Annotated in this window: 52 protein-coding genes (2 of these 52 only partly in view); 25 read left to right on the top strand and 27 right to left on the bottom strand. The window is 67.9% G+C overall.

Annotated elements, in window-relative coordinates:
• The 5 genes in view from F4Y45_12105 to pcnB are tightly spaced (at most 59 nt apart) and all read left to right on the top strand, a layout consistent with a single transcriptional unit that may run on beyond the window.
• Window positions 1-281: the end of an energy transducer TonB gene (locus F4Y45_12105; protein ID MXY25251.1), read on the top strand. It extends 805 nt beyond the left edge of the window; only the last 281 of its 1,086 coding nucleotides appear in the window; its start codon lies beyond the left edge, outside the window; it ends in the stop codon at window positions 279-281.
• A gap of 15 nt (window positions 282-296) precedes the next feature.
• The gene (locus tag F4Y45_12100; GenBank protein ID MXY25250.1) at window positions 297-992 is read left to right on the top strand and encodes a hypothetical protein; all 696 of its coding nucleotides are present in this window, start codon (window positions 297-299) and stop codon (window positions 990-992) included.
• Window positions 993-1,051: 59 nt separating this feature from the next.
• Window positions 1,052-2,113: a VWA domain-containing protein gene (locus F4Y45_12095; protein ID MXY25249.1), complete on the top strand. Its 1,062-nt coding sequence runs from the start codon at window positions 1,052-1,054 to the stop codon at window positions 2,111-2,113.
• Window positions 2,114-2,142: 29 nt separating this feature from the next.
• A complete protein-coding gene (gene polA / locus F4Y45_12090; GenBank protein MXY25248.1) occupies window positions 2,143-4,812 on the top strand; it encodes a DNA polymerase I in 2,670 nt (889 codons plus the stop codon).
• A gap of 58 nt (window positions 4,813-4,870) precedes the next feature.
• Window positions 4,871-6,115 carry a polynucleotide adenylyltransferase PcnB gene (pcnB, locus tag F4Y45_12085; GenBank protein ID MXY25247.1) on the top strand — a complete coding sequence of 415 codons (1,245 nt, stop codon included), beginning with the start codon at window positions 4,871-4,873 and terminating at the stop codon, window positions 6,113-6,115.
• Window positions 6,116-6,183: 68 nt separating this feature from the next.
• Here pcnB and F4Y45_12080 read toward each other — a convergent pair whose 3' ends face one another.
• The 7 genes from F4Y45_12080 to F4Y45_12050 form a co-directional block, all read right to left on the bottom strand.
• Complete coding sequence (locus F4Y45_12080) at window positions 6,184-7,014, bottom strand: rhomboid family intramembrane serine protease (GenBank protein MXY25246.1); 831 nt, start codon at window positions 7,012-7,014, stop codon at window positions 6,184-6,186.
• Window positions 7,015-7,041: 27 nt separating this feature from the next.
• Window positions 7,042-7,824: a hypothetical protein gene (locus F4Y45_12075; protein MXY25245.1), complete on the bottom strand. Its 783-nt coding sequence runs from the start codon at window positions 7,822-7,824 to the stop codon at window positions 7,042-7,044.
• 170 nt (window positions 7,825-7,994) lie between these two features.
• Window positions 7,995-9,086 (bottom strand): 3-phosphoserine/phosphohydroxythreonine transaminase, encoded by a 1,092-nt coding sequence (serC, locus tag F4Y45_12070; protein MXY25244.1) that lies wholly within the window; start codon window positions 9,084-9,086, stop codon window positions 7,995-7,997.
• Between the two features lie 23 nt (window positions 9,087-9,109).
• The gene (locus tag F4Y45_12065) at window positions 9,110-10,339 is read right to left on the bottom strand and encodes a DUF1015 domain-containing protein (GenBank protein MXY25243.1); all 1,230 of its coding nucleotides are present in this window, start codon (window positions 10,337-10,339) and stop codon (window positions 9,110-9,112) included.
• Between the two features lie 8 nt (window positions 10,340-10,347).
• Window positions 10,348-11,754 (bottom strand): peptidoglycan DD-metalloendopeptidase family protein, encoded by a 1,407-nt coding sequence (locus F4Y45_12060; protein MXY25242.1) that lies wholly within the window; start codon window positions 11,752-11,754, stop codon window positions 10,348-10,350.
• 343 nt (window positions 11,755-12,097) lie between these two features.
• The gene (locus tag F4Y45_12055) at window positions 12,098-13,252 is read right to left on the bottom strand and encodes a site-specific DNA-methyltransferase (GenBank protein ID MXY25241.1); all 1,155 of its coding nucleotides are present in this window, start codon (window positions 13,250-13,252) and stop codon (window positions 12,098-12,100) included.
• A gap of 93 nt (window positions 13,253-13,345) precedes the next feature.
• Window positions 13,346-15,862, bottom strand: coding sequence for a S9 family peptidase (locus tag F4Y45_12050; protein ID MXY25240.1), 2,517 nt, complete (start codon window positions 15,860-15,862; stop codon window positions 13,346-13,348).
• 75 nt (window positions 15,863-15,937) lie between these two features.
• On the opposite strand from F4Y45_12050, the gene F4Y45_12045 reads away from it, so the two are divergent.
• The 3 genes from F4Y45_12045 to F4Y45_12035 all read left to right on the top strand — a co-directional run bounded on the left by F4Y45_12045 (window position 15,938) and on the right by F4Y45_12035 (window position 20,124).
• On the top strand, window positions 15,938-17,179 hold the full coding sequence (locus tag F4Y45_12045; protein ID MXY25239.1) for a pyridoxal phosphate-dependent aminotransferase: 1,242 nt from the start codon (window positions 15,938-15,940) through the stop codon (window positions 17,177-17,179).
• A 56-nt stretch (window positions 17,180-17,235) separates the two neighbouring features.
• On the top strand, window positions 17,236-19,563 hold the full coding sequence (gene selD, locus F4Y45_12040; GenBank protein ID MXY25238.1) for a selenide, water dikinase SelD: 2,328 nt from the start codon (window positions 17,236-17,238) through the stop codon (window positions 19,561-19,563).
• Window positions 19,564-19,650: 87 nt separating this feature from the next.
• Window positions 19,651-20,124: a peroxiredoxin gene (locus tag F4Y45_12035; protein MXY25237.1), complete on the top strand. Its 474-nt coding sequence runs from the start codon at window positions 19,651-19,653 to the stop codon at window positions 20,122-20,124.
• A 38-nt stretch (window positions 20,125-20,162) separates the two neighbouring features.
• Here F4Y45_12035 and pyk read toward each other — a convergent pair whose 3' ends face one another.
• Window positions 20,163-21,593 (bottom strand): pyruvate kinase, encoded by a 1,431-nt coding sequence (gene pyk, locus F4Y45_12030; GenBank protein MXY25236.1) that lies wholly within the window; start codon window positions 21,591-21,593, stop codon window positions 20,163-20,165.
• A gap of 167 nt (window positions 21,594-21,760) precedes the next feature.
• Here pyk and trxA point away from each other — a divergent pair, with 167 nt between their 5' ends.
• On the top strand, window positions 21,761-22,093 hold the full coding sequence (gene trxA, locus F4Y45_12025; GenBank protein ID MXY25235.1) for a thioredoxin: 333 nt from the start codon (window positions 21,761-21,763) through the stop codon (window positions 22,091-22,093).
• 59 nt (window positions 22,094-22,152) lie between these two features.
• Here the strand turns inward: trxA and F4Y45_12020 are convergent, their stop codons facing one another.
• The 4 genes from F4Y45_12020 to F4Y45_12005 form a co-directional block, all read right to left on the bottom strand.
• Window positions 22,153-22,683, bottom strand: coding sequence for a hypothetical protein (locus F4Y45_12020; protein ID MXY25234.1), 531 nt, complete (start codon window positions 22,681-22,683; stop codon window positions 22,153-22,155).
• Window positions 22,684-22,721: 38 nt separating this feature from the next.
• On the bottom strand, window positions 22,722-24,350 hold the full coding sequence (locus F4Y45_12015) for an amidase (GenBank protein ID MXY25233.1): 1,629 nt from the start codon (window positions 24,348-24,350) through the stop codon (window positions 22,722-22,724).
• A gap of 72 nt (window positions 24,351-24,422) precedes the next feature.
• Window positions 24,423-25,013 (bottom strand): DUF2911 domain-containing protein, encoded by a 591-nt coding sequence (locus F4Y45_12010; protein ID MXY25232.1) that lies wholly within the window; start codon window positions 25,011-25,013, stop codon window positions 24,423-24,425.
• Window positions 25,014-25,097: 84 nt separating this feature from the next.
• Entirely contained in the window at window positions 25,098-27,161 is a 2,064-nt protein-coding gene (locus F4Y45_12005; GenBank protein ID MXY25231.1) for a M20/M25/M40 family metallo-hydrolase, read from the bottom strand.
• A 137-nt stretch (window positions 27,162-27,298) separates the two neighbouring features.
• Here F4Y45_12005 and F4Y45_12000 point away from each other — a divergent pair, with 137 nt between their 5' ends.
• The gene (locus F4Y45_12000) at window positions 27,299-27,508 is read left to right on the top strand and encodes a hypothetical protein (GenBank protein MXY25230.1); all 210 of its coding nucleotides are present in this window, start codon (window positions 27,299-27,301) and stop codon (window positions 27,506-27,508) included.
• A gap of 216 nt (window positions 27,509-27,724) precedes the next feature.
• Window positions 27,725-28,372 (top strand): hypothetical protein, encoded by a 648-nt coding sequence (locus F4Y45_11995; GenBank protein ID MXY25229.1) that lies wholly within the window; start codon window positions 27,725-27,727, stop codon window positions 28,370-28,372.
• 49 nt (window positions 28,373-28,421) lie between these two features.
• Here the strand turns inward: F4Y45_11995 and F4Y45_11990 are convergent, their stop codons facing one another.
• Genes F4Y45_11990 through F4Y45_11980 form a run of 3 tightly spaced genes read right to left on the bottom strand, consistent with a single transcriptional unit; the run spans window position 28,422 to window position 33,417 of the window.
• A complete protein-coding gene (locus F4Y45_11990) occupies window positions 28,422-29,687 on the bottom strand; it encodes an aminotransferase class I/II-fold pyridoxal phosphate-dependent enzyme (GenBank protein ID MXY25228.1) in 1,266 nt (421 codons plus the stop codon).
• Between the two features lie 18 nt (window positions 29,688-29,705).
• Complete coding sequence (locus tag F4Y45_11985) at window positions 29,706-31,010, bottom strand: 2-oxo acid dehydrogenase subunit E2 (GenBank protein ID MXY25227.1); 1,305 nt, start codon at window positions 31,008-31,010, stop codon at window positions 29,706-29,708.
• 7 nt (window positions 31,011-31,017) lie between these two features.
• Complete coding sequence (locus tag F4Y45_11980; protein ID MXY25226.1) at window positions 31,018-33,417, bottom strand: transketolase; 2,400 nt, start codon at window positions 33,415-33,417, stop codon at window positions 31,018-31,020.
• Between F4Y45_11980 and F4Y45_11975 the strand changes: the two genes are divergently transcribed.
• Together F4Y45_11975 and F4Y45_11970 are read left to right on the top strand one after the other, a co-directional pair.
• Window positions 33,347-34,537 (top strand): hypothetical protein, encoded by a 1,191-nt coding sequence (locus F4Y45_11975; protein MXY25225.1) that lies wholly within the window; start codon window positions 33,347-33,349, stop codon window positions 34,535-34,537. The genes F4Y45_11980 and F4Y45_11975 overlap by 71 nt on opposite strands.
• Window positions 34,538-34,540: 3 nt before the next feature.
• A complete protein-coding gene (locus tag F4Y45_11970) occupies window positions 34,541-37,111 on the top strand; it encodes a DUF3604 domain-containing protein (GenBank protein ID MXY25224.1) in 2,571 nt (856 codons plus the stop codon).
• Between the two features lie 121 nt (window positions 37,112-37,232).
• Here the strand turns inward: F4Y45_11970 and F4Y45_11965 are convergent, their stop codons facing one another.
• The 6 genes from F4Y45_11965 to modA form a co-directional block, all read right to left on the bottom strand.
• Complete coding sequence (locus F4Y45_11965) at window positions 37,233-37,733, bottom strand: hemerythrin domain-containing protein (GenBank protein MXY25223.1); 501 nt, start codon at window positions 37,731-37,733, stop codon at window positions 37,233-37,235.
• Window positions 37,734-37,793: 60 nt separating this feature from the next.
• On the bottom strand, window positions 37,794-38,099 hold the full coding sequence (locus tag F4Y45_11960) for a MoaD/ThiS family protein (GenBank protein ID MXY25222.1): 306 nt from the start codon (window positions 38,097-38,099) through the stop codon (window positions 37,794-37,796).
• 62 nt (window positions 38,100-38,161) lie between these two features.
• Window positions 38,162-39,283 (bottom strand): exo-alpha-sialidase, encoded by a 1,122-nt coding sequence (locus F4Y45_11955; GenBank protein ID MXY25221.1) that lies wholly within the window; start codon window positions 39,281-39,283, stop codon window positions 38,162-38,164.
• 70 nt (window positions 39,284-39,353) lie between these two features.
• Window positions 39,354-40,523 (bottom strand): ATP-binding cassette domain-containing protein, encoded by a 1,170-nt coding sequence (locus F4Y45_11950; GenBank protein ID MXY25220.1) that lies wholly within the window; start codon window positions 40,521-40,523, stop codon window positions 39,354-39,356.
• On the bottom strand, window positions 40,130-40,783 hold the full coding sequence (gene modB / locus F4Y45_11945; GenBank protein MXY25219.1) for a molybdate ABC transporter permease subunit: 654 nt from the start codon (window positions 40,781-40,783) through the stop codon (window positions 40,130-40,132). Before modB ends, F4Y45_11950 begins: the two co-directional genes overlap by 394 nt.
• Complete coding sequence (gene modA / locus F4Y45_11940; GenBank protein ID MXY25218.1) at window positions 40,783-41,574, bottom strand: molybdate ABC transporter substrate-binding protein; 792 nt, start codon at window positions 41,572-41,574, stop codon at window positions 40,783-40,785. Before modA ends, modB begins: the two co-directional genes overlap by 1 nt.
• A 74-nt stretch (window positions 41,575-41,648) precedes the next feature.
• Between modA and F4Y45_11935 the strand changes: the two genes are divergently transcribed.
• On the top strand, window positions 41,649-42,083 hold the full coding sequence (locus tag F4Y45_11935; GenBank protein ID MXY25217.1) for a helix-turn-helix domain-containing protein: 435 nt from the start codon (window positions 41,649-41,651) through the stop codon (window positions 42,081-42,083).
• Between the two features lie 34 nt (window positions 42,084-42,117).
• On the opposite strand, the gene F4Y45_11930 is transcribed toward F4Y45_11935, so the two are convergent.
• From F4Y45_11930 to F4Y45_11920, 3 genes are all read right to left on the bottom strand, one after another.
• Window positions 42,118-42,510, bottom strand: coding sequence for a PIN domain nuclease (locus F4Y45_11930; protein ID MXY25216.1), 393 nt, complete (start codon window positions 42,508-42,510; stop codon window positions 42,118-42,120).
• On the bottom strand, window positions 42,507-42,710 hold the full coding sequence (locus tag F4Y45_11925) for a type II toxin-antitoxin system VapB family antitoxin (protein MXY25215.1): 204 nt from the start codon (window positions 42,708-42,710) through the stop codon (window positions 42,507-42,509). Before F4Y45_11925 ends, F4Y45_11930 begins: the two co-directional genes overlap by 4 nt.
• Before the next feature lie 127 nt (window positions 42,711-42,837).
• Window positions 42,838-43,341, bottom strand: a complete 504-nt coding sequence (locus F4Y45_11920) for a hypothetical protein (protein MXY25214.1) — start codon at window positions 43,339-43,341, stop codon at window positions 42,838-42,840.
• Window positions 43,342-43,605: 264 nt separating this feature from the next.
• Between F4Y45_11920 and hisI the strand changes: the two genes are divergently transcribed.
• Genes hisI through F4Y45_11880 form a run of 8 tightly spaced genes read left to right on the top strand, consistent with a single transcriptional unit; the run spans window position 43,606 to window position 50,354 of the window.
• Window positions 43,606-43,968, top strand: coding sequence for a phosphoribosyl-AMP cyclohydrolase (gene hisI, locus F4Y45_11915; protein ID MXY25213.1), 363 nt, complete (start codon window positions 43,606-43,608; stop codon window positions 43,966-43,968).
• Complete coding sequence (locus tag F4Y45_11910) at window positions 43,965-44,852, top strand: ATP phosphoribosyltransferase (protein MXY25212.1); 888 nt, start codon at window positions 43,965-43,967, stop codon at window positions 44,850-44,852. The genes hisI and F4Y45_11910 overlap by 4 nt, the downstream gene beginning before the upstream one ends.
• On the top strand, window positions 44,797-46,182 hold the full coding sequence (gene hisD, locus F4Y45_11905; protein ID MXY25211.1) for a histidinol dehydrogenase: 1,386 nt from the start codon (window positions 44,797-44,799) through the stop codon (window positions 46,180-46,182). Before F4Y45_11910 ends, hisD begins: the two co-directional genes overlap by 56 nt.
• Window positions 46,179-46,847: an imidazoleglycerol-phosphate dehydratase HisB gene (gene hisB / locus F4Y45_11900; protein MXY25210.1), complete on the top strand. Its 669-nt coding sequence runs from the start codon at window positions 46,179-46,181 to the stop codon at window positions 46,845-46,847. The genes hisD and hisB overlap by 4 nt, the downstream gene beginning before the upstream one ends.
• A 5-nt stretch (window positions 46,848-46,852) precedes the next feature.
• A complete protein-coding gene (gene hisH, locus F4Y45_11895; GenBank protein ID MXY25209.1) occupies window positions 46,853-47,518 on the top strand; it encodes an imidazole glycerol phosphate synthase subunit HisH in 666 nt (221 codons plus the stop codon).
• Between the two features lie 7 nt (window positions 47,519-47,525).
• Window positions 47,526-48,281, top strand: coding sequence for an imidazole glycerol phosphate synthase subunit HisF (gene hisF / locus F4Y45_11890; GenBank protein MXY25208.1), 756 nt, complete (start codon window positions 47,526-47,528; stop codon window positions 48,279-48,281).
• Between the two features lie 4 nt (window positions 48,282-48,285).
• Entirely contained in the window at window positions 48,286-48,993 is a 708-nt protein-coding gene (locus tag F4Y45_11885) for a 1-(5-phosphoribosyl)-5-[(5-phosphoribosylamino)methylideneamino] imidazole-4-carboxamide isomerase (GenBank protein MXY25207.1), read from the top strand.
• Window positions 48,990-50,354 (top strand): hypothetical protein, encoded by a 1,365-nt coding sequence (locus tag F4Y45_11880; GenBank protein MXY25206.1) that lies wholly within the window; start codon window positions 48,990-48,992, stop codon window positions 50,352-50,354. Before F4Y45_11885 ends, F4Y45_11880 begins: the two co-directional genes overlap by 4 nt.
• A 56-nt stretch (window positions 50,355-50,410) precedes the next feature.
• Here F4Y45_11880 and F4Y45_11875 read toward each other — a convergent pair whose 3' ends face one another.
• Window positions 50,411-51,130 carry a haloacid dehalogenase type II gene (locus F4Y45_11875; GenBank protein MXY25205.1) on the bottom strand — a complete coding sequence of 240 codons (720 nt, stop codon included), beginning with the start codon at window positions 51,128-51,130 and terminating at the stop codon, window positions 50,411-50,413.
• Here F4Y45_11875 and F4Y45_11870 point away from each other — a divergent pair.
• On the top strand, window positions 51,054-52,025 hold the full coding sequence (locus F4Y45_11870; GenBank protein ID MXY25204.1) for a sigma-70 family RNA polymerase sigma factor: 972 nt from the start codon (window positions 51,054-51,056) through the stop codon (window positions 52,023-52,025). The two genes, F4Y45_11875 and F4Y45_11870, sit on opposite strands and share 77 nt — an antisense overlap.
• Entirely contained in the window at window positions 52,022-52,963 is a 942-nt protein-coding gene (locus F4Y45_11865) for a hypothetical protein (GenBank protein ID MXY25203.1), read from the top strand. The genes F4Y45_11870 and F4Y45_11865 overlap by 4 nt, the downstream gene beginning before the upstream one ends.
• Before the next feature lie 37 nt (window positions 52,964-53,000).
• Here the strand turns inward: F4Y45_11865 and F4Y45_11860 are convergent, their stop codons facing one another.
• Both F4Y45_11860 and bshA read right to left on the bottom strand, forming a co-directional pair.
• Complete coding sequence (locus F4Y45_11860; GenBank protein ID MXY25202.1) at window positions 53,001-55,709, bottom strand: PIG-L family deacetylase; 2,709 nt, start codon at window positions 55,707-55,709, stop codon at window positions 53,001-53,003.
• Window positions 55,710-55,730: 21 nt separating this feature from the next.
• A complete protein-coding gene (gene bshA, locus F4Y45_11855; GenBank protein MXY25201.1) occupies window positions 55,731-56,909 on the bottom strand; it encodes an N-acetyl-alpha-D-glucosaminyl L-malate synthase BshA in 1,179 nt (392 codons plus the stop codon).
• Between the two features lie 73 nt (window positions 56,910-56,982).
• Here bshA and F4Y45_11850 point away from each other — a divergent pair, with 73 nt between their 5' ends.
• On the top strand, window positions 56,983-57,671 hold the 5' portion of the coding sequence (locus tag F4Y45_11850; protein ID MXY25200.1) for a hypothetical protein. Its footprint extends 130 nt past the window's final position; only the first 689 of its 819 coding nucleotides appear in the window; the start codon lies at window positions 56,983-56,985; its stop codon lies off the right edge, out of view.

Raw genomic sequence — 57,671 nt, 5'->3', positions numbered from 1 at the left:
GGCCCGGGGCCGGGATTACCCCACCCGCAATTCGTCACGAAGTGCAGCCCGGCTACACCGAGGAGGCGCGGCGGCGCCGAATCGAAGGTGAAGTGGTGCTCGAGGTGATCGTGCTCGCCGACGGATCGGTGGGCGACATCCGGATCCTCCGGAGCCTCGGCTACGGACTGGACGAGGCCGCGGTAGGTGCCATGCGCGACTGGCGATTCGTCCCGGCCCGCCGGCAGGATGTTCCCGTCGCGGTATTCGTCGAGGTTGCCATGGAGTTCCGGCTGAGGTAGGCAGCCGAGGTAGACGTGGCCCTGACATTGAGCGCCGTCACGATCCTGTCGCTGCTGATTGCCGTGGCGATGGGCGCCGTGACGTACCGCCTCGTCCGCGAAGAGCGCCGCCGCTCCGACGCCCGCGTTGCGGCGCTGGCCGAAGAACTTCGCGGTCGGTCCCGGGCTGGCCGACCAGCTGCGGAGCTGGAGGCGCCGGCCGAGCCCGGGGGACCGACGGACCCGCCGCTCTTCGATCCGCCTCCCGAGTCCCCGTCAACGCTGGGCAACCGCCTGACCGCCCTCGGCGCGGCCGCCGTTGCCGTCGCGGCAGTCCTTGCGGTCGGCTTCCTCGGCCTTTCGCGCGACGGCGCCGAACGCGCACCGGGCGATCCACACGCGCCCGTCGAGCTGCTTGCCCTCGAGCACGACACCGTCGGCCCGCTTCTGGCGATCAGCGGCTCCGTCCGCAACCCGTCCGACGCCCCTACGTTGGCGGAGCTGTTTGTCGTCGCAATGGCCTTCGACGAAGCCGGAGCGATGATCGCGAGCCGCCGGACGGCGATCGCGGCGCCGGCCCTCATGCCGGGCGCCGCGTCTCCCTTCGTGGTCGAGATTCCCGCCGAGGACGTCAGCCGCTACCGAATCAGCTTCCTGATCGATGACGCGACGGTACCGCACGTCGATCTCCGCCCGCCAGCGCCCGCCGAACTGGAAGGAACCGACTCTTGAAGGAAACCGTGGTGCGCCGGAATGCCCCCGGACCCCGGGCTGCGACGCGGCGGTCACCCATGATGGGGGTCACACTCCTCGTCCTCTTCCACTTTCCGCTCGCCTCACACGCCGCGGCGCAAGCCGCCACGCAGGACGACGATGCGCCGGCCGCGTTCCGCTTCCGTTCCGGCATCGAGCTGATCAACGTCTCGGTCACCGTGACCGATTATCGCGGCCGCTTCGTCACGACTCTCGATCAGGACGACTTCCTCGTGTACGACGACGGCGAGCCGCAGAGGATCACACATTTCAGCCGGGAGCGGGTACCGGTCAGCCTCGGCATCGTGCTCGACACCTCCGGTAGCATGGAAGGCGAACGGATAGCCGCGGCGCGAGCCGCGCTCGATCGTTTTCTCTTCGACCTGCTCGGTCCGGACGACGAGATCTTCCTTTATCGCTTCAGCTATCAGCCCCGGCTGGTGCACGACTGGACTACCGATCCGGCACGGGTCAGCCGCGCCCTCGGCGGGATTCGCCCGACCGGCGGCACCGCCCTCTACGACGCGGTCGCCGAAGCAGTGCGGCTGGCGGATACGGGTCGGCACCGCAAGAAGGCGGTGGTCGTCATCTCGGACGGAAACGACACCAACAGCGAGACCGACGACCGGGCGCTGCAGCGGCTGATCCGCCAGACCGAGGTGCTGGTGTACGCTATCGGCATCGATGGCCCCGTCTCCGTCTTCGGCGGGCGACCGGTTCCGCGCCGGCCGATCCCGCGGACGCGTCCGCCGCGGATCCCGTTCCCGATCCCGGGAGGCAACCGCGCGCCGTCTCCCCCGATCCCGGGCCAGGGCCGGTTTCCGGGAGGGGCCTTCGGCCGCGGCGAACGGGTGAACGCCGGCGCGCTGCGCGACATAACCGACGACAGCGGAGGCCGGACGGAGATCATCAATGCACCGGGCGACCTCGATCCCGCCACGGCCGGCATCGCCGACGAGCTGAGTCGTCAGTACTACCTCGGCTACCCCGCTCCGGGGCACGCGGACGGCGCCTGGCACGACATCGAAGTCCACGTACGCAACGAACGCTCCGAGGCCTACAACGTCCGCGCCCGGCGAGGCTATATCGCGATCCCCTGACCGCCGTACCGAATACTCCCGCTACCTCCGTGGCCGACAAGCTCTTTCTCATAGACGGCAGCTCGCAGATGTACCGCGCCTACCACGGCGTGCGGGGCCTCACGGCTCCCGACGGCCGCCCGACGAACGCCGTGTACGGCTTCGTCACGATGCTCCGCAAGCTCATCGCGGACCACCAGCCGACACTGATCGCCGCCGCGTTCGATCTCCGTGGCCCCACGTTCCGAACCGAAATGGATGCCGACTACAAGGCGAACCGCAGCCCCATGCCGGACGACCTCCGCGCCCAGGCGCCCATGGTCCACGAGGCGTGCGAGGCGCTCGGGGTCCCGATCCTGACCCATCAGGGGGTCGAAGCCGACGACGTGATCGGCACGGTGGCCGCACGCGCCGTGGCGGCCGGCTACAACGTAGGAATCGTGACCGGCGACAAGGATTTCTATCAACTCGTGCGCGACGGCATCCGCGTTTTCAATCCCCGCGACCCCGGCACGTGGTACGACGCAGCAGGCGTGAAGGCCAAGTTCGGGGTGATGCCGGGGCAGGTAATCGACGTTCTCTCGCTCATGGGGGATGCCGTCGACAACGTCAAGGGCGTGCCCGGAATCGGGGAAAAGGGCGCACGAGAGCTGATCGACCAATTCGGATCTCTCGACGCGCTGCTCGACCGTACCGAAGAAGTGCAATCGAAGCGCTACCGCAACGCGCTCGAGCAACATGCCGGCGACGCCCGCCACAGCCGGGAGCTGGTCACCATCCGAACCGACGTCCCGGTTGCCGTCGACACCGATGCGCTCCGCTACCAGGGACCGTCGAATGAGCGTTGCTACGCGCTCTTCTCGGACCTTGGCTTCAGGACGCTGATCGCCGACTACGCCCCGCCCCCCGCGACCATCGCGACGGACTACGGCATTGTGCGCACCAACGCCGAACTGGACGGGTTGATCGACGCCATAGCCGGGGCCGGGCGCCTGGGGCTGGCGGTAGTGACGGACGGGTCGAACCCGATGGAAGGGGACCTGGTTGGCCTCTCGCTTTCCGCCGGCGCGGGTCATGCGCGTTACGTCCCGCTCGGACATCGGACGCTGGAGGACGGCGCCGCGATCGATCGCGTCCCCGCGCTCGCCGCTCTCGGGAAGCTGCTGGCGGACCCGAACCTGCCCGTCACCGGCCATGACCTGAAGCGGGCTCTGGTCGTTCTGGTCCGTCAGGAAGTCCCGCTCGACGGCCTCGACCTCGACACGATGATCGCGAGCTATCTGCTCGAGGCGAATCGCCCCAATCACGAACTGGACCAGATCGCGCTCGAACTGCTGGGCCGGAAGCCGGTGCCAGCCACGGACATCGTCGGCAAAGGGGCCAAGGCCGTGAGCTTTGCCGACGTACCGGCGGACGCCGCCGCGCCGTGGGCGAACGAGCGGTGCGATCTTGCCCAGCAGGTTGCCGGACAACTCGCGGTTCAACTGCGGGCGGACGGGCTGGAATCGCTCTACCGGGAGATGGAACTGCCGCTCGTACCCGTGCTCGCGGATATCGAGCGCGCTGGCGTTCTCGTCGACACGCGGGCACTGGCAAGGCAGTCCGCCGCGATGGAAAGCCAACTGGCCGACTACGAGCGTGAGATCCACGCGCTCGCGGGAGAGAGGTTCAACATCGCCTCGCCCAAGCAGCTCTCAACAATCCTGTTCGACAAGCTGCAGTTGCCGTTACTGAAGCGGACCGGCAAGACCCGAGCGGCGTCCACCTCGGTGGCGGTACTGGAGGAACTGGCAAACGTACACGACCTGCCGCGCCTGGTGCTGGAGTGGCGCAGCCTCGCCAAGCTCAAGGGAACCTACATCGACGCGTTGCCTCAACTCGTCAATCCCGAAACCGGTCGCGTCCACACCAGTTTCAATCAAGCGGTCGCCGCCACCGGCCGACTCAGCAGCAGCGATCCGAATCTGCAGAACATCCCGATTCGAACCGCGGTCGGCCGTGAGATCCGCTCGGCGTTCACCGCGCCGGATGGCTTCGTGCTGATCTCCGCGGACTACTCCCAGATCGAGCTGCGCGTCCTGGCCCACCTCTCGGCCGACCCGAACCTGATCGGCGCGTTCCAGCGTGGCGAGGACATCCACGACCGGACCGCGCACCAGGTCTTCGGCGACGACAGCGGCCTCGATCCCCACGAGATCCGGCGTCGCGCGAAGATCATCAACTATGCCCTGCTCTACGGAAAGACCGCGTTCACGCTGTCCAAGGACATCGGCGTTCCCCCGAAGGCGGCACAGCGTTTCGTCGATGCCTACTTCGACGGCTTCCCCAGGGTGCGCGACTTCATCGACCGCACTCTGGATCAGGCGCGGGCTACCGGCGAAGTGACCACGCTCTTCGCCCGGCGCCGCCGCGTCCCGGACATCACGAGCCGGAACGCGATGGCGCGGCATGCCTCCGAACGCATCGCCGTCAACATGCCGATCCAGGGAACCGCAGCGGACATCCTGAAACGCGCCATGCTTGATGTCCACCGCGTTCTTCCGGGCGATACCAGGATGATCCTGACGGTCCACGACGAACTCCTCTTCGAATGCCCTGAAGGATCAGCGAAGCAGGTCGCCGCCCTGGTCCGGGAGAAGATGGAATCGGCCGCAACGCTCGACGTGCCATTGACGGTAGACCTCGGCATCGGCGGCGACTGGAAGCAAGCCAAAGGCTAACGCGCCCGCCCTCGAATGTAGCGGGGTTTCACCACGGGCTGCTAGAGTAGCGTCGGCTGTGACAGCGCCCACCATCATTTCCCGGGCGGACCACCCGATTTCGCGCGCGAACATCGATCCCGACGCCCTCTCCGTCCTGCGACAACTCCGGAAGCGAAACCACACCGCTTACCTCGTCGGGGGCGGCGTACGCGACCTGCTGCTGGGGCGAACCCCGAAGGACTTCGACATCGGAACGTCAGCGCATCCGAACGAAGTAAAGCGGATCTTCCGGCGCTGCTGGATCGTCGGACGGCGGTTCCGGCTGGCCCACGTCAGGTTCGGGAACAAGACGATCGAGGTTGCAACGTTCCGGCGGCAGGTTCCCGATCACGGAGCCGCGACCGACGGCGATGCACCGGACGAGAGCGCCGCGCCGGACCGGCGTCCCATCCGGCGTGACAACACCTTCGGAACACCGGAGGAGGACGCGTTCCGTCGCGACTTCACCATCAACGCGCTTTTCTACGACATCTCCACGTTTGCCGTGATCGACTACGTCGGCGGGATGAGGGATCTGCGCCGCAGGCTGATCCGGTGCATTGGCGATCCGAACGAGCGGTTCATCGAGGACCCGGTCAGGATGATCCGCGCGGTCGCGTTCGCGGCGCGCCTCGGCTTTCGCCTGGATCCGCCGGTGCGGGAAGCCATCCGGGAACACGCCGGCGAGATCGCCCACGCCGCACCGGCACGCCTGATGGAAGAGATGTACAAACTGCTCAGGAGCGGCGCCGCGACGAGGACGTTCCGGCTGCTGTCGCGCACCGGCCTGCTCCGGCAGCTCGCCCCCGAAGTGGATCGCCTGCGCCCAAAGGCGCCGCTCTGGCAATCACTCGACCGGCTCGACGCCTATCGCAACCGTCACGGCTCGGCTCCCGAGACGCTCACGAACGCGGTGCTGCTCGGCAGCCTGGCGACACCGGTGATTCGGATCGACCTGACGCCCCCGGCCCGCGACGACCGAACGGTGCGCGTCGCGCTGGGCGATCTGAGTGTGCCCCGGCGCGATGCGGAATACCTGCGCCGACTGCTGGTAATGCTGCCGCGGCTGACCCAGCCCGACCCGCCGCCCGGCGCGGTCCGAAGCATCCTCGCCAATCCCAGCTTTCCCGAGGCGCTTACCTGGCTGGAGATTCACGGCCAGACGCCGAACGCCCTGGAGCGGTGGCGGGATCAACTGGAGCAGGGCCCGCCGCCGCGTGCGCACCGGCGGCGTCGAAGGCCGAGACGGCGGCGCCGGCCGGCCACGACGACGGATTCGTAGGGCGCGCTAGCGCGCCGTGCCCGGCGCGTTGGAGTTCCGCTGGCGCGAAGCCTCTACGGCGCAAGCGCCTAACCCGTCAGCAACAGATTGTGAACGTTGTAGAACGACAGGGCGATGCCGACGACGGTGAGGAGAATCAGGCCGAGTGCGGTCAGCATGACCGCGGCGCTCTCGCGCTGTTCGTCGCTGAAACCCATCATGTTGGCCGCAATCCAGCCGCCCGCGAAGCCTCCGCCGTGCGCCCAGTTGTTCACTCCAGGAAGAATGAAGCCGAATATGCCCAGGATGATCGCCCACTGCCAGAGTTGCTGCGTCAGAACCGAGCTGCCCCGCTTCCGGCCATAGACGATCAGGGCGGCAAGCAGGCCGAAGATGGCGCCCGACGCACCGATCGTGGTTGCTCCGGACATCACGTTCGAGAGCAGAAAGCCGGCCGCACCCGAGAAGTTGAACAGGACGAACGTCCGGGCGGGCCCGAACGCCTCGGTAGCCGCGGGACCGAGGTTACGAATCCACATGACGTTGAAGAAGATGTGCAGCAGACCGCCATGCAGGTAGATGGCGGTGAGCAACGTCCACCACCACCCGAGCTGCCAGGCGACGCCGCCGGTCATGCCGAGCTGATACAGGGCGCGCCGGCCGGGCGAGAGCAGCGACAGGAAGCCGGCCCCGGAGAAGATCGCGTCGGGCTGCAGCAGCAGCGCTACCGCGTACAGGGTCACGCACGTGCCGACTATGAGGACGATCAGGTCGACGCGTGCGCCGACGATCATCCGGAGCGCCGGAGCCCAGCCGAAGAGGCCGGGACGCCATGCCCCACAGTAGGGACAGTGCTCCTCATTGATGCCAACCAGGCGGTTGCAGTTGGCGCAGACGACCGACCCGTCGACTTGCCGCACGTCAGCGTATTACGAGCGGCGCGCGTCCTATGTTTCCTGCGGGCGCGCGTCCGGGTGAGCCTGATGCTCTTCGATGGTGCGGTAGGGGGTAGCCAGACCGAGTTTCGTAAGACACCAGATGACGGGCCAGGCCGGATCGATCTCCGACCATTTGCGCCGCACGCTGAATCTCGGGCTGCGCGGGAAGCCGTGGTGGTTGTTGTGCAGCCCCTCGCCGCCCGTGATGAGCGCAATCAGGCGGATGTTCGTCGCCGTGTTCTTGAAGTTGCGGTATCCGAGGTAGTGGCAGAGGCCGTTGATCGACGGCGATAGCACGAAAACGTACAGGAATCCGTGCAACCCGGCGGCCAGGAGCGCCCAGCCGACCCCCAGGCCGGCCGACGCGCAGACGACGCAGAGCGCCGTCGTCCCGAACACCGGACCCGCGGAACCGTAACCGAACAGGTACCGCTCCCACCAGTCGTCCTTGATGTCCCGGGCGTACTTGTCGAGCACCTGCTGGTCCCGCGCTTCACGGACGTAGTGAAATACGTTGCCGAGCTGCACGGACCAGAATCCCTCGAGGTGCGGGCTGTGCGGATCGCCCTCCTCGTCGGTGAAGGCGTGGTGCTTGCGGTGTACGGCCACCCACTGCCGGACGTTTATTCCGGTCGTGATCCAGAGCGCTGCGCGAAACACCCAGGCGACCGCCGGGTGCAGCACGAGCGCACGGTGGGTTGCTGCCCGGTGCAGGTAGATCGTCGTCGAAAAGACCGCGACCTGCAGCAGCACCATGGCGATACCCAACGAGATCAGCAGTGATATGAGCAATTGAGCCCTCCCGTAGTCCGAGGCCCCGGTGGATTCCACCGCCGCGACACCGTCCGTTCCAGCCGGATCGACGCTGTGCGGAAACGCCGTAGCGTAACATGATGGGGGCGCTGGCGCACGCCTCGATTCCCAGTAGCCCGTGGTGCAACCCCGCGTAGCACCGCAAGCTGCTAACCGTGACGGCGCTCGAACTCTGCCATGAACTCGACGAGTGCGCTCACCGACTCCGCCGGGCAGGCGTTGTAGAGCGACGCCCGGAGACCGCCGACGGAGCGGTGACCCTGGAGCCCCGCCAGTCCGGCCGCATCCGCCTCGGCGGCGAAACGCGACTCGAGCCCCCCGTCGGCGAGACGGAACGTGGCGTTCATCAGCGAGCGGTGCCCAGGTTCGGCCACGCCGCGGTAGAACCCGGTCCGGTCGATCGCGGCGTACAGCATGTCCGCCTTTCGCGCATTCCGTTCCGCCATCGCGTCGAGCCCCCCCTGCTCCCGTAGCCAGGCGGTAACGAGCGACACCAGGTAGATCGAGAAGACCGGGGGCGTGTTGGCGCGTGATCCCCCCTTGACGTGAGTCGCGTACCGAAGCAGCTTGGGCAGTGACGCCGGCCCTCGTTCAGCCAGGTCCCGGCGAATAATCACCACGGTTACACCGGCCGGTCCGAGGTTCTTCTGGGCGCCAGCGTAAATAAGTCCGTGCCTGTCAATCTCGAGAGGCCGGCTGAAGATATCGGACGACGCATCGACGACCAACGGCACGTCACCCGTCTCCGGGATGGCGCGCCACTGCGTGCCGACGATGGTGTTGTTTGTCGTGAGGTGGACGTACGAGGCTTTGCCGGAGAGCGTCAACTCGTCCTGCGCCGGAACACGGCGGTAGCCGTCGGGCTGCGTGGTCCCGGCGATGCGCACGGTGCCGAACTTCTCCGCTTCCGCTGCCGCCTGCTGCGCCCAGGAACCGGTAAGAACGTAGTCCGCCACGGCGCTCTCTCCCCGGGGAAGGAGATTCATCGGCACCATCGAGAACTGTAGTGTCGCTCCGCCCTGAAGGAAGAGGACATGGTAGTCGTCCGAGACCCCGGCCAGGGCGCGGATGTTCGCTTCCGCCACAGCCAGGATCTCGTCGAACGCCTTCGAGCGGTGGCTGATCTCCAGAACCGACATGCCGACGCCGGGAAGAGCAAGAAGGTGAGCACGCGCCCGCTCGAGGACCGCTTCCGGCAGGACGGCCGGGCCGGCGCCGAAGTTGTGGATGCGGTTGGTCACTGGACTACGGCTACGGACGCAGACTATATCCGGTGGATCAACAGTCCGTCGCGGAGTTTGGGGTCGAACCAGGTCGACTTGGGAGGCATGACGCCGCCGTAGTCGGAGACGGCCACGAGCTCATCCGGCGTGACCGGAGCGAGCGAAAAGGCGACGGCCGCATGACCGGCATCGACGGCCCGGGCAAGCGCCTCGGGAATGCCCTTCCTCCCACCGGCGAACGTGACACGCGCGTCGTTCCGAATGTCCGTGATCCCCATTACGCCGGCGAACACCTCGGTCTCCAGCAGGCCCGCGTCGAGGCGAGGCGCGGCGGCCTCCGGTCCCGACGCGGGAACCGCCGCGCCCAGATCGATCGTCCGCCAGGCTCCCCCGACGTACATTGCGCAGTGCCGCTTGACCGGCGTCGCGGGGCCGCCGTCAGCTACCGGCAAGCGTGCCGCGATGGCTTCCACGAAACGCGCCGGCGTGTAGCCGGCCAGATCGGCGACGGTGCGGTTGTAGTGGAGGATGCGCGTCGCGGTGTCGGGAAACGCCACGCCCAGAAAGAAGTGAGCGGCGGCCATCGGATCGGCCTCGGCCAACTCAGTACGGGCGCGCGCCGCGCTGGCGATCCGGTGGTGCCCGTCGGCAATGTAGATCGCCGGCAACGCACGGAACGCCTGGACCGCCGCAGCGGCATCGTCCGCCGGCAGCCGCCAAACCGTGTGCGTCACGCCGTCCGGCGCGGGCGCCTCCAGCAAAGGCGCGTCCGCGGCGCCCTTCGCGATCAGCGAGTCGATCGCGGGATCCGAGCGGTACATCAGGAAGACGATCCCAGTCTGCGCGCGCAACGCAACCATATGGCGCGTCCGATCATCCTCTTTGTCGCGCCGCGTCCCCTCGTGCCTCTTCACTACGCCGCGGTCGTACTCGTCGAGTGAGAAACAGCCGGCAATGCCGGTCTGCTCGTGGCCATCGGCGGTACGCATCCGGTAGAGGTAGAGCGAGGGTTCGTTCTCAAGCACAAACGGCGCCGACAAGGCGAGCGACCCAAGGTTCTCGGCCGCGCGCGAGTACACGGCGCCGCCGTAGGGATCGGTGCCGTCGGGAAGGTCGATCTCGGCGCGCGAGACGTGCAGAAAGCTCAGTGGGTTCCCGGCCGCGAGGGCACGCGCTTCGGCGGTCGTGACCACGTCGTACGGAACCGCCGCCACTCTCGGCGCGGCCTCCGGTGTCGGCCGCAAAGCACGAAACGGACGGATGGTTGCCATTCCGGCGGCTACGGCGCCGCTCTTCCGCCGCCGTACCCGTTCTCGACGCCGGCGCGCAGCCTCTGCCCGGCCGCGTCACGAAGCTCGTCGAATGCGGCCATCTGTTCGACTGGCACCGGATCGCCGGGCGGCAGGTTCCGGTGCTCCAGCAACGGGTTGACAAATACGCCGTTCTTCCGCATGCGGTAGTCGAGGTGGGGTCCGGTAACCACGCCCGTCGCGCCGACGCGGCCGATCATCTGCCCCTGCATGACCCGGACGCCGGGCCGGATCCCGTCCGCGAACGCGGAGAGATGCAGGTAGTACGTCTCGTAACCGTTGGTGTGGCGCAGGCGGACCATGTTGCCGGAGGCGCCGCTTCGACCCACGGAAACGACCGAGCCGGTGGCGACGGCAATGACCGGCGTGCCGATCGGAGCGCCGTAGTCGACACCCAGATGGGGCCGGATATTGCCATGCACCGGGTGCAGCCGCCGGTACGAGAAACGAGACGTGACGCGTGGCTCGAAGCGGAACGGGGAACGGAGGAAGAGCCGCTTCATCGAGCGGCCTTCCCGGTCGAAGTACTGCGGCTCCGGCTCACCCCGCACCCGGAAGCGGTAGGCGTGCAACTCGCGTCCGTCGTTGACGAACTCCGCCGCCAGGATGTCCCCGTAGCCAGCGAATACCGTATCTCCCTCGCCGAACGCGCCTTCGCGCCGTGTCCGCTCGAAAAGCAGTGCGAAGCGGTCGCCCCGCCGGAGATCGTTGTTGAAGTCGATTTCACCGCTGAGAACCTCCGCCAGCGCAATCGCCAGCTCCACGGTTTCCCCTCCCGCGCCGATGGCGGCGACAAGCGAGTTGTTGGAGGCGTCGATCGTGCCGCGCACGATCGCCTCTTCCCGCTCGGTCTTGTAGGGAACGAGAGCCGCCGTGAACCGACCGCCACCCGGGCCGTCCGGGTCGGACACCGCACGCGTTACGCGGAGGAAGGACTCGTCATCGACGTGATACTCAAAGCGCCGAACGAAGTCCTGGTCGCGGTCGAGCTGCAGGCGGTACGGGTTGCCCACCCTGAAACGCCGGGGATTGAAAACGGCGCGGACCGTGTCGATCAACTGGACCGACTCGCGTCCAACGTCGTGCGCGTCGAGAAGACTGGCGAGCGTCGCTCCTCGACCGATGGTGTCACGAATCGTGCGAACCGGGGGAACCAGAAAAATGTCCGCATCACGACCGCCGACAGCGAGGGGAACTCCGCTTCCACCGGTGAGGCCGAAAGACGCAATCGCTGCCGGATCACTTGGCGACGGAACCGGCGCCCCAACCGACGGAGCACCGTGAACAACGAAGGCGGCGCCCCCAAAACCAAGCGCCAACGCCACCACAACCACCGACGCCAACGCGCTTGCGTCTTCCCACTTCGCCGCCCTCATCTGGGCGTCAGTCTACCACGCGCCCCGGATCGCCCCGCCGAACCGCGCCCATCCGGATCTCGTCGTTTCCGGCATGTACCGGCACGACAGCATCAAGGCGGGCGAGGACGGAGTCGAGATCAAGTCAACGCGCAAGAAGGGTGGTGCAGTCGATACCCTGGGGCGCGTAAACAATGGATGTGTGTGTTCGTCTATGAAGTGGACACAGAGACGGAGCCGGCTCGTGACCGTCGTCCGATGACGTTCACGGAGGTCTATCTGGCGCATGTTGAAGTCGCCGACTTCAGGAAGAACCCCCGCGGGGAACTCGGCACAAGGACCGCAACGCTCCACAAGGAGGGTGTCAGGAAGCTTCGCGAGCACGGGATCTACAAGAAACCGTAGCTGAGTCCCGTTGATAGAGCACCAACTGCGGAACTGCTTGGCGAGCCATCTCGAAATACTTGGGATCGTTCTCGATGCCGATACTTCTGTAGCCGACACACTCAGCAGCCGCCAATGTCGAACCAGCGCCGCAGAACGGATCGAGGACGACTCCTTCGCCCAACGGCAAGACGCCGCGGACCAATTGCCGCAGGAACTCCTGTGGTTTAAGGCTCGGATGTGGCGCCAACTGGCGCTCTCCCCTGCGCGTGGGAGCGGAGCGGATTACGTCCCCGAATGGCGAGGTGGCAGACGGCCGCCGAAAACCGCCCACCCGCCAGCGACGGAGATTGTCCTGGACGCGCCCGTCTAGCGGTCTCCGGAACAGAAGCCACGGTTCCCACATTGAACGTGGCATCACGCTCACTTCCGAAAACTCGTCGTGAGCCCCCTTGGGTCGGTCACCACCGCGCATGGTCATCACCAACCTGACGATCTCGCCGCGCCTCTCCAGACCGGCCTTTGCCAGCGCGCCGGACACGATGTACGAAAGCAGCGGGTTCGTGGCGACCACGACATTGGCTCCGGGCACGAGAACGGGCGCAAGGCGACTTGCCCAGTGGGAGAAGAACTCATCCAGAACACGCAGGTCCTGGGAAGAAAGGACCGTAAAGCGGGGCAACGGTGACCGTTGTGCCCCATCAAAGGCCGGAGGAATGCGCCAGATTCCACCCCTACGAGCGCGCAGCTTTTTCTGTTCCTTCGGCGAGTACTCGACCAGACCGTACGGGGGGTCGGTGACAACCGCGTGAATGGAATTCGGCTCTTGGTTTCCGAGCCAGTCGAGGCAGTCGGCCTGCACCAGGGTCGTGTTCCGGTATTGAGCTGTACGAAACGGAGGACCCGCGACCTTGCCGTCGACGCTCGTACGGCCGGTTTCTCCTTCCAACCCGGGCAGCCGGTAGACGCCCCGCACGTCACGGACGAAGAGCCGTGGCGTGTTGAGTCGCAGGTACGAACGAACACTCGAGGCGGGAACGTCGCCGACAATGTCGCGCGCTTCGTCGATGATTTCTGCTACCGAGGCGCCAGCCGGACGCGTCTCAAGCACGGCCAAGATCGCGTCTCGCACCATCCCTGGCGCTCGTCGGGGTCCGACGGCAGACATGTTGGCATGTATAGACGTCCCGACGTCTTTCCTCAAGGACTTCCTTCGGAGACTATTCGTCTAGCGGGGAGCTAGGTGCTCGTTGCACCAGTTGAGCATCTCGGCCACGACATGGAGCACCGACTCGCGTGCCACGTAGCCGTGCGACTCGTACGGGAGCGTGACGTACCGGACGGTCGCGCCATGTCCCTTCAAGGCGTGGTAGTAGCGCTCCGACTGAATCGGGAAGGTGCCGGAGTTGTTGTCAATCTCGCCGTGCGTCAGCAGGATCGGCTCGTTCACCTTCTCGGCGTGGAAGAAGGGCGACATGGCCGCGTAGATGTCGCGGGCTTCCCAGAACGTACGCTGTTCATTCTGGAAACCGAACGGGGTCAGCGTCCGGTTGTAGGCGCCGCTCCGGGCGATCCCGGCGCGAAACAGGTCGGAGTGGGCGAGGAGGTTGGCGGTCATGAACGCGCCGTAGCTGTGGCCGCCGATGGCGATGCGGTCGCGGTCGGCGACTCCCATCGCGACCACTTCATCGATCGCCGCCTGCGCGCTGGCCACCAGTTGCTCGACGTAAGTGTCATTCGCCGTGTGGCCCTCGCCAACGATCGGCATCGCCGGGCCGTCGAGGATTGCGTAGCCCTCCGCGAGCAGGAGCAGGTGCGATGCGCCCCGCAACGCCGTGAAGCGATACGGTGATCCCCGCACCTGGCTTGCCGCGGCCGGATCGACGTACTCGCGCGGATAGGCCCACATGAGCATCGGCGGACGGTCACCCTCCTGGTAACCGGGTGGCAGGTAGAGGGTCGCCGACAGACCGACGCCGTCCGCGCGCTCGTAGGTGAGCAGGCGCTTTTCGACGCCGCGGAGGACTGGCGCCGGGTCGGTGTAGTCGGTGAGCGCTCGCACCGTGCCCGTCCCCGTGTCGCGAACCTGGTAGTTGGGGGGCTCCGTCGGGCTTTCGCGTCGTGTCAACAGCGTACGGCCATCGTCGGACAGGGCGGCGACAACGGTCTCGTAGGTTCCCGGCTCGGCGCGGAACAGCCGGGTGGTCTCCAGCGTCGCCAGGTTGAGCCGGTCAAGGAAGGGCAGATCACCGCCGGGCGATGCGCCGCTGCCGGCGAGGTAAATGAAGTCGCCGTCCTGCAGGACGGTACGGTTCGCGATGCCGCCGCCGGGGCCGAAGAGAAAACGGCCCGGGTCGCCGTAGACATCCTCGGCGCTCCGGTCGAACAGGCGGCGCGTGTCGCCACCGCCCGGATAGATGATCGACGTGCGCGTCCACCGTGTCGGCCGGTCGGTCTCCGTGACGAGCGCCGTCCCGTCGGCGGTCCAGGCGATAGAGGAAAAGCGATGCTCGGTTCGCGCCAGCTCCCGGGGTTCCATGTCGAACGGCGCATCGAGCGAGTACACGATGTCCCGGTTCCGCGCCGCGGTGTTGGGATCGCCGCCGTCCTGCGCTTCCGCCCAGTGCACGGTAGCGGCCTCGGTGGCGTCCCAGCGGTGAGCGCGCGGCCCGGTGGGCACACCGCCGATCGGCACTTGGTCGGCAAGCGGCAGCTCGGCCAGCACGAAGGGGTCGGCCGTTCCCGCGGCAGCATCCTCGCCGCCGCCATCCCGCGACCACACCTCGACCGTGCGCGCGAACCGGCGGGCCGGCAAGAGACGGGAGAAAGGCGGCACGATCCGTTCGACGAGCATGTGCCTGCTGTCCGGCGCGCCTCTGACGGAAGCGTAGAGCCCCGGTGCGCCGATGTCGGTCCGCGACCCGGTGGCGAGCTCGACGGTCGCGATCTGCGACGTGAAGTGGTACCGGAAGAGCGCCTCGTCGTGCGCGCTGGCCAGCAGGTCCTGGTAGGTTCGGACCGGTGACTGTCGCCCGTCGTTCGCCTGGATGTTCGGCCCGTTCGGCGCGCGAGGCGGATTGGGCGGTGAGCCGCGCGCCGATTGGCGGAAACGGCAGAGCACGCCCGACGAGTCGCCGAGCCACTCGCACGGGTTGCCCCAGGTGGCGTTCAGTGCGGCCGAGGTGAGGGGTCTGGGCTGCTGCGCCACGAGGTCGGCGACCCAGAGTTCTATGCCTGTATCGCGCAGCACGGCGTACGACAGGTGTGATCCGTCGGGAGCGAAAGCGGGCCAACCAAGCGTCGTTCCGGCGGGAGCGACGATGCGAAAGCCGCCGTTGTCATCGGTGTTGGCGCTTCCACTTCCATTTCCGTTGCCGTTGGTTGCACGCGCCGAGTCCAGGGGCCGAATCGTCATCGCCATGATCGTCGGCGCCGACCAGGGCCCGCTGTTGCGCGGGTCGATCCGGTACCCCGCCAGCCGATGCATCGGTCGGGCCAGCCACGCGATAGGCGGCATCGAGCGCGACTCGACCAGAACGACCACGTCTTGCCGCGGGCCGACCAGGATGCCCGGAGTGGGCGGCGCGTCCAGAATCGCCACGATTGCGTCCGGCGGAACCAGATAGCTGCCGGCGCTCGAAGACGGCTGCTGGGCCGACGCGCCGACCAGCAGGGCCGTCACCGCGAGCACCGCCGCCGCCCCTGCCGCACGAGTCGTATTGGCCGCGCGAATCGTGTTGGTCATGATGCGAACCATCCTACTTCAGGCCAGAAGCTTGCGCCGTGGAAGTTCCGCTGGCTCCGGGGCTGCTAGCGTGGCATGGTACAGGCCGGAGCCCGAACGGAAACGGCCTTGCATTCCTCGCGCATTCCCGCGAACCGCGCCACCAATCGGCTTGCCCGCCGGCTCGAGCACCTGCGCGCGGCGGGGGTCGAGGTCAACGACCTGACGGAGTCGAATCCCACGCGGGTTGCCATCGAGTACCCGGCCGACCTGCTCGCACCTCTCGGATCCGCCAGCGGCCTCCGGTACGATCCGCAGCCGCGCGGCCTCCTCTCTGCCCGCCGAGCCGTAGCGGGGTGGCTGAACGGCGCCGTCGTGCCCGACCGGATCGTCCTGACGGCCAGCACGAGCGAAGCGTACGCGCTGCTGTTCAAGCTGCTCTGCGATCCGGGCGACGACATCCTCGTGCCGCAGCCGAGCTACCCGCTCTTCGAACATCTCGCCGGGTTCGAGGGCGTCAACCTGTCGCCGTATCCGCTGGTATGCGACGGACGTGTCTGGCGGATCGACGCCGGCGCGCTCCCGCTGGCGGCCGGACCACGCACCCGCGCCGCCGTCGCGGTCAACCCGAACAACCCAACCGGCTCCTACCTGGCCGAACCCGACCGGGACGCGCTCGCCGCGCTCTGCCGCGAGCATGCGATTCCACTGATCGTCGACGAGGTGTTCAGCGGGTACGCGATCGATCCGCGCCCCGGCGTTGAGCGGACCATCCTCCAGGGCGCTTCGGCGGCCGCCGGCGGGGTAGACGGCATCGTGAAGTTCGTGCTGGGCGGCCTGTCCAAGGCGGTTGGCCTCCCGCAGGTCAAGCTCGCCTGGATCGCGATCGACGGCCCGGCCGACGACGTAGCGGAACTGATGGACGCGCTCGACCTGCTGACCGACACCTACCTCTCGGTCTCCACGCCGGCTCAACTGGCCGCGCCGCATCTGCTTGCTGCCGGGGCCGCGGTCACGTCGCGGATTCGGACACGCGTGAGCGCCAACTACACCTGGCTTGTCGACCGCGCGGCCGCAGCCCCGGCGGTCCAGGTTCTGCGCGCGGAAGGGGGTTGGTCTGCCGTCATCCGGCTCGCGGCTCCCTCGGGTCCCGACCTTGAGGAAGCGCTGGCGATCGACCTCCTCGAGGAAAACCGGGTCGACGATGGCTGCGTCCTCGTGCACCCCGGCTACTTCTTCGACTTCGCGGACGGGTCGCATATCGTGATCAGCCTGCTCCCGCCCCCCGCGCGCTTCCGGGCCGGCGTGCGCCGCCTGCTGGCGCGGGCGGGAGGGTGACGGCGAGCGACAGTTGTGTAATCCTGAGTGACGGAAGTGACAGCCGACATGCACCGATGACGGGAGACCACGGCTCGCCGGTGCTGAAGGACCTGGTCCTCGTCGGCGGCGGTCACACCCACGTGATTGTTCTTCGACGGTTCGGGATGCGGCCGATCCCGGGCGTGCGCATAACCTTGATCGCGCGCGACCTTCACGCGCCGTACTCCGGCATGCTGCCGGGCCTGATCGCCGGGCACTACACGTTCGACGACGCGCACATCGACCTGGCGCCGCTTGCCCGCTTTGCCAATGCGCGGCTCTTTCACGATGAAGCGGTCGGGCTGGACCTCGACGCCCGGGCCGTAATCTGCCGTGACCGTCCACCGGTGCCGTACGACCTGCTCTCGATCGACGTCGGGATCACGCCGTCGGTCAACGTGGAGGGGGTGGCGGATCATGCCGTGCCCGTCAAGCCGATCGGCGGTCTGGTCGCCCGTTGGGAGCGGTTGGCGGCGCGCGTGCGGGCGAGTGAGGGGCCGCTGCGGATCGCCGTGGTGGGTGCGGGCGCCGCAGGCGTCGAACTGACCTTGGCGATACAGCACGCGCTCTCGAACGGGGAAAGGGAGACTGGCGCGGCCACCGGTGCGTCAGCCGGGGCGCCAACGCCGAGCGAGGCGTCGTTTCATCTTTTTGGCGCCGAGCCGGTAATCCTGCCCACCCATGGCGCGTGGGCAAGACGCCGGTTCGAGCGCGTCCTCGCGAAGCGGGGCGTAGAGTTGCACGTCGGCTCCCGGGTTATCCGCGTCGCCGCCGCCACCCCCGGCGCGGTGCGGCTTCACACGGAAGACGGTGGGGCGTTCGAGGCGCACGAAGTCATTTGGGCCACAGAGGCGGCGCCGCCCGCATGGCCGGCACGCGCCGGCCTTGCCGTCGACGGCCGAGGCTTCATCGAGGTGGACGCGACGCTCCGGTCCACGTCCCATCCCCAAGTCTTCGCTGCCGGCGACGTCGCTTCCGTCGCCGGTCACCGGCGCGAGAAAGCGGGTGTCTTCGCCGTCCGTCAGGGTCCTCCGCTCGAAGCCAACCTCCGCCGCGCGCTCGAGGGCGATCCCATCCGCGAGTTCCATCCCCAACGGAAGTTCCTCAGCCTGATCAGCACCGGTAACCGCTACGCCGTCGCGTCACGCGGCCGCTTGTCGCTGGAAGGCGCCTGGGTGTGGCGCTGGAAGGACCGGATTGACCGCCACTTCATGCAGCGTTTTTCCGATCTGCCGCAGATGGATGGTGAGCCGGTGGAGGCGGCAAGGCGCCCGGCGCCGCCCGCCCCCGGCCTGGTGACGCCGGAAGCGGTCGAGCAGCTGACCAGGCCGGCGATGCTCTGTGGCGGTTGCGGTTCGAAGATCGGTGCGACGCTGCTGGACCGCGTACTCGCGCGACTTCACCCCTTCCGCCGCGACGATGTCCTGATCGGCCTCGACGCGCCGGACGATGCCGCGGTCGAGCAGCTTCCCCCCGGCGCGCTGCTCGTGCAGTCCGTCGACGCATTCCGCGCCATGGTGGACGATCCGTGGGTCTTCGGCCGCATAACGGCGACGCACTCGCTGGGAGATCTCTACGCGATGGGCGCGGACCCGCGGTCGGCGCTCGCTGTTGTCACGATTCCTCACGGCATCGAGGAGAAGATGGAAACGCTTCTGTTCGATCTCCTGGCCGGCGCCCTCGCCGTGCTGAATGACGCGGGCGTTGCGCTGACCGGCGGGCACACGAGTGAGGGAGCCGAGCTGACGTTCGGCTTGAGCGTGACCGGTACCGTTCAGCGTGATCGCATGCTCCGCAAGGGTGGCGCGCGACCCGGCGACCGCTTCATCGTGACAAAGCCGCTCGGCACCGGGACGCTGCTCGCGGCGGACATGCGCGGCAAGGCAAAGGCGCGCTGGGTCGCGGGCGCCATCCGGACCATGTTGCAATCGAACCGTGCCGCCGCCGGCGTATTCCGGCAGCATGGCGCTCATGCCTGCACGGACGTTACCGGGTTCGGCCTGTTGGGCCACCTGGTCGAGATGGCGCGCGCGTCCGGCGTCGGGGCGCGCATCCATCTCGATGCGATCCAGCTCCTCGGCGGGGCGGAGGAGACGGTTGCCGCCGGCATCGTGAGCTCGTTGCAGCCAGAGAACCTGCGGCTCCGCCGCGCCGTCGCCAACCCGGAGGCCGCCGCCGGGAAAGGCGGCTATCCCATCCTCTTCGATCCACAGACCTCCGGCGGACTGCTGGCCGCTGTCCCGGCCGACCGTGCCGACATGTACGTAGCCATGCTGCAGGCGGCCGGCTACGACCATGCGGCCGATATCGGCGAAGCCGTTCCGGTTCCCCTCGACGGCGCCAGCCTGATCGAGATCGCCTGAGCCGTCGGAAATCGCGATTGCGAACGCATGGAGCAGGGTAGACTTGCGTGCCGTATGGCGTGTTCCGGAGAGGAGGTCTAGTTCGGCATGGTGGAGACAGGCAAGCAGGCGCCGGCGTTTCGGTTGCCGGACCAGGATGGGGAGCAGGTTGCACTTGCGGAGTTGAAGGGCCAATGGGTTGTTCTGTACTTCTATCCGCGTGATGACACGCCCGGTTGTACGACTGAGGCATGCGAGTTCACGTCGACGTTGGGCGACTTTCGGGAGCTCGACGCAGTGGTGCTTGGCTGCAGTCCGGACGGGGCGGAGGTTCACCGGAAGTTCATTGCGAAGCACAAGCTGGAGATCCGACTACTGTCCGATCCCTCGCACGAGACGATGACGGAGTACGGCGCGTGGGGGGAGAAGGTCCTCTACGGCAGGAGATCAGTCGGCGTGATCAGGTCGACCGTCCTCATCGATCCGAGCGGTAGAGTCGCGCATCACTGGAAGAAAGTCCGTGCGGCGGGCCACGCCGGTCACGTCGCCCAGAGACTGCGCGACCTGCGTGCGGCGGGCTGATCCCGGCGGCGCGGTTCGGCTCTGGCCGCTCGCCACAGTCAGCAGCGCAGCAGCTCGATGAAGTTGCCGGCCGGGAGTGACAGGTCGTCGTTGACGCGGACGAACACGACCACGTCACCGCTTCTGACGATCCCCTCACGGAGCAGTTCCTCCCGGATGACACCGGGTGAACCGGGTCCGGGGGCGACCGTGTGCGGCGCCACGCCCCAGGCGAGCCCGAGCCGCCGGCTCAGGGTCAGGTCGCCGGTAACCGCATGAACCGGCACGCGCGGACGGATGGCGGAGAGATCGCGCACGGTGCGGCCGCTGCGCGTCACCGCGACCACTGCCTTCGCCCCTGAGGTCTCGGCCAGCATCACCGCCGCGGCACACACTTCGTCGCCGTAGCGCGTGTCGTCGGCGAGCATGCGATCGAGGAAGTGGACATCGAAGCCGGCCGCCGCACGAACCGCCGCGTCGTCGTGCGACGCCTCCGCGTCACGGATGATCGCATCGAGCGTCCGGACCACGCGTTCGGGATGCGCGCCGACCGCCGTCTCGCCCGACAGCATGATCGCATCCACGCCGTCATCAACCGCGTTCGCCGCGTCGCTTACCTCGGCGCGCGTCGGACGCGGCTGGTGCGTCATGGTCTCGAGCACCTGCGTCGCGACAATCACCGGCACCCCGGCGGCGCGCGCGCGGCGTGTCATCGATTTCTGGACCCGCGGCACCCGCTCGAGCGGCACCTCGATGCCGAGGTCACCGCGCGCCACCATCACCGCGTCCGACTCCGCCAGAATCTCGTCGAAGCGGTCCACGGCCCGCGGCCGTTCGATCTTGGCAACGAGCGCGGCGGGGCGGCCGATCCGCTCCGCCGCCTCGCGTGCCCGCCGCATGTCGTCCGCGCACTGCACGAAGCTGACGCCGATGAAATCCACGCCGGCCAGGAGCGCCCGTTCGAGGTTCTCGATATCCGCCGACGTGATCGCGGAAAGGGGGAAGTCGACCTCCGGCGCGTTGATCCCCTTGCGGGACGCGAGCGGACCGCCTTGTTCCACTTCGGTGACAATCTCGCTGCCGTCGGTCTTGAGCACGCGGACGGCCAGGCGGCCATCGTCCAGCAGCAGCCGGTTGCCCGGTTGGACCAGTTGCGCGAGCGGCGCGTACGAGGTCGCGACCCGCTCGGCGCTACCAGCGAAGTCGCCCGTCGCGATGCGGAAGCGGGCTCCTGCCTCGAGCCGCGCGCCAGACGCCACGTCGCCGATCCGGATCTTCGGACCGGCCAGATCCTGGAGGATGGCCACCATCCGGCCCGCGGCGTCCGATGCGTGGCGGATTCGCTCTGCCGCCGCCTGGCGGCTCCGCGGCGTTCCGTGGGACGAATTGATCCGGAAGACATCGACACCAGCCTCTATCAACGCGGTCAACCGGGGCTGGGTCTGGGTCGCGGGACCGACCGTAGCGACGATCTTGGTGCGGCGCTGCATGCGGCTGGAGTATAGAGGGACGTTGTCATGGGCAGCGATGCGCCACGGAGCGTCGCTGCACGGTGTGGCGTCAGCGCGGCGCGTCAACGCGCGACGGACTACAATCTCATCAGGAGATACACGCGCGGAGGGGCCGCGCGAGCATTGCACGACGACAGGACGAAGGCATGTCAGCAAACACGCACGAAGTGACCGACGGTAACTTCCAGGAATCGGTGCTCGGTTCGGATCAGCCGGTGCTCGTGGACTTCTGGGCAGAGTGGTGCGGACCGTGCCGCATGATCGCGCCGACCATCGAAGCCCTCGCCGAGGACTTTGCCGGCAAGGCGACCATCGGCAAACTGAACATCGACAGCAATCCGGAAACGCCGATGCAGTACGGCGTCCGTTCGATTCCGACGCTCCTCATCTTCAAGGGGGGAGAGGTGGTCGAGCAGGTGGTGGGTCTCACCGACAAGGAAACGCTGCAAGCGCTCCTCGACAAGCACGTTCAGGCCTGATCGGACCCGACCGGGGGCAGGTAGCGGGGTCGTGGGCCGGCAGGACTCCGGCGCGCTGGTCACGACCCGCTGCCACTCATCTTCTCGATCAGTTGCGTCAAGGCGGGGGTACGCCCGAGCAGTCGGACGTAGAGGGCAAGTTGCGCGCGATGGTATTCCTCGTGCGCGATACCGTGATGCATCCATGTAAGGCGGGTCCATTCTTCGCCGTCGAAGCGGCGGATCTTCTGCAACATGCCGACTTCGCCCGCCCGGCGAATCGTTTTCGCGCCTGCTGCATGCGACGTCCGTAGCAGGCGGACGAGTCCGGCGCGGGTTGTCGGGCGCTCGGTCGCCGGTGTGCCGTACTGGCGAATGAACCCGGGAAAGCCCTTGCGTGTGAAGTCCCCGCGCGGGTTGGTGAGTTCCCCCGCCCACATGGCCGCCGTGTCAACGATGTGCTGCGCAATTTCGGAAACCGAGCGCGCGCCCGGTTCGGGACGGAAGTCGATCCGGTTCGGCGGAACGCGTTGCAATTCGGCAATGACTCCCCGGCGGGCGTCAGTCCAAGAGTCGAGAGCCTCTTCAAGGAGCGTGCTGGTTGGTGGCATGAGTGATGCAATCGGCCCGAGGTGAACCCCCGCCGCACTCAGGCGGCGGAAACGGTTGGAAGAAACCCGGGCGCTCGGCGGTGCCGGGTGGCCTGCTCGAAAGCGTAGGCGATACGGATGAGCGTCGGTTCGCTCCAGGCGCGACCGAAGAAAGAACAGCCGACCGGAAGGCCGTGAATGAAACCGGCCGGCACGGTGATGTTCGGGTAACCGGACACGGCAGCGAATGCCGAGCTGCTGCCGCCGAAGTGATCGCCGTTCACCAGGTCCGTCACCCAGGCGGGGCCGCCCGTGGGGGCGATGATGGCGTCAAGATTGTCCGCGTCCATCACCCTGTCGATCCCCTCCGTGCGTGACAGCCGTTGCGCCCCGGCGCGTGCGTCGAGGTATTCCGGATCCGTCAACGGCCCTCTGGCTTCGGCCGCGAGCAGGCGCTCCTGCCCGAAGTACGGCATCTCTTCCGCGGCGTTCGCCCGATTGAAGGCGATCAGCTCGGCAAGCGTGCGGATCGGCGGGTCCGGGAGCGTCTCGAGGTAGGCGCGGAGCCCCGCCTTGAACTCGTAGCCCAGCACCGTGGTCTCGGCGCGGCGCATCGCGGTGGTAGGCCGAAGATCGACCGGGTCGACAATGACCGCACCCCGCGCACGCATCGCATCGAGCGCCGCTTCGATGAGTCGATCCACGAGGGGATGGAAACCGAAGGCGCTGCGCATCACGCCTATGCGGGAACCTTCGAGCCCGTCCTCGTCGAGGAAGGGCGTGTAGTCGGTCAGCCCGCGCGTGTCCGCCTCGGCCGTCGCCGGATCACGCGGGTCCGTTCCTGCAATAACGCCAAGCACGTGGACGGCGTCACGCACGGTGCGCGCCATGGGACCGGCGGTGTCCTGCGAGTCCGCAATCGGGATGATGCCCGCACGGCTCACCAGGCCGACGGTCGGCTTGATGCCGACAATGCCGTTGGCATTCGACGGACAGACGATCGACCCATCCGTCTCGGTGCCAATCGCTACGGTCACGAAGTTGGCGGAAACGGCCGCGCCCGACCCTGAACTCGATCCGCACGGGTTGCGGTCGAGCGCGAACGGGTTGCCGCACTGGCCGCCCCTCGCGCTCCAGCCGCTCGATGACCGCGTAGAGCGGTAGTTGGCCCACTCGCTCAGGTTCGCCTTGCCGAGCAGCACGGCGCCCGCATCCCGGAGGCGGCGCGCGACCGGTGCATCCTCCGCGGGTCGCGAGCCCTCCAGCGCGAGTGAGCCGGCCGTAGTGGTCGTACCGTCGGCGGTCCCGACGTTGTCCTTCAGCAGGATCGGGATGCCGTGGAGCGACGACCGCTGACCGGACGTGCTCCGCTCGCGGTCCAGGGCCTCGGCGTCGGCGAGCGCGTCGGGGTTGGTTTCAATCACGCTCCGGAGCGTAGGCCCCTGGCGGTCAAGCGCGGCGATGCGGGCGAGGTATGCCTCGGTGATGCTGCGTGACGTTCTGTCGCCGGACGCCATCGCCGAGGTGAGCGTGTCAATGGTGGCCTCGTCCAGTTCGAACGAAACCGGTCCAGGCGCGTCGGGTTCGCGAAAGCCCCCCCGAGGGCGGTCGCTGCCTTGCGAAGCCGCATTGGGCGTGGCCGTCTCACCGCACGCCGCCGTACCCGCTACCACGGCTCCGCCCGCCATGGCGCCGGAACGGAGGAACGCCCGTCGATCGATCGCCATCGCTCGCCTAGTGTCCGTAGAGCATCATGGTCGTTACGGCACCGCGATGCTCAACGGGATGTAGGTCTCTCCCCAGTGCAGTCGCAGCTCGGCGTCCTTTTTCTCGACCTCGGCGAAGTAGAAGGCGAGCGTCTCCATGTGTGCACCGAAGCTGGGCGTTGCCATGAAGCGTAGGGCGTCCTGCTCCTCGCCAGGGTACGGGGTGTGGTAGACATCCGCGGCGCGGCTGAAGATGATCGTCCACCGGTTCGGGTCGGGGATTGCCCAAAGGCTGTATTTCCCGGCCGGTAGTGGGTTGCCGTTAATGGTGACGTCGCGGCTGAAGGCGATCGCGGTGGCGTCGTTCGCACCCGGATTCCAGATCTCGCCGAACGGCACGATGCCGCCGAAGAGCTCGCGGCCGCGCGCGACAGGGCGGTCGTAGGTAACCGTAATCTCGGTGTTCGCCACCTGCTGCCACACCGATCCGCTCTGACTCGGCTTGACGTCGTCGAGCGGGAGAATGGGCAGATCCGCGCCGACTGAATCGCCACCCGCCACGGCGCCGCCGCCCTGCGAGCCACCGCCGCCGCATGCGGCCAGTGCCGCCGCCAATCCCATCGCGATTGCCACTCGCTTCGTCATCGATCGCTCCTTTCCGACCGGTGCAGTCTACCCCGTCCCGCGCGCACGGGATTGCGGCCGGCGGCCATCTCGTTGACGGCCTGCTCAGCGACGGGGCAGCCTGTCCTCGGCCATCGCCGTTCGGTAGGCAAACACCGCGGCGACAACCGCCATCTGGCGGAGGTCATCCGGTTGGACGCGGTCCGTCACATCCATGTTGGAGTGGTGCGTCCGCGAGTTGTACTCGAGCCGGTCCTGGATGAACTGGAAGCCGGGCAGACCGGCACGATCGAACGGCAGGTGGTCCGTCCCGCGGGTCGATCGGCGCCCGACTGTCGTGACGCCCAAGTCGGCAAGGTCCCGCATCCAGTCGCGGAAGATGGGCGCCGCGTCGTCATGGCCCTGAAGCCAGATTCCCCGAATCCGCCCGGCGCCATTGTCGAGGTTGTAGTAGGCGGAAAGCTCGGAATGCCGCGGCCGTCGCGGGCCGGCGTTGCCCCCGCCGTAGTGGCGGTCGACGTAGGCGCGCGACCCGAGGAGGCCTTCCTCCTCGCCTCCCCAGAGCGCAATCCGGATGGTCCGGCGCGGGCGCGCCCCTATCGCCTGCAGGATACGCGCCGCCTCCATCATCGCCGCCACGCCCGCCGCGTTGTCGGTCGCGCCGGTCGCGGCATGCGTCGAATCGAAGTGCGCGCCCAGGATCACTACCTGGTCGGCGAGGTCGCTCCCTCGTATTTCACCGATCAGGTTGAATCCGTTCGGCCGGGTTTCATCATGGAAGCGGGTCGTGATGTTCAGCTCGACCGTTACCGGGATGCCCATCTCGATGAGTCGCGCCATCCGGTTGTAGTGTTCGACCGCAATCGTCGCCGTCGGCACCACCGGCGGCGCGTTCGCTTCACGCGAACCGCCCGGTCCTACGAAGATGGTTCCACCGTCGGTCCGCTGTGTGGGCCAGGCGAGATCACCGCCAAGCGGCCCCCCGCCGACGAGGTGCGCGGCATCGCTACCCCGGTCGAGCACGGCCACCACTCCCTCCTCGATCAGGTAGGCATGCAGCGCAGGGTCGTGGCGCGGGCCGGAGCCGCCGCTGCTCAGAGCTTCCTCCCTTCCGGGTCTTGATGCCCGCGCGAGCAGATCGTCGTCCATGCGGAGAACGATGTCTCCCTCCAGCATGGAAACCTCACGCTCCGGCTGCAGGAGAACCACCTTGCCCCGGAGCGTGCCGCGGGCGCGGCCGCGTCCGGCCCGCGAATCGAGATCGACGCGCACCGCTTCCGCCGCTACCGTCCCGTCCGTGCTCGACGTCCAGGCTCGCGGATAGCCAATGATCGGCATCACCTGGGGCTCAGTCATGTGGGCGTGGAACCTGTCGAGCGACCAGCCGCGGCCGTACGCAAAGCGTTCCTCGTGGACCTCCAATCCCCATGAGCGCATCCGGTCGGCAGCCCAGGCGCCGGCCGCCTCGATCGCTGGGGTGCCGGTGACACGTGGGCCGTAGACGTCGCTCAACCACCGGACGATGGTCATGGCATCCGACCGCTCGACACTTTCCGTGCGAATCGCACGGATGACGTCGGCGTCATCGCCGCCCGGAGACTGCCCCTGGAGCGCCGGCGCGATGAGTGAAACGGTGGCGATGAGCGCTGGAAGCCCCCGGCAGGATCCCGCGCGGCGCCGAGAGCGGCGACGCACCCATCCCGCGAGCCGTGCTGTCCGCGGCACGGGCGCTATCCGCCCGGCGAACCGGTCGTCGCGTTCGGGGACGACACCGTGCCGGTGGCGTCGATAGTGAAGAACAGGCCGCCGGTGGCCGGATCCACCGTTTCGATCGGCGTCCCGTTGATGCTGACGCCGGTGGTGACGCGGCCATTTCCACGCGGATCGCGCCGACACTCGTTTCGATCGCGCACGGCCATCGAGTTCGTCACGCCGACCGGAACGTCGTTGAAAGAAACCTCGAAGTTGTTGGGCATCGTCTCGACCAGCGGAATGTTCTGGAAGTTCCGCCAGCTCGGTGCGACGTTCGTCACCTGACCCATCCTCTCGAGACAGGCCTCGTATTCCCCGGTCTGCATCGGCGGCGCGGCGGCCGGTCGGCTCACGAAAAGCAACCGCACCGTGGCGATCTGAGTCGGCTCCAACCCGCGCGGCCCGCGCTGTCCACATTCCGTGGCGAGCGACGCCAGCGCGGCGCAGAGAAGCAGAACGAGTGAACGGATCCGGTGGCGCATCATGAGAGTCGGGCCGGGCGCTCAGTTACAGCATAGCGGATAGGGGCCGATAACAAGCATGCGGGTTCGCGCATGTTGAAGCTCCTGCGGAGAACTGTCACCCTCGTCGCCGCGCTGCTCGTCGGCTTCCTCGGCCTCGTCGCCGTCCTGCTGCTCGCGCCTCCCGGCCAGGAACTGCGCGCTCAGATATCGCGGCTCGTAAGCGAGCAGGCGCCAGCTGTCATCCGGAACCTCACCGGCGCATTCGGCGCGGTGAGGAACCTCGTCGATCCCGCGGATTGAGTACGCCGGCGACGGCTCCGGGAATCCACCTCCGCGCAACCGGCTTGTCGCCGCCTCGAAATGCGATCGTCCACACTTGCGCGGTGCGTCCCGGCGCGTCCACCCGTCCCGCGCGCGCCGCTTGTCGGACGTCCCTCCGCGGTATATAAGAAACCTTTCCAGCGGCTATTTCCGGGCGCCGGCCCAGAAGGCGGCCCCGAACGAAGGAGGCAGCAGATGACACGCACAACCCGCATCGGCATCATCACTGTAGCGCTCGCCCTCGTCGCGTTTGCAGGCATACAGGAAGCGGCAGCGCAGGCCCACAACCACATCGGCCATGTCGCCGACAAATGGAACGACACACCCGAGATGGTTGGATTGCTGCCGGCGGCGATCGCCGAGGCTCGCGTCGCGGCGCAGCACGCCGGCCTGGCGGCGAGCGATACCAGCGACCTCGACTCCATGAAGCGGCATACGGCGCATGTGCTGCACGCCGTCGATCCGACGCAGATCGAGAACGGCCCCGGCGCCGGCTACGGCGTCAAGCAGGCGGCCGAGGGAGCGGCGAAGCACATCATGGCGGCCGCAAATTCCGATGATGCGTCGGGCGCGGTGAAGACGCACGCCGAGCATGTCGCGACATCGGCCCGGAATACCGTGGCCCGGGCTGACGAGATCGTCATGCTGGCACAGAAGATCGATGCCGCCACGTCAGCCGGCGACGCAGCCGGACTGGTGACGGAGCTGAACGACCTCGCGCAGGCGCTGCTCGCCGGCGTCGACGCCAACAACGACGGTCGGACCGGCTGGCAGGAAGGCGAGGGTGGCCTCGAGACCGCCGAGACGCATCTGAACCTGATGAAGAACGCGGAAGGGCTGTAGCAGAGGCAGCGGCACGGTGTCCGTCCGTGGGACTTGCCGCGGGCGGACTTTAGTCGTCGGTATAGGAATCACGGAGTCGGTACTCCGGGTGCGACTCCAGCCACGCCGCCATTCGCTCGCCGCGCGTCACCGCCTCGGCGACGAACGCGACGGCGTCCGACAATCGCTCATCCGGTTCGGCGCAACTCAGCCTGAGGAAGCCGGCGCCCGCGCTGCCGAAGCACTCGCCGCCAAGGCAGGCGACGCCTCGCATGTCGTCCGCTCCTTCAAGCAGGAACAGCGCCAGCCCGTGTGACGTGATGCCGTGCCGGTTGCAGATCGCCTTGACGGACGGAAAGACATAGAACGTCCCTCCCGGCGACAGGCACGATACGCCTTCAATCGTATTGAGGCCGTCGACCAACAACGCGACCTTTCGCCGGAAGTCGGCCATCCGTTCGTCGCGTAACGCGAGATCTCCCGCCATCGCCGCCATCCCCGCCCGCTGCACGAACGGCGGGACGCACGAGAGCGACGTATTGGCGAAGAGGCCGAACTTCTCGATTGCCGGTGCGCTTCCCACTGCGAAGCCAAGCCGCCAGCCGCTCATGCTGAACGACTTGCTGAACGTGTAGGCAGCGACACACTGATCGAACATGCCCGGCTGTGCCAGCAACGAGTGGTGCCGACCCGTCCATACCATTGCGTCGTACGGCTCGTCGCTGAAGACCGCTACGTCGCGGCCCCGAACCAGTTGTCCCAGCTGCTGGAGATCGTCCAGCGTGGCGATGCCGCCGGTCGGATTGTGCGGGGAGTTCAGGATGATGGCCTTGGGGCTCGGATCCTCCGCCAGGAAGCGTTCGACATCGTCCAGATCGGGACGAAAGTCATGCGACGAGCGCAGCCTCGAGATGACGACCCGCCCGCCCCGCCGTTGCACGTTCGCCGGATAGGTCGGAAAGTGCGGACTGAATACGAGGACACCGTCGTTCGGGTTGACGAAGGCCTCGCAGAAGAACTGCTCGAAGATCTTGGCGCCCGGTCCGGCAACGACGTTCTCGGCCGCCGCCGATAGGCCGTACTCCCGGTTGACGTAGGCCGCGGCGGCGGCGCGGAATTCCGGAAGGCCGAGCGATGGACCGTATCGCGTCTCTCCCGCCCGGATTGCCGCTATTCCCGCGTCCAGGGCGGACGGCGATGTCGGAAAGGGACTATCGCCGATCTCCAGCTCGATCACGTCCTTGCCGGCGGCGATCAGCCGTTTGGCGACGGCGAGGACCGTGAACGCAGTCTCCCCCTGTACGGTGGAGGCGAAGGTGGAGAAGCTGGCGGCCATCTAGCAGCGCGGGCGATCTTACGCGAACAGCAGGCGGGGATCCTCCAGCAGCGCGCGGAACGTCCGAAGCAGATCGGCGCCGGTCGCACCGTCGAGAGCCCGGTGGTCCGCCGCGAGCGTCACCGTCAGCATCGTCGCAACCCGCACCTTCTTCTTCCGGACCACGGGGCGCTCCTCCAGCGCGCCGATGCCGAAGATGCATCCCTGCGGTGGATTGAGAATCGGATACAGGCTGGAAATGCCGAACATGCCCAGGTTGGATACCGTGCACGTACCGCCCGCGTATTCCTCCGGGGCGAGCTTGCCGTCACGGGCCCGGTCCGTCAGGTCGCGGAGCTCCGCCGCGATCGTCGTGACGCACTTCGTGTCTGCGCTGCGGACAATCGGCGTGACGAGGCCGCTGTCGGTCGCCACCGCGACGGCGAGGTCGACGCGTCCGAAACGCCGGATACCGGCGCCGGTCCAGGCGACATTCGCTTCGGGGACGGCGGCGAGGGCCAACGCGGCGGCGCGAACAATGATGTCGTTCAGCGTCAGCGCCTCGTTCATTGCGGCGGCGGCGTTCGCTCTCGCGCGGCGCTTCAGCATCCTGTCGACGGCACAATCCATCGACAGATAGAAATGGGGCGCGGTCTGCTTGGCGTACGTCATCCGCTCCGCCGTGACGCGGCGCACGGCGGTAAGCGCTTCGTCGCGGTACGGAGTGTCCGACGACGAATCGTGCAGTGACTCCAGGCGAGTCGGCGGAAGCTCCGGCGCCGCGTCCGGCGCCGACGCGCCGGCGGGCGGACCCGCGCCGAGCGTCTGTTCGATGTCACGCATCGTCACCCTGCCGGCGTCCGGGTCAAGCGTCACGGCGGCGACGTCGATACCGGCATGAGCGGCCATGCGGGCGGCAAGGGGCGTGACGGAGGGGGCCTCGTTACTGGCCGAGGGCGGCGAGGCGGGCTCGGGCGAAGGCTCGGTCCCCCCGGCAGGGAACCCCGGCGCAGTTGGCGGTGGCGCGACAGGCATGGGCGGATCCGCGGGCGGCGGCTCGGCGGGCGGCGGCTCCACAAGGCTCTCATCGGCGGTCGGTGGACGAATCAGGCCGAGCAGCGTGCCTACCTCCACTCCCTCAGTGCCCGCGTCGACGCGGATCCGGTCGAGAATCCCGTCGGCCGGCGCCTCGAGCTCGACGGTGGTCTTGTCGGTTTCGACCTCGGCAATCGGTTCACCCGCCTTCACGCTATCGCCCGGTTGCTTCAGCCACGCGGCCAGCGTCGCGGACGTCATGGATGCCGCGACTTCGGGCATCAGGACTTCGACGGCTTCGGTCGTCATCTTCGGCTCACCCGGATCGGCCCGCGATCAGCAACCTGGCCGCCGCGTCGATGATGGCCTCGGTGTCCAGACCGTATTCGCGATAGAGATCGGGTACGTCGCCGGATTGGCCGAAGCGGTCCACGCCGAGGGGAGCTACCAGATGGCGGTTGACGCCTGCGAGCCAGCTCAGCGAGGCCGGGTGGGCGTCGATTACGGTGACCAGACCGGTCGTCGCGGGAACCGGATCGAGCAGCCGCTCGATCTGCGCCTTGGAACGGACCACCCCGGGTGGTGTGCGGTGCCCCGCCATCCATCCGCGGTAGAGGCGGTCAACGGAAGTGACGACCAGCAGACCGGCATCCGGATCGTCCTCGCGAATCTGCCGGTGGGCCTCGATCGCTTCCGGCAGCACCGCGCCGGAGGCCACTATGGCGAGCACCGCACGCGGCCCGGGCGGGACACGCCAGTAGCCGCCCGCCGTCACATCCGCAGCCAGCTCGGGCGTGAATTCCCGTTCCGGCTGCGGAATCGGACGGGTTGACAGCCGCAGGTACACCGCGCCCCCGTCGTCGGCCTGCAGGTGCTCGAAACTCCAGCGCAGGAGCTCGCACAGTTCGTCGCCGTACGCCGGCTCGAACGACGTGAGTCCGGGCTGTCCCATTCCGATCAACGGTTCGTAGATCGACTGGTGCGCGCCTCCTTCGGCGGCCAGGGAGATACCCGACGGCGTGCCGACGATAATGAATCGCGCGTCCTGATAGCAGGCGTAGTTGAACGCGTCCAGACCGCGGCTGATGAACGGATCGTAGACGGTCCCGATCGGCAGGAGGCGCTCGCCGAAGAGCGGTGCGCTCAGGCCGAGCGCGGCGAGCAGGATGAACAGGTTGTTTTCGGCGATGCCCAGCTCGATGTGCTGCCCCCGGGTGGAAACCTGCCAGTTGAGAGCGGAAAGGATCCGTTCGTCCTTGAAAAGGTCACCCCGATCGCGCCGGCCAAAGATCTGGCGCCGGTTCAGCCAGGACCCGAGATTAGTCGATACCGTGACGTCAGGCGACGAGGTGACGACCCGGTCGGCCAGCTCGGGGTGCCGGCGGGCCAGGTCGGAGAGGAACCGGCCGAACGCTTCCTGCGTCGACAGCCGTCCGTCGGAGAGCGCCGCGGGCGGCTCGAACCGCTCCGGCACGGCAACCCGGGCCGCCTGGCGGCGTCGCGATCCAGGCGGCGCCTGCGCGAACGGCGCACGGCGGAGGAACGCTTCAAGGGCGTCCGGCGGAACGTCCAGACCGGCGAACCGCTCCCACTCCTCGCCGTCGCCGATTCCCATGCGCTGGCGGAACGTCGTCATCTGATCGGGTGTGATCAGACCGGCGTGATTGTCCTTGTGACCGGCGAGCGGCAGACCGTAGCCCTTGATCGTGTAGGCAATGAAGCAGGTCGGCCGATCGTCCTTGACGGCGCGGAACGCGTCGCGGACGGTTATCAGGTCATGGCCGCCCAGGTTGGTCATGAGCCGTCCGAGCGCCTCGTCGTCATGCTCGTCGAGCAGGGTCCGGATGCCGTGCGTGTCGCCCAGGTCGCGGATCAGTTCCCTGCGCCATGCCGCACCTCCCTTGTAGGCGAGGGCCGAGTACAAGGCGTTGTCGGACGAGTCGATCCACTGTCGGAGCGCATCGCCGCCCGGCTTGCGGAACGCCTCGGTCAGCAAGCTGCCATACTTGAGGACCTCGACCCGCCAGTCGAGATCGCGAACGATCGTCGCGATGCGATCGGAAAAGCGCTCCGCCATCACCGCGTCGAGGCTCTGGCGGTTGTAGTCGACCACCCACCAGACGTTCCGGACCTCCTGCTTCCACGACTCGACCAGCGCCTCGAAGATGTTCCCCTCGTCGAACTCGGCGTCACCGGCGACGGCAATCATCCGGCCGGGTGGTTCGTCTGTTCCGAGGCCGCGCAAGCGCAGGTAGTCCTGCACCAGCGCGGCGAAGCTGGTCATCGCTACGCCCAGGCCGACCGAGCCGGTCGAAAAGTCGACGTCGTCCCGGTCCTTCGTGCGCGACGGGTACGACTGCGCGCCTCCGAAGCCCCTGAAGCGCTCGAGCTGATCGCGTGTCTGGTTGCCCAGCAGGTACTGGATGGCGTGGAAGACGGGGCTCGCGTGCGGCTTGACGGCGACCCTGTCGGCGGGGCGGAGCGCGTCAAAGTACAGGGCCGTCATCAGCGTCGTGACCGACGCGCACGATGCCTGATGCCCACCCACCTTCAGTCCGTCGCGCGACGGACGAAGGTGGTTGGCATGGTGGATCATCCAGACCGACAGCCAGAGAACCTTCTGCTCGAGCGCGTGCAGATAGCGAATGTCGCCGGCGGCCGCGTCGGGGCCGTGCGGGTCGGGCGCGGGTTGCTGGGCGGTCGCCTGGATCGCCATAAGAGTAGTAGGATGCCCCAACACGCCGACGCCGACAAGCGCGACTGCGAGGCACACCATGATCGACGCGAGACTCACCCGGCGTGAAGCGCTGAGCCTCATCGGACGCGGAGCGATGGCGGTCGGGGCGGGCGCGGTGGCCGCCGGGGGGCCCGCGCCGCTCGCGGCGCAGCAGCGGTTCAGCAGTGCGGAGCCGCCGGACTTCCCCAATGGCGCCATCATCCGCACTCTGCAGGGAGACGTCGACCCGGCTGAGCTGGCCGAAGGGGCGACCCTCTTCCATGAGCATGTGGGGCGGGCCGACATCGACCTGGCGGTGGAGGAGCTGAGCGCCTGCGCGTTCGACGGCCTCGGCTGCATCGTGGACGCGGCCACGGGGCGGCGGACCGGCGAGGAGGTCCGTAACCTGCAAGCCATCGCCGATCGGAGCGAGGTGCGGATTGTCGCTGCCGGCAGCTATTTTCAGGACATCGGTTTTGCCGTCTATCCGGTCCGCGTCGCCGAGATGTCGGAGGACGACCTCGTCGAGGAGCTGGTTGCCGACGCGGCGGCGCAACGCTGGGGCGCGTTCGGCGAGATCGCGTCGTCGTTGGAGATGCGGCCGGACGAGCGGAAAGTACACCGCGCCGTGGCGCGCGCGCACCTGCGCACGGGGCTGCCGATCTTCACGCACACGCCGCACGAGAGCTGCCCGAGCTGCGCGATGGAGCAGATGGACGTGATCGAAGGGGTGGGCGTCGACCTGTCACACGTGGTCATCGGCCACATGGCAACCATCAAGCCGGAGCACGATCCGCTCGGCACTCACCGCGTGGTGGCGGAACGGGGAGCGTTCGTCGGCCTCGACACGCTGGGGCACGAGATGGGACGTTCCGACATTCCGGCCGCCGACAAGGTCCGGATGGTGCAGGATCTGCTCGACGCCGGCCTTGAGGACCACATCCTTCTTTCGTCCGACATGGGCAACGTCCGCCAGTTCAAGCGTTTCTACGGCCACGGCTGGGCATCCGTGCTGATGCAGTTCGTCCCGAAGCTGCGCTTCGCCGGGGTTCCGGAAGAGACGATACGCAAGATACTCGTCGACAACCCGCGGCGCTTCCTCGCCTTCGTGCCGGTCTGATCCATGCGGCGGTGGATGCCGGCGGCAGTGGTCGTGCTCGGGGCGGGAGCCGCCATGTGCAACGCGCCGACCGAACCCGGACCGGGCGACGACTACCTTTCTCCGGCGCTGCGCGCCGAGGTGGAGCAGCTCAAGGCGTCCGTCGCTGCGCAACCGACCGACGCGGAGACGATCGCGGAGCGAGCCCGCATCCTGGCCGACTGGGTGGACGCCTACGCGCTGGCGGGTAACGAAGTCGGACTAGGCGGTCCGAATGTCCGGTTGCAGGCGACGCTGCCGCCAACCGGCGCCGCCGCCCGCCGGCAGGGAGCGAACATCGATCGGCTGGTGCGGCTGTTCTCCCTGCACGACGTCCAGGGATCGCTCGGGGCGCTGACCGCGGAGTCGCTCGGTCCCTTCCCGGCGCGCAGCTACCAGACGATCCGCCAGACCTGGACGGTGGGGAGCGAGCCGGTGGCGGCGGGCGGCGGCTTCTGGGTGGCGCGCCATTTCAGCGTGAACAACGGGCCCTACCAGACCGACGATCCCTCTGCCGACGGCTACGCCACCATCCTGACGAGCGACGACGACGCCCGCTTCACTACCGACGTCTACATGGCGAGTGGTGCCCACGGCGGGTTTCGTTCGCCGGAGCCGGCGCTGGTGTTCCGTCTCGCTTCGGGCACGCTCGACCCGGGCGAGACGGTGACCATCACCTACGGCGATACGACCGGCGGCGGGCCGGGGATGCTGATGACCAGCACGTCGAGCGCGCGCATGCCGTTGCCGCTCTACGTCGATCTGGACGGCTCCGGGGAATGGCGGCCCCTGCCGATCCTGCCGTTCGTCGTCAGCGGCACGACGGTAGCGGGTGTCCACGGCTTCGCGCCGAGTGTCGTAGCGCCGGGCGAGATCTTCGAACTCTCGGTCCGCGCCGAGGATGCCTTCTTCAACCGGGCGACCGGTCCCATCCCGGCCTTCGACGTCCTGATAGACGGGGACGTGCGCGCGACGACGCCGGCCGGCACGGATCCCGTCAGCATCGTGGAGTTGACGCTCGAGGAAACGGGGCCGCACTGGGTCGAGATCCGCTCGGCGGACGGCGCGATCACCGGTGACGCCAACCCGATCCTGGTTGCGGAGAATCCCCAGCGGCGCATCTATTGGGGCGACACGCATGGCCACTCCGGTTATGCCGAGGGGATCGGCACGGTGGAGTTCTTCATGACGTTCGCGCGGGACGACGCGCGGCTCGACTTCGTGACGCACTCGGACCACGACACGTGGATGGACGACGCCGAGTGGGAAATATCCCGGCAGGCGGTGCTGTCGTTCGATGAACCCGGTCGGTTCATTCCGTATCTCGGCTGGGAGTGGACGCGGCACGCCCGTTTCGGCGGCCATCACAACGTGCTGCTTCGAACCGCGGAGGGCCGCGAACGCGTGTCGGCGCTGGAACATCCGACGCTTTCGGACCTCTATCGCGAACTGCACGCCCGCTACGACCCGACCGACGTCGTGGTGATTCCCCACGCCCACAATCCGGGGGATTACCGACAGTCCGACGCGCAGCTCGAACCGCTGATCGAGATGATGTCGATGCACGGAACCTTCGAGTGGTTCGCACGGCAGTACCTCTCCCACGGCCACCAGGTAGGACTGGTCGCCGCTTCCGACGACCACCTCTCGCATCCGGGGTATTCGGCGCCGAACCGGAACACGCTGGCACAGCGGGGCGGACTGGGGGCGGTGCTCGCTCCCGAGCGCTCACGCGACGCGATCTTCGACGCGATGCGGGAGCGGCGGACGTACGCCACGACGGGCGACCGGATCATCCTCGACGTGACGGTGAACGACACCCCGATGGGACAGCGGGCGGAGTACGCCGAGACGCGCGCCGTGTCGGGTCGCGTGATCGGCACGGCGCCGATCGCCTCGATCACGCTCCTGAAGAATGACGAACCGATCTGGAGCGAGACCTACGGGCTCGACGCGGGGGGCGGCCGGCCGGCCGACGTCGAGGAGTGGCTGCTCTCGTTCACCTCCGACGCCACGCCGCGCCATCCCGGTGACGCGCCCCGCGGCTGGCGGCACTGGCGCGGCGACCTCCGGGTCCAGGGAGCCGCGCTGGCGGAGGTGACGGCGACCGATTTCGTCAATCCGACCACGCAGGCGCTCGAGCCGGAGGGGAACGGAGCCCGGTTTGCGACCCACACCCGAGGGGACGCCAGCTCGATCCGGCTGACGCTGACCGACATCCGTCCCGACGCGTCGCTCCTGATCAACCTCGACGCCGCGCGCGAAACCGGATCGGCGCCCCCCTTCTTCCGCCCTCCCGCCGACATCGAAGCCGAGGAGGTGCGGTTGCCGCTGCACACGAGCGGCATCACGCGCACGCTGCCGGCGGAAGGCTACCCCGACGATCGGATCATGCTGCGCCGGCTCATCCGCAACGGTCCGCGTGACGTGACATTCAGCTACACCGACGAGGATGAACCCCGACAGGGGGACTACTACTACGTCCGCGTCGTCCAGGTGAACGACGCGATGGCGTGGTCCAGCCCGGTCTGGGTGGGCGGCTATCCGTCACGTTAGCCTTGCCCGGGTGGCCGACGTTCCCGCGCAAGCAGAACTCCCAACACGCCCCGGCTCCGGACGGGTGATCCCCTTGCCGGCGGTCCGGTAGCGCGCAGCCCCCGGAACCTCCATCGCTCAGTTACTCTGTCCTGGGCGGTACCGCGCAGGCGGCGCCGCGGCCCAGCGGAGCGGCTTCAAGCGCCGCGCCGACCGTTGCCAGGATCGCAGGCTCGCACGCCACCTGCATCCCCTCGAACAGATCGTTTTCCTCGCGACGGATGTGCCCACGGAGAAGAAGACCGAACGCCGTCAGGCGATCGTCCAGGCGGCTGACCGCATCCGCCTCGAAGCCGCGAATCAGCGCCCGCATCGCCTCGTGGTCGGCTGCCAGCGCCGCCACCTCACGCCCGCCTCCCTCCATCTCCCTCGCCGCGACGGGAAAGACATACGCCTCTTCCGCGTCGAAGTGCGGCCGCAGGTCGTTCTCGAAGAAGGCAAGGAGCCGCGCCACCTGCTCGGTGCGATCCTCGGGCCAGTCGGCGTTTGGATTGGTCGACCGCCCCAGGATCAACCGCTCCGCCATCACCAGCCCATGGTGATGGTCGCGCGACAACGGCACGAGGCTCGCGTGGCGCTTCATCGCAACGGATCCAGTCCCCTGCGTACGCTACACCAAAGGCAACGGCGAGAATCTGCCGGGCTACCCGCCGGCCACGGATCCGATGACGAGGAACGGTTCGGTGCCGGCGGCGACCTCCCGCGGAAGGGGCGCGTCTGGAGACTCGTGGGAGACGTCCTCCCCGCAGGCGAAGAAACGGAGGTAGGGGCGGCGGAGGCGCGTAACACGGTCCCGAATGGTGCCGCGGAGCATCGGATAGGCCAATTCGAGAGCGTCCAGAAGGACACGCTGGGTCAGGTTCGCATCCCCGACGGAAACCGGAATCCGAACTTCGCGATCCACCCGGGCCAACGTGCAGAGTTGGGCGGGGAGAATGACGGTCACGATGCGCCGGACGGCGCGGGTGTCGTCCCGGAAGGGCGGTGGAGTCGGCGCAGATGCCGGCGCGGTCATTCCAGCGTCTGGACCTCTACGGAAAGGACCGGTGGCAGGTCGTGGACAATGGACGCCCAACCGTCACCGCCGTCGTTCGAAACGTACACCTGGCCGCCCGTCGTGCCGACGTAGACGCCGCACGGATCGATCGTATCGACCGCCAGCGCGTCGCGCAGAACATTGACGTAGCAGTGCTCCTGCGGCAGGCCTTCCGTCAGCGCCTCCCACTCGCCGCCGCCGTTCCGGCTCCGGTAGACGCGAAGGCGACCGTCGGGCGGATAGTGTTCCGAGTCGCTCTTGATCGGTACGACGTAGATCGTTTCCGGTTCGTGCGCGTGGACCGCGATCGGAAATCCGAAGTCGGACGGCAGGTTGCCGCTCACCTCGCGCCAGGAGTCGCCGGCGTCGTCGCTGCGCATCACATCCCAGTGCTTCTGCATGTAAAGGACGTCCGGCCGCGACGGATGCATCGCGAGGCGATGGACACAGTGACCGACCTCTCCCTCGGGGTCGTCCGGAATCATGTCCGGCGACCGAAGGCCGCGGTTGATCGGACGCCACGTCGCGCCGGCGTCGTCGCTCCGGAAGGCACCCGCGGCGGAGATGGCAACGTAGATCCGGCCGCTGCCGGATGGATCCAGCAGGATGGTGTGGAGGCACATGCCGCCGGCGCCTGGCTGCCATTTCGGCGAACTTGGATGCTGGCGCAGACCGGGCAACTCGCGCCACGACTGCCCGCCGTCAGTGCTATGGAACAACGCGGCATCCTCCACGCCGGCGTAGACATGGTCCGGGTCGGTGGGTGACGGTTCCAGGTGCCATATGCGCTTGAACTCGAACGGGTGGGGCGTCCCGTCGTAGTAGAGGTGCGTACCGACGTCGCCTTCGTAGGCGAACTCATTGCCGACCGTCTGCCACGACCGGCCACCGTCGTTCGACCGCTGAACCACCTGACCGAACCAGTCGGTGTGCTGCACGGCATAGATGCGGTTCGGGTCGGCGGGCGAACCGGCAACGTGGAAGACTTCCCAGCCGGCCGCGTGGGGACCGTCGACCGTCCATTCAGTCCGTAACCCGTCCGAGGTCAGAACGAATGCTCCCTTGCGCGTTCCGACCAGCACCCGTACGCCCCTCATCATGTCTCCTCCAAACGGATCCGGACGCTTTCACAAGTGTCTGCCCAAGGTGCGGCGAAGCGCCGCAAGTCTAGCAGCCCGTGGTGAAACCCCCGCTACATTCGAGCGGCGCTGCGTCGGCGCGAACCGTGGGCAGGACGTCGGCCGGTACGCCGGCACGGAGGGTCCGTCCCTGATCGAGCACGATTACCCGCTCGGCCACGCGGCGTACTTCCTCTGCGGAGTGCGAGACGTAGAGCATCGGTGTGCCAAGTTCATCACGCACCCGCTCCAGATACGGCAGGATGCGGCCGCGCAGGCTGGCGTCGAGTGCAGCGAGCGGCTCGTCGAGCAGCAGCAGATCCGGTGCCGTCATCAGGGCGCGGGCCAACGCGACACGCTGGCGCTCACCACCGGAGAGGCTGTCGACCGGGCGGTCGAGGAGCATGTCGATCTCGAGGAGCTCGAGGATTGACGCGTGGGTCACGAGGGAGCCAGTGTCGTCTCCGTCGGGACGGCGGTCCTCGCGCGCGCCGTACATCACGTTGCCGCGAACGTCGAGGTGCGGGAAGAGCGCGAGATCCTGGGGAACGTAGCCGACGCGGCGGTCGTGCGGCGGGACGTCGATCCGTCGCGCGTGGTCGAAGAGGACGCGGTCGCCCATACGGATGACTCCATCGTCCGGGCGGCGAAGACCCGCGACCGCCGCAAGGGTCGTAGTCTTGCCGGAGCCGGACGGGCCGAACAGGGCCACCGTGCGGGCTTCGATCGTTTCATGCAACGCAAGCGAGAACGATCCCTGGCGCAGTCGTATGTCAATCACGACCGGCGTGGCGGCGGCGTCCGCGTGGTTCGGCACTGGCGCCGTCACGATGCCGCCCCGAGGCGGTTCGACAGGTGAACCGCGGCGAAGCCAATCGCGACGGCAGCGCCAATCAGCACCATTGCGGCCGTGTCGCGGCCCAGTTCCGCGTTGCGGTAGATCGCAACCGAAAGCGTGCGCGCGCCCGGCAGCGCGCCGGCCAGCATGATGGTCGCGCCGAATTCGCCGATGGCGCGCGAGAAACCGAGTACCGTGCCGGCGAGCAGGGCGCGGCGAGCCAGCGGCAGGCTGATGGTGCGGAACACGCGCCAGGGCTTCGCGCCCAGCGTCGCCGCCACTTCCTCGTACCGGCGGTCCGCCTGTTCGAATCCGGCGCGCGCCGCGCGGATCAGGAGGGGGAGCCCCATTACCGCCATCGCGATGACGACTCCGCGCCATGTGAAGACGATCTCGAGACCGAGCGGCTCGAGCAACGCGCCGATCGGCCCCCGTCGCCCGAACAATTTCAGCAGGAGCAGGCCGGTGGCGACCGGCGGGACGACCAGGGGCAGCGAGACGAGCGTCTCGAGGACCGAGCGTCCCCAGAACCGCCGCCGGGCAAGCACCCATGCGATTGCAATGCCCGGCGGCAACATCAGAAGCGTCGCCACCGCCGCCATCAGCAGCGTGAACCCCGTCACCTCGATCAGCTCGGCAATCATCGCAGCGTGACGAAGCCCGCCGCTTCGAACAGCGGGCGGACGGCGGATGTCTGCAGATAGTCGAGGAAGCGCACGGCACCGGAGCGATTCGGAGCGCCGGTCGCAACGGCCGCGGGATATACGATGGCGGGTCCATCCCCAATGGGCACCTCGAAGGCAACAATCGCGCCGGTGGCCGTCCGCACGTCCGTCCGGTAGACGATACCTGCGTCGGCCGCGCCCGATTCGACGGCGCGAAGTGCAGCACGGACGTTGCTCGCCGGAACGACCTTCGTCGCCACAGCGCCCCATAGACCGGCCGCGCGGAGCCAGTCACGCGCGTACACGCCCGCCGGAACCGCGTCGGGGTCGCCCAGGGCGAGGCGTTCGATGGATGCGCGGGCCAGATCCCGGGGTGCCGCAACGGTTCCCGGCCGGTCCGACGGTACGACGACGACGAGCTGATTCGTCAACAGATCGATCCGACTCCCGGCGTCTATCCTCCCCGCCTCCGCCACGCGCTCCATCTGCAACTCATCGGCGCTGACGAAGAGATCGACCGGGGCGCCTTCGATAATCTGCGACGCCAGCATCTGCGATCCGGCGACGTTCAACCGGATCGCGCTGCCTGTCGCCCCTTCGAATCGGTCGGCAATCACGGCCATCACCTCGGAGAGACTGGCCGCCGCCGACACCAGGACCGGCGCCGCATCGCCGACCCGGGACGTGTCACCGTCCCCGCCGCCGGAGCCTGCACAGGCCGCAAACAGCCCCAGCAGGCCCGCCAGAACGGCCCTCCGTTCGAACATTCGAACAATATAGTATGATTTCAGTCATATCAGGCAAACGGATTAAGACGATTTAGTTCGTCACCCTGGGAATCATGCCCCTCCTGACCGTCCGCGAAGCAGCCGACCGTCTTGGTATCAGCTACTCGACGCTGAAGCGCTGGATCTACAAGGGCGCCGTCCGGTCCGTTCGAACCGATGGCGGTCATCACCGCATCGCGGAGGAGGAAGTGGCTCGCCTCCTGGCACGCCGCGGCGCGCCTCCTGACCGCCGGCGTCGCTCTCCGCGCGGCAGCGGCGTCCTCGTTTCCCTCAGCGGCCGCAACCGTCTCCGCGGTGTCGTCGAAGAAGTCCGCCGCGAAGGCCTTCTGGCCCAAGTGCGCCTCCGCATCGGCGACCAGTCCCTCACTGCCGTCATTACGCGGGACGCCATCGACGAAGTTCGTCTCAAGCGGGGCGACGACGCTACCGCGATCGTCAAGGCGACGGAAGTGATGATCGGCCGGGAAGACGTGCCGCCGGACAGTTGACCGCGTCGAACCGCCAGAACCGCCTGGTGATCTCTCACGACCGATCAATCAGGAGCGGCGAGTGCCGCGCCAGTGCGTCGAAGTCCGCATCGTGATGAAGGACCGGCACGCCGGCGCGAATCGCCGCCGCCGCGATCAGGCAGTCGACAAGTGAGCGAATGGTCTCCCCGCCCCGCCGGCAGTGTCGATAAAGTGACGCCGCCTGATCGTAGTCAGTGGCCTCGATCGCGATCATGGCGGCTCGAGCGAGCAGGCGCCGGAGTTCCATCAGGTGGCGTTCGCTTCGCGCGCCCGCGAGCACTTCCATGTACACCGCTCCACAGGTGGCGACTTCCTCTCTGATCAGGCAGTCCCTTACGCGGGTGGCGGTTGTCGAGCCGGTGTCTCGCAGAAACTCAATCCACGCCGAGGTGTCGATGAGGATCACGGTACGCGGGTGCGGCGCAGGTCACGGAGATCGCCGTCCCAGCCGGAGCCCTGCATGCCCAGTGCCTCGTCGAGGCTGAGGGGCTCAACCGCAAGCCTTCGAAGCGCATAGTTGACCGCTTCCCGTTTGGTATCCAGCCCGAACCGGCGCATCACCGCGGCGCAGGCGTCCTCGTCAATGTCAATATTGGTGCGCGCCATACACCTAACATACACCATCCCCCAGCGCTCCGTATCGCCGCTCGAATGAAGCGACGGCTGCACCCGCGGGCTTGCTAGCGTGCCGAAATGACTGTGCCGGCCTGGAGGCCGGCGCACCGTTGTGAAGCTAGCGGGCGGAAAAAGTCGGAGGCAGAACGGACTGGACCTGGAGGCCCCATTGGCCGTCCTGATTCGTGACGACGTAAAGGGCCGGGGTGGTGCGGTACGGGGATCCGTCCGCCCGCCGGCGGCTGGTAACGACGCGGAAATGGACCTTGTCAGGTGACACCTGGGTGGCATCGACCAGATCGAGGGTCGTGTGATCCCAGCCCTCGGCGGCCCGGAGCAGATCGAAGTCGACAACGATTTCCTCGGGGTTGTCGCGGACAACGATCTGGCCGTTGAGGCCGATACTGATCCGCGGAAAGTTGGTAATTGCCGCAATGGCATCGTTGTCTTCGTCGTTCCAGGCGCGGATGTACTCGTCGAGCGCGCCACGGGCGGCCGACGCCGCGTCTTCGCCCTGGGCAAGGATCGGCGCAGCCGACCCCAACAGGCAGGCCGTGAAGCAGATCGCCAGCGCTAGCGCGCCCGTGCGGGCGCGTCCGGCGCTGGCTCCTAGCCTTCCCATCCCCGAAATCATATATGCGCGGGGCATCGGATTGACGGTCGAACAGGGGTGGGGTATGGTACGCGCGCGATGAGAGCGAACGTCAGCCGCGCGCGACGCCACAACGGTGGTCATCATCACCACGCCCATCCGGGGGCGGGGCTCGTGGCGGTGCGTGTAGGCTGACCAGCAACCAAACGCTCGCACGCGACACGATGGCCTCGCCGAACAGATGCGGCGGGGCTTTTTTTGTGCATGAAATTCGAGCCGGGGAGAACAGGGACGATGGAAATTGACTTCGACAAGATGGGTGGTCTGGTGCCCGCTGTCATTCAGGACGACACCAGCAACGAGGTGCTGATGGTTGGCTTCATGAACGCCACGGCGCTCGAGAAAACGCAGTCATCCGGGTTCGCCACGTTCTTCAGTCGGACGCGCAACACCCTCTGGATGAAAGGTGAGACCTCCGGCAATCTACTCAGGGTGCGTCGGATTCTCACCGACTGCGACGACGATACGCTGCTCGTCCGGGTGGAGCGGCTCGGGGAAGGCAACGTCTGCCATACCGGAGAACGAACCTGCTTCTTCAAGCAACTGCCGGGTGGCACCGAAGACGTGGAAGGCACTGTGGCGGGGGGCACGTCATGAGCCTGCGCCTCGGAATCCCGAAGGGATCGCTGCAGGATTCCACGGTGCAACTCTTTGCCCGCGCCGGATTCAGCATCTACGTCAGCGAGCGCTCGTATTTCCCGACAATCGACGACCCCGAGATCTCCTGCACGCTGATCCGTGCTCAGGAGATGGCGCGCTATGTCGCCGACGAGGCGGTTGACGCGGGTTTGACCGGTATCGACTGGATTGCCGAGCACGAAGCCGCCACCGGCAACGGCGACCGTATCGTGCGCGTAGCGGACCTCGTGTATTCGAAGCAGAGCTTCCGCAAGGTGCGCTGGGTGCTCGCGGTGCCGGAGGACTCGCGGTTTCAGAAGGCAGCCGATCTTGAGGGAAGGCACATCTCGACCGAACTGGTGCGGGTCACGGAATCGTACTTCGCACGGCTCGGCGTTAACGTCAGCGTCGAATTCTCGTGGGGCGCGACCGAAGTGAAGCCGCCTGACCTCGCGGACGCCATCGTCGAAGCTACCGAGACCGGATCGACGCTTCGCGCGAACCACCTCCGAATCATCGACACCGTGCTCGAGTCGAATCCGCAACTGATCGCCAACCGGCGCGCGATGGAGGACGAAACGAAGCGGACGAAGATAGAGAACATCGCCGTGCTGCTGAGAGCGGCGATGGAAGCGCAGGGACGTGTCGGACTGATGCTGAACGTGGAGCGTCCCAACCTCGACGCGATCCTCGCACTGCTGCCGGCGCTGCAACGCCCCACCGTCTCGCCCCTGAGCGACAACGACTGGGTGGCGGTCTCGACCATTCTGGAAGAGCGGACGGTCCGGGAACTCATCCCGCAACTGAGTGCGGCAGGTGGGCGCGGCATCGTCGAGTACCCACTCAACAAGATCGTGCTGTGAGGTTCGCCGTCATGAGGCTCGAGGCGTGAAGATCGTCACCTCGTCAAACCGGCGGGCCGTCCAGTCCATCGTCGATCGAGGCGCGGCGGAAGGGATCGACGGCCAGGTCGCGCAGCGGGTCGCCGAGATCGTCAGTGACGTCCGGGCACGGGGCGACCGGGCACTACGTCACTACGCGAAGACGCTGGATCGAATGCGGGGACCGATCGAGATCCCGGCGAACGAACTGACCGCCGGCGTTGACGCAACCCCACCGGCTGTGCGCGCGGCGATCGCCGAGTCTGCGCGCCGGATCCGGCGCGTGGCGGTGAAACAGGTGCCGAAGGGTTGGCGGGTCGAGCCGACGCCCGGTGTGGCCATCGAACAGCGGGTGACGCCGCTCGACCGGGTTGGCTGCTATGTTCCCGGAGGACGGCACCCACTCCCGTCCTCGCTGCTGATGACGGCGATTCCGGCGCGCGCGGCAGGGGTCGGCGAGGTGTTTGCGGTCTGCCCAAACCCGGCGCCCGCCGTGCTGGCCGCGGCGGTTGAAGCGAAAGTGGATCGGCTCTTCCGGATCGGCGGCGCCCAGGCAATAGCCGCGCTGGCTTATGGGACGGCGAGCGTCCCGCGGGTAGACAAGATCGTCGGCCCCGGCAATGCCTACGTCGCCACGGCAAAGGCGCTCGTCGCACGCGACTGCCCCATCGACTTCTACGCCGGCCCGACGGAAATCGTCGTCGTCTCGTCTGACGGCAACCCCGACTGGATTGCCGCCGACCTCGTGGCGCAGGCGGAACACGATCCGGACGCACGCGCAATCCTGCTGACGCCGAACCGGACCCTCGCACGAGCCGTCGCGGCCGCGGTGCGGCTGCAGGTGCGCGAACACCCGGCGGCCGAGCCGTCCATCGCCGCCCATGGCGTCGCGGTCGTGACCCCCACGCTGGACGACGCGATCGATCTCGCGAACCGGATCGCGCCCGAGCACGCGGTGACCGATACGATGGCCGACGCGCGTCGGATCACGCAGGCGGGAACCGTTTTCGCCGGACCGTTCGGGGCGCAGGCGGCCGGCGACTACGCGACCGGATCCAACCACGTCCTCCCGACCGGTGGCGCGGCACGCGCACGGGGCGGGCTGAGCGGCGCCGACTTCGTCCGCGTCAACAGCGTGCAACGGCTGACGCGAACTGGTCTCCGCCGTATTGCGCCCGCCGTCATCTCGCTCGCCAACGCCGAGGGACTTCGGGCGCACGCGGCCTCCGTGGCTCGTCGTGTGCTGCCGGATCCGGGAGCGCGTGCGGCGCGCCGCGCGCAGTCGACGCGCAAGGCAACAGACAGAGGATGAGCGGAAACCGAACGGCTCGAACCGCCGCGAACCAGGCCGCGAAGGAACGGACGGTCGCCCCGCGCGCCGCGCGCGGCGCCCGCACGGCGCGGATCGACCGTGAAACGACCGAGACGCGGGTCGCCCTCTGCCTGACGCTCGATGGGCGGGGACGCTACAGTGTCCGGACCGGCATCCGCTTCCTCGATCACATGCTCGAGCTGTTCGCCCGGCATGGCGCGTTCGACCTGACCGTCGAGGCGACCGGCGACCTCGACGTCGATCAACATCACACGGTGGAGGACATCGGCATCGTGCTTGGCGAGGCGGTGGCGGCGGCACTCGGCTCGAAGCGGGGAATCAACCGGGCGGGCTATTTCGTCATGCCGATGGACGAGACGCTGGGTGTGGCGGCGGTCGACCTGAGCGGGCGGGTGCATGCGGTGACCGATCTCAAGCTGCGGGCTCGGCTCGTGGGCGATCTGCAAGCAGAGCTGATCGCCGACTTCTTCGACGGCTTTGCACAGGGCGCGCGCGCCAACGTGCACGTCAAGGTGCTCTACGGACGATCGAGCCACCACCGTGTCGAGGCCGTGTTCAAGGCGTTCGCACGCGCGCTGCGGGTCGCCTGCTCGCGCGACCGGCAGTTGGGCCGGATGCTGCCCAGTACGAAGGAACTGCTGTGAGCAGCATCGCGTTAATCGACTATGGGGCGGGCAACCTGACGTCGGTGAGGAAAGCGCTCACGCACCTGGGGGCGCGCTACGACACGCCGGCGTCGCCCGCGGCCCTGGATCGGGTCCGGGGCGTCATCGTTCCCGGTGTCGGCAACTTCGACGCCACTTCCGCCCTCGACGACGCGTGGCGGCGGGCAATCGCGGACGTGATCGATCGCGGGGGCTTGCTGCTCGGGATCTGCCTCGGCCTGCAGTGGCTCTTCGAGGGGAGCGCGGAGGCGTCGGGGCTGGCCGGCTTCGGAGCCATGGCCGGACGTTGCCGGCTGATCGAACCGCCCGGCGCCGGGGACGGCCCAGCCGACGTGGACCGCCCCGGCGCACAGGGGGCCGGCCAGACGCTGAAGGTGCCGCACGTCGGCTGGAACAGCCTGCACCAAACGCGCGACTCCTGGGTACTGGACGGGATTGCCGAAGGAGATCAGGTCTATTTCACGCATTCCTACGCCGCACCGGTGACCGGCGACTGTGTCGCTTCCACCACTTACGGCATCGAATTCGCCAGTCTCGTCGAGCGTGACCGGCTGGTCGGGATGCAGTTCCATCCGGAAAAGTCGGGAGACGTCGGATTGCGGCTCTTCCGAAACGTCCTCGGCCGGATGGCGGAAGCCGGAAACGGATAGCCGGCAGATGCTGTCAAAACGGATCATCGCCTGCCTCGACGTCCGCGACGGTCAGGTGGTCAAGGGAATCAACTTCGAGGGACTGCGCAATGCGGGCGCGCCGGCCGAGCTGGCCCGTCGCTACAACGTAGAAGGGATCGACGAGGTGGTGATTCTCGACGTCACCGCAACGATCGAGAAGCGGAAAGCGCTCGCCCGGACAATCGATGAAGTGGCGCGGGAGATCTTCCTGCCCCTCTGTGTCGGTGGAGGGATCCGTGACGAGGCGCACGCGGAGGCGGCCATCGAGGCGGGCGCCGACAAGGTGAGCCTGAACACCGCGGCCATCGAGAAACCCGACTTGCTCACAACGCTCGCTCGCCGGTACGGCAGCCAGGCGGTAATCGTCGCGATCGACGCGAAACGCGAAGGCGACGGATTCCGGATATATGTGCGGAGCGGCCGGCAGGCAACCGACCGCGACGCGGTGGAGTGGGCTCGCGAAGCGGCCGGCCGGGGAGCGGGCGAGATCCTCCTGACGTCGATCGATCGTGACGGGACCAAGTCGGGGTTCGATTGCGAACTGACCGCGGCGGTGTCGGAGGCCGTGCCGATCCCGGTAATCGCGTCGGGTGGGGCAGGGACCTTCGACCATTTCGTAGACGTCTTCACCGTCGGGCGGGCCGACGCGGCGCTGGCAGCGTCGATCTTCCACTACGCGGAGCATGCCGTGGCCGACCTGAAGACCCATCTGCGGGCATCCGGCGTTCCGGTCCGGTTGTGACGAGATGCTGATTCCATCAATCGATCTGAGAGGCGGGCAGGTCGTGCAGCTCGTGCAGGGGAAGCGGCCAGCGCTCGCCTCGGACGACATCGACGGGTGGGTGGAGAAGTTCCGGGGTTTCCCGCGCGTGCAGGTGATCGATCTCGACGCGGCGATGGGATCGGGGTCGAACGCGGCAATAATCCGACGGATAGCGCCGCGCCTGCGCTGCCGCGTCGGCGGAGGGGTCCGCACGATCAACCGGGCGCGGGACATGCTCGACGCCGGGGCGAGTGCGGTGATCGTCGGCTCGTCCCTCTTCGACAACGGTCAGGTGGACGTCGCCTTCGCCGAGTCACTCGCCGCCGCAGTCGGACCGGAACAGGTGATCGCGGCCATCGACAGCAAGCACGGCCGCGTCGTGATCAAGGGATGGACTGAGGCAACCCCGCTCACAGCGGTGGAGGCGGCGCGCGCACTCGAGCCGTATTGCGCTGAATTCCTCTATACGCACGTGGATCGCGAGGGGCTGATGCAGGGGACCGACATGGAGGCGATCCTGGCGGTCCGACGCGCCACAGCGCGGCGGCTGACCGCGGCAGGTGGAATCACCACGCAGGCCGAGATCGATCAACTCGATGCCGAGGGGATCGACGCGGTAGTCGGGATGGCAATCTACACGGGCCGGATCGACGTCACACCTCCGACGCCGGCCGAGGCCGCGCCGCCGTGACAATGAGCGCGCCGGCGGCCGCTGTCGAACCTGTCCCCAACGTCCCGCTCACGCCTCCCAGCCGCTGGGTCTGGAGCCTCGGCACCCTCGGGGTGCACATCTTCTACCGCGTCGATCGGACAGGCGACGCCCTGCCCGCGGGACCGCTGTTGCTGGTTGCCAACCACCCGAACTCCCTTCTCGACCCTGCGCTCATTCAGGCGACCGCCGGACGCCAGGTACGGTTTCTTGCGAAGTCGACTCTCTGCGCCGGGCATCTCCTCAGCCCCCTGGTCCGCCGCGCCGGCGCCATCCCCGTCTACCGCCGAATCGATTCCGGCGTTGACACGTCGCGCAACGTCGAGATGTTCGCGGCAGTCCTGACGGCGCTCGCGCATGGCGAGGCGGTCTGCCTTTTTCCGGAGGGAATCAGCCATGCAAGAGGTCGCCTCGAACCTCTCCGGACCGGGGCCGCCCGAATGGTGCTGGAGAGCGGAGGCCGTGGCACTTCGGTCACGATCATTCCGGTCGGACTGAACTTCGAACGCTTCACGCGATTCCGGTCACGCGTGCAGGCGGTCTTCGGACGGCCGTTCGACGCTGAGGACCTGCGCGCCCTCCACGAGACGGACCCGACCGCTGCCGTTCGCGAGCTGACCGGGCGCATTGAAACGAAGCTGCGGCGATTGATGGTGGAGGCGGAGCCGCGCCATGACCTGCGGCTGGTCGAGCGGGCGGACCGGCTGTACGCCGCGGCGCGCGGGGCGCCCTCCGATCCGCGCGAACGCGTGGAGCGCCGCCGCCTGATCGCGGCGGGGATGGCAACGCTTCGGGAGCGAAATCCGGAGAAGCTCGCCGACATCATCGGGCGCGTGGATCAGTACGACGCCAGCCTGCGCCGGTTCGGTCTGCACGACCGCGACATCGACCGGGAGGTCCCGTTCCGCGTCGCCGCGCGGTTCGTGGTCCGCGAGGGGTTGTTGGCGCTTCCTTTCGGAGCGCTGGCGATAGCCACCCTCGCACTCTTTGCCGCGCCGTACTGGGTCACCGGATGGCTGGCGCGGCAGGCGCCCGATCCGCAATTGCGTCCAACGTGGAAGGTCCTGGGCGGAGGCGTAATCTACGCCGCCTGGATCGGCCTGGCCGCGGTGGCGGCGGGCGTGTCGCTGGGACCCGTCGCCGGTTCTCTAACCGTACTGGGCATGATCGCGCTCGCCCTGTTCGGTATGCGCGCCATCGAACGGGAGACGCAGGTCATTCGGGCTGTACGGGCGTTCTTCGCCCTTCGCCAGACGCCGAGGGAGGCGCGGGCGTGGCTCCGCCGCGAACGTGCGGCGCTGGCGGAACTGCTCGATGAGCTCCACCGCTGGATGGGCGGCTAGCGCCGCGCGTCGAAGCGCCGCGTAGATAACCAGTCCGTGGTGAAACCCTGCGTAGGCTACAGACCCAACTGACTCGCCATGTCGTTGAAGTCGGTGGCGACGATGTCGAAGTCGGGATCGGGGGTCAGGTCGCGATCGTCGTTCGGGCCGAACTCCGTCGGCCGCGGGACGTAACCGGTCCGGAATCCGAGAGCGCCGGCGGCGCGAAGGTCGCCCTTGTGCGCGGCCACCATCATCACCTGCTCCGGCTCCACACCCAGAAGGTCGGCCGCGGTGAGATAGGCTTGCGGATCCGGCTTGTAGTGCCGCGCCAGTTCGGCCGAGAGCACGGCGTCCCAGGGAATGCCGGCGTTCTTCGCCATGTTCACGAGGAGAGCGACATTCCCGTTCGAGAGTGACGCCAGGACGTACCGCCGGCGCAGGCGGGTCAGCCCCTCGACCGTATCCGGCCAGGGCGTCAACCGATGCCAGGCACGGTTCAGGTCATCGAGCTCCGGCTCGGTGAGGCTCTCCAGACCGTACTTGGGCACCAACTCGTCCAGAATCATCCGGTGCAGATCGTCGATCTTCGTCCAGCCCAGCTCGCCCCGCCGCACTCGGCCCATCGCCGGACCGTAGCCGGCGCGCCAGTCGTCGGCGAACGCGGCCCAGTCGGCCTGAATCCCCTTCTTCCGGCCGACCGCTTCGCCCTCTCGCGTAATGCTGGTCCGCCAATCAACCACTGTTCCGAAGACATCGAAGGTCATGGCCCGGACGTCTCGGACGCGATCGCTCAACTCCTGCCCGGCCAAGCTGCCTCTCGGCGCCCAGGCGGCGGTGCGAGTAAATGCCGCAGCCAGTATGGCTGCCGATCCGCCAGTCAGGAACGCCCGCCGGCTGCTGCTGTTCGACATCGTTGCATCCTCCTCCAGCGGGCGCGCTCCATCGGTCGACGTGCGCCGGCTGACCGCCCCCAGCGTATCGCTCCGCGCACGGCCTGTCCATCCTGCAACCGTCAAGCCGGAGAACGGCTCGGCGAGTACAATCTCGACAGTGACGCCAGCACGACCGGAGCCGGACAGCAACCCGCGCCAGCCGCCGGCATCGCCGACGGAGGCGGTCGGCGCGATTACGAAGGACGACCGGACACTGATCTCCCGGATCGCCCGGCAGGATACCGCCGCGCTCGCGGCGCTCTATGACCGCCATGCAGACGCTGTCTATTCCCTCGCAGTCCGGATTACCAACGAACCGTCAGAAGCCGAGGGGGTCGTGCAGGAGGTGTTTTCGCAGATCTGGTTCGAGGCCGCGCGGTATCTGGATGATGACGTCGCCGTCTCACGGCTGTTGCTCGAACGGACGCGGGAACTGGCGATCGCGCAGGCGCGGGCGGGTGGGCGGAACCCGGCGACCGACAGAGGCAGCCCCGGCGACGCGGCGACGGTTCGCCTGCCCCAACCGGCCCTCGGCCTGAACGACGACCTGGCAGACCCAGCCAGTGCCGCGCGCCTGCGCGACGCGCTCGCCCGTCTGCCGCTGCTTACGCGACTGTCGATCGAGCTTGCATACTTCGACGGACTGACCCTCGAACAGATCGCCCGTCAGCTCGATCAGCCGGAAAAGGCCGTGCATAAGCGAATCCGGTCCGGTTTGTCGGAACTGCTGGCGACCATCGGGGAGAATGATCGATGAGTTCCGACAAGCATCACCGCAAGCACGCGCACAGCCTGGCGAGCCTCTACGCGCTCGGCGCACTGAACGCCACGGACCGGGCTAAGTTCGAAGCGCATATCGAAATGTGCACGTCGTCGGTGGAGGAAGTGACCGCGCTGCTGCCGGTGACCCACGGATTGGCCGCGGCCGCGCCACCGCGCGAAGCGCCCACAGCGATGCGCGAGCGGGTCCTTCGCGCGATTACCAGAGAGTCGCCGCCGGCGGCTGGCGAACAGACAGGCGGCAGCGAGAACCGTAACGCCCCGATGGCAACGCCGGTGACGCCAGCGACCGCTGACGACCTGACGATCCCCGCCGACGTAGGGGATGAACCTGCTGGCGCGGTCGAACCCGGCATGGGGCGAGCGGGGCGTGCGATTCTGTGGCTGATCACGGTGGCCAGCCTCGGCGCGGCCGGCTGGATGGGCTGGCAATGGATGCAGCAGATGACCTATTCGCAGGCGCTCCAGGAGAACCTCGACGCCGCGAATCTGCAGGCGATGCAGGCCGAGGAGGCAGCCGGCGAGGCGCTCGAGGCGGTGAACGCCTTGCGCGCGCAAGTGGCGATCCTGGCCGCTACGGATGTCGAGACGCTGTACCTCGTGGGGCAGCCCGCCGCACCTGGTGCGTCAGCACTCTGGATCACGAGTGAAACCGCGGGAACGCTGTTCTCCGCGGCCGGGCTGCCGCCGCCGCCGCCAGGACGCACCTATCAACTCTGGTTCGTTTCGGACGGCGCGCCCATCAGCGGGGGTACGCTGGCGGTGGACGATGCGGGGCGGATTGCGGCTTCGGTGACGCCCCCCCTCCAGAATGGCACGGGCAGGATCCCGCTGGTTGCCATGGCCGTGACCCTCGAGCCGGAAGAGGGTGTGGCTGCGCCGACCGGTGAGGTGTACCTGCTGGGCAGGCCGTAGCGAAGCCGAGCCGGATGCCGCGCCTTCGCCGCGACGGTTACCGAACGTCTCCCTCGCCAAGACTGAGGAGATTGGCGAGCAGCGTGTAGGCGCCGGGAGTGCCGGCGGGAAGCTGGCGCCAGAGGCCCAAGCCGAGATAGACCCACCGGCCCTGCCCTGGCCGGGCTTCAACGAGCGCGCCCCGCTTGACGCCAGCGTTGTACTCGAACGTGTCCTCCAGTTCCACCAGATCGGCGTAACGCTCATCCCGGTCGGCCAGGAAATACAGACCGCGTTCCTGCACCCAGTTCTCCCACGTCGCCGCGCCCACGCGGTTCGGCCAGGCGAACACCGGATGGTCGTTTGCCAGAACGCGGATCGGTGCCCGTTCGTCGGTGACACGGCCGCGTCCCACCTGGGCCGGCCAGGGTCCGTACTGCGCCTCGTTGAACTCGAACTTGTTGTACTGCACGATGACGGCGCCGCCCGCCTCGACGTACTCCAGCAGCCGATTGTTGTTCGCCCGCAGGTCGTCGCGGCGCTCGTAGGCGCGGACACCGGTCACAATCACATCGAATCGCTCCAGGTCGCCCCATGCCAACCCGTCGGCGTCGATGAACTCGACGCGCGCACCCAGTTGCTCGATGGCCGGCGGCACTGCGTCGCCCACGCCCTCGATGTAGCCGACCAGCAGATCCGGCGCTACCGCCACGTCAAGCACGTGCACCGTCGCCATAGCAGGCCGGCCGATGTGCCGGCGAGAGGTGTGAGGGTATTCGATCACCTGGTAGCCCCGGTCGTAGGCCTCGCCGGCCACATCGACCGCCGCCCCCATCGTGTACTCGCCCGTCGGCGCGCCGCCGGTCGACACCCGGAACCGAACCGTCCGCGATTCGTCTTCGCGGCCGAAAGTGACCGCGGCCGATGCCGGCTCGGAGACCCAACCGCTCGGCAGATCGAGGCGTACGGTGCCCGTCACCGGCCGGCCCGGCGCTATCGGACCCGTGTGCGTCGCCGTGACGCGCACCTCGCGGGCCGCCGCGTCTCCGGTGGCGGCAACCGGCACGACGGTAATCGCCGGCGTCATCGACACCGCGACACGCGGGACGACCTGAAGCGCCATCCGCTTCTCGCCGGTGAAGAGGTCGTCGCCGTAGTAGCGGTACTCGACGCGACGCTCAACAGAAATCGAGGCCGACCCAAGTCTCAGGTCCACGGTCGCGCGGAACGGCGTCGGCCGGAACGGCAGCCCGAAAGGTACGTCCGGGTCCAGTTCGTAGCGGTCCGCCCCCGCGACGTGCGTCCAGTGGATGTCGGTCATCCGCGCGTCAGGGGGAATCCGTGCTTCGAGACTGCACTCCTGGACATTGCCCGCCGCCAGGGCGGCGGCGCACGCATCCACACCCGTGACCCCATCGAGACCGTCAAGCCGCAGGCCCTGCACCGTCACTGGGTCATCGCCAAGGTTGGCCACCAGCGCCCGCAGGCGGATCGGCTGCCCGGGCGCCACGATGCCGTCGTCGGCCAGCACCTCGAGCCGGACCGCGTGCGCCAGCACCGCGGCCCGCTCGAACTGGCGCTCCTTACTCGTGAGGCTGAAGTCGATCGCGGCCCGGGCCTCGTCGGACAGGCCATACACCCCCGTCTCGAGCGCAGTACGCATCAGCCGGGTCCGCAGCAGGCCGCTGAGGACCGGCTCGCGCGCACCCGCCATTCCATCGGATTCGAAACCCTCAAGCGCATCACGCGCATCCATGGCCAGCGCGGCAAGATCGTCGACGAGCCGGCTGGGCGGCGACGTTCCGGCGAACCGCGCGAGCGAGCCGATCGAGGTATCAACACCGTCGAAGAGTGAAGACTCACCGGAACCGCCGGTGTACCCGGCAATAGCCGTCTCCGCCAGACGGTAGCGACCGCCGGCCGCCCCCGCCGGCAGCGCGACAAACTGGGACATGCCCTGGCACTTGTGCATGCTGCGGGCGCGGCTGCCCAATTCGGTCCAGGTGGCGCCCAGCAACGGGTCGTAGCCAGCCAGGTCGATCGTCGTCAGGGCCGGATCGGGGTCGCCGCGCCGGTTGGCGAACCCAGGCGGCCCGATGCCCATCCCGAACGGGAAACCGGTTCGAAAGTAGAACTTCCGGGCCTGCCACGGGCGCAGGCCGTCCGCGATCTGTTCCGGGAACCGCGCCGGATCGGCGGCAGCGTGGTAGGCCTCTTGGGCGAGGATCGCAGAGGCTTGGTGGTGCTGGCCACCGCCCCGGCCTTCGGGACTCATCGCCGAGATGACGTCGGGGCGGATCGTCCGGATCATCCTGACGATGTCCGAGAGGGCTTCCTCGCGGCCCCAGCGCTCGAACGTCTCCTCGACACTGAACGAATACCCGAAGTCCACGGCGCGCGAAAAATACTGTTCGGCCCCGTCCAGACGGTGCGCCGCGGCAAGCTCTTCCGTCCGGAGCACGGCGAGCGCGTCGAACAGTTCCGGACCGATCTCGTTCTGGCCGCCGTCCCCCCGCGTCAACGAGAACAGCACCGTTCGGTGTCCATCCCCCCTCGCGAGGCGCGCCAGCAGCGCGTTGTTCTCGTCGTCCGGATGGGCTACGACCGACAGGAACGTGCCCGTGCTGTTGAGCTGCCGGAGCGCCACGGCGAGGTCGGCCTGCCCCGCCGGATCACTCAGCGGCTGCGTGACGGCCGATACCGCCGTCAAGCCCAGCGCGAGCCCGAGCGACACAAAGAAGAGCGCGATCCGGTAGGTTGCTGGCATGTGCTGAGTATACAAGTGGGGTCAGCCGCCGACCCCGAAATGAACCGCCGCTCCACTCGGCCGGGCCAAAACCGCTTCGTAGAACGCCTCGTACCGGGGAACGACCGCCTCCGAGCAAAAGCGCTCCCGAACGCGCTCGGTGCCGAGACGCGCGATCCGCCGGTGGAGAGCCGGCTCGGTCAGCAGGCGGATGGCCGCCGCCGCCATGCCGGCGAAATCGTCCGGTTCGCAGAGCATGCCGGACTCGCCATCGACAATAACCTCCGGCAGGCCGCCGACGCACGACGCAACAACCGGCGTGCCGCATGCCATCGACTCGAGCGCGGCGACGCCGAAGCTCTCCTCCGACGATGGCAGCAGAAAGAGGTCCGCTATCGACAGCAGCGGCACCACCAGCTCCTGCTCCCCCAGTGCCTCCACGTCGGCGGCGAGACCAAGTTCGCGAGCCCGGCGGCACGCGGTCGGCAGGTCGGGACCGTCACCGACGAGCAGCAGCTTTGCGGGCATTCGGTCGCGGATCCGCCGGAACAGCTCGACGACCACGTCGGCGCGCTTCACGGGACGGAAGTTGGAGACATGGATCACCAGTCGGGTTGCCGGATCGGCGCCTCGGTAGCGCTCGAGCAGCCGTTCGTCAACGACCCGTTGGTGTCGCTCGCAGTCGAGGAAATTCGGAATCACCTCGATCTCGGCCCGAACCGGAAGCTGGCGGTACGTGTCGTCGCGCAGGCTCTCCGACACCGACGTGACGCCGTCCGACTGATCGATGGAGAACGCGGCGGTCTCGAGGTATGAGGGATCGCTGCCGGTCAGCGTGACATCGGTGCCGTGCAGGGTCGTGATGATTCTGGGCGACGGCGACGCTTCCCCACCGCCGGCAAGAATCTCCCGCGCGAGATACGCCGCGGTGGCGTGCGGGATCGCGTAATGGGCGTGAATGATGTCGAGGCGGTGTTCGCGCGTCACCTCGACAATGCGGCTGGCGAGGGACAACAGGTACTGCGGCTCGCGAAACAGCGGATAGCCTGGCGTGCGCACCGCATGGAACGCCAGTCCCGCCTGAAAGTCGCTCAACCGAACCGGCGGCTCGCTGCTGATGAGGCGCACCTCGTGGCCGCGCCGCGCCAGCGCCTTGGCGAGCTCGGTCGCGACGATGCCGCTACCTCCGACCGACGCGTAACAGACTATGCCGACGTTCATGACTCAGGCTACCACCACGGGACGCCCCCCGTGGACGCCCGTGCGCGCACGGGATTACACTCGAAAGACCGCCATGAGCCACGCAACGTTTCACTCCTGTGGCCGCATTCTGCTCGGATGGGCTTTGCTGATGGGCGTGGCGGCGGACGCCATGGCCCAGTCGCTCCCGCTCGCCGAGCTCGCGCGACAGGAACGGGCTCGGCGGGCAGCGATCCCGGAAGCGGAACGGTCGAAGATCTACACGAACGCCGACCTGCGGGACACCGGCAGCCTGACCGTGGCGGCGACCCCGGCAGGCTCCGCGGCGCCGCCCGATACGGGCCAGCGACGCGCTGCGCCGGAAGCCGGACGCGATCCCGCGGAAGTGGACGGCAACACCGCCGCACCAACAGACGACGGCGGAGGGCGCGACCGCGACGAGGCTTACTGGCGCGGCCGGATGGCCGAGGCCGAAGCGGCCCGGGCTCGGGCCGCCCTGATGGCGGCGGCGCTTCAGAACCGGGCGGACGGCCTCTGGACCCAGTTCACCGCGGTCGACGACCCGGCACGGCAACGCGTAATCGAGCGGCAGCGGAACGACGCCCTCGAAGCGCTCGAGAACGCGCGGGTGGAGCTAGAGGACGCCGAGCGCGCCATCGCCAGCATTCGCGAGGAGGCGCGGGGGGGGGGCGCCCCCCCCGGCGGGGGGCGGCGGCCCGCCGGAATTACGGCCACGCGCGCGCCGCCCCCACCAGCCCCCCCCCCGCCCCCCCCCCCCACCGC

Source organism: Acidobacteriota bacterium, assembly GCA_009838525.1.
In the GTDB taxonomy this organism is placed as follows: domain Bacteria; phylum Acidobacteriota; class Vicinamibacteria; order Vicinamibacterales; family UBA8438; genus VXRJ01.
The sequence above is the reverse complement of the archived record's forward strand: the minus strand, read 5'-3'. Positions and strand labels throughout refer to the sequence as shown.

Coding starts and splice junctions, on each gene's coding strand:
- F4Y45_12095 (MXY25249.1), top strand. CDS start 1,052: ATGATGGGGGTCACACTCCTCGTCCTCTTCCACTTTCCGCTCGCCTCA.
- F4Y45_12065 (MXY25243.1), bottom strand. CDS start 10,339: ATGGCAACCATCCGTCCGTTTCGTGCTTTGCGGCCGACACCGGAGGCC.
- F4Y45_12060 (MXY25242.1), bottom strand. CDS start 11,754: ATGAGGGCGGCGAAGTGGGAAGACGCAAGCGCGTTGGCGTCGGTGGTT.
- F4Y45_12055 (MXY25241.1), bottom strand. CDS start 13,252: ATGGTGCGAGACGCGATCTTGGCCGTGCTTGAGACGCGTCCGGCTGGC.
- F4Y45_12050 (MXY25240.1), bottom strand. CDS start 15,862: ATGACCAACACGATTCGCGCGGCCAATACGACTCGTGCGGCAGGGGCG.
- F4Y45_12045 (MXY25239.1), top strand. CDS start 15,938: ATGGTACAGGCCGGAGCCCGAACGGAAACGGCCTTGCATTCCTCGCGC.
- selD (MXY25238.1), top strand. CDS start 17,236: ATGACGGGAGACCACGGCTCGCCGGTGCTGAAGGACCTGGTCCTCGTC.
- F4Y45_12035 (MXY25237.1), top strand. CDS start 19,651: ATGGTGGAGACAGGCAAGCAGGCGCCGGCGTTTCGGTTGCCGGACCAG.
- pyk (MXY25236.1), bottom strand. CDS start 21,593: ATGCAGCGCCGCACCAAGATCGTCGCTACGGTCGGTCCCGCGACCCAG.
- trxA (MXY25235.1), top strand. CDS start 21,761: ATGTCAGCAAACACGCACGAAGTGACCGACGGTAACTTCCAGGAATCG.
- F4Y45_12020 (MXY25234.1), bottom strand. CDS start 22,683: ATGCCACCAACCAGCACGCTCCTTGAAGAGGCTCTCGACTCTTGGACT.
- F4Y45_12015 (MXY25233.1), bottom strand. CDS start 24,350: ATGGCGGGCGGAGCCGTGGTAGCGGGTACGGCGGCGTGCGGTGAGACG.
- F4Y45_12010 (MXY25232.1), bottom strand. CDS start 25,013: ATGACGAAGCGAGTGGCAATCGCGATGGGATTGGCGGCGGCACTGGCC.
- F4Y45_12005 (MXY25231.1), bottom strand. CDS start 27,161: ATGTGGACAGCGCGGGCCGCGCGGGTTGGAGCCGACTCAGATCGCCAC.
- F4Y45_12000 (MXY25230.1), top strand. CDS start 27,299: ATGTTGAAGCTCCTGCGGAGAACTGTCACCCTCGTCGCCGCGCTGCTC.
- F4Y45_11995 (MXY25229.1), top strand. CDS start 27,725: ATGACACGCACAACCCGCATCGGCATCATCACTGTAGCGCTCGCCCTC.
- F4Y45_11990 (MXY25228.1), bottom strand. CDS start 29,687: ATGGCCGCCAGCTTCTCCACCTTCGCCTCCACCGTACAGGGGGAGACT.
- F4Y45_11985 (MXY25227.1), bottom strand. CDS start 31,010: ATGACGACCGAAGCCGTCGAAGTCCTGATGCCCGAAGTCGCGGCATCC.
- F4Y45_11975 (MXY25225.1), top strand. CDS start 33,347: ATGTCGCCGGCGGCCGCGTCGGGGCCGTGCGGGTCGGGCGCGGGTTGC.
- F4Y45_11980 (MXY25226.1), bottom strand. CDS start 33,417: ATGGCGATCCAGGCGACCGCCCAGCAACCCGCGCCCGACCCGCACGGC.
- F4Y45_11970 (MXY25224.1), top strand. CDS start 34,541: ATGCGGCGGTGGATGCCGGCGGCAGTGGTCGTGCTCGGGGCGGGAGCC.
- F4Y45_11965 (MXY25223.1), bottom strand. CDS start 37,733: ATGAAGCGCCACGCGAGCCTCGTGCCGTTGTCGCGCGACCATCACCAT.
- F4Y45_11955 (MXY25221.1), bottom strand. CDS start 39,283: ATGAGGGGCGTACGGGTGCTGGTCGGAACGCGCAAGGGAGCATTCGTT.
- F4Y45_11950 (MXY25220.1), bottom strand. CDS start 40,523: ATGGCGCGGAGTCGTCATCGCGATGGCGGTAATGGGGCTCCCCCTCCT.
- modA (MXY25218.1), bottom strand. CDS start 41,574: ATGTTCGAACGGAGGGCCGTTCTGGCGGGCCTGCTGGGGCTGTTTGCG.
- F4Y45_11935 (MXY25217.1), top strand. CDS start 41,649: ATGCCCCTCCTGACCGTCCGCGAAGCAGCCGACCGTCTTGGTATCAGC.
- F4Y45_11925 (MXY25215.1), bottom strand. CDS start 42,710: ATGGCGCGCACCAATATTGACATTGACGAGGACGCCTGCGCCGCGGTG.
- F4Y45_11920 (MXY25214.1), bottom strand. CDS start 43,341: ATGGGAAGGCTAGGAGCCAGCGCCGGACGCGCCCGCACGGGCGCGCTA.
- hisI (MXY25213.1), top strand. CDS start 43,606: ATGGAAATTGACTTCGACAAGATGGGTGGTCTGGTGCCCGCTGTCATT.
- F4Y45_11910 (MXY25212.1), top strand. CDS start 43,965: ATGAGCCTGCGCCTCGGAATCCCGAAGGGATCGCTGCAGGATTCCACG.
- hisB (MXY25210.1), top strand. CDS start 46,179: ATGAGCGGAAACCGAACGGCTCGAACCGCCGCGAACCAGGCCGCGAAG.
- hisF (MXY25208.1), top strand. CDS start 47,526: ATGCTGTCAAAACGGATCATCGCCTGCCTCGACGTCCGCGACGGTCAG.
- F4Y45_11885 (MXY25207.1), top strand. CDS start 48,286: ATGCTGATTCCATCAATCGATCTGAGAGGCGGGCAGGTCGTGCAGCTC.
- F4Y45_11870 (MXY25204.1), top strand. CDS start 51,054: ATGCTGGTCCGCCAATCAACCACTGTTCCGAAGACATCGAAGGTCATG.
- F4Y45_11865 (MXY25203.1), top strand. CDS start 52,022: ATGAGTTCCGACAAGCATCACCGCAAGCACGCGCACAGCCTGGCGAGC.
- F4Y45_11860 (MXY25202.1), bottom strand. CDS start 55,709: ATGCCAGCAACCTACCGGATCGCGCTCTTCTTTGTGTCGCTCGGGCTC.
- bshA (MXY25201.1), bottom strand. CDS start 56,909: ATGAACGTCGGCATAGTCTGTTACGCGTCGGTCGGAGGTAGCGGCATC.